Below are 57671 nucleotides of genomic sequence, written 5' to 3'. Positions count from 1 at the left end.
GAAATAATAAGACAAGATTTTTATAGTAAAGCAGCAATAGATATTGATCAATGCAGAATAGGGGTATTCAATTTTAAAATAGAAAATGACGTGAAATATTATTGCGATGTTTCTAATTATTACAATGTTAAAACCAAAGAATTTCAATCAAAAGATGCTATTAATTTGGAAGCAATTTTATACAAGGATGCAATTCAAGTTATTTTTTCCTGTCCAGAAGATATGTATAAAAAACATGCACAGTCTATAAAACTAGATGATTTTATTAGAAGTCAAATATTAGGTCAATCAAATCAAAAATATAAAACAATAAGAGAATAACTTAATTTAAAAATCAATGAAACAAATCAAATTATTATTAATAGTGTTAGTTCCTTTTTTCGGTTTCTCGCAAGTGGAATTGAAGGGGAATGTGAAAGATTCAATTGGGGCTATTGCATTTGCTAATGTTATTCTACTGAATCAAGCTAACGAGATTGTTAGTGGGACTATAACTGATGAAAGCGGAAATTTTTTAATTAGGACGTCAACAGGTACATATAAGTTATCAGTGACATTTGTAGGATATGAAGATTATAATAAACAAATTAATATAGAAAATGATGTAGTTGTAGGGGATATAACATTAATTAGCAAAGAAAATAGTCTTGAAGAAGTTTTGCTTGTTTCTAGGAAGAAAATTATTGAACGTAAGGTGGATAGATTAGTTTTTAATATTGAAAATAATCCAGCGACAAGCGGAGGTAATGCTCTAGAGGCTCTTAAAGTTTCTCCAGGATTGGCCGTTAATGGCGATCAGATAGCGATGATAGGAAAAAGCGGTATGCGACTTATGCTAGATGGACGTATCGTCCAATTAAGCGGACAAGAGCTTGTTAGTTTTTTGTCAACCATACCATCCGATGATATTAAATCTATCGAGATTATAACAAATCCACCTGCAAAATATGAAGCTCAGGGAAATAGCGGTCTTATTAACCTTGTATATAAAAAAGGGAGGAAAAATTCTTGGAGTAATTCTACAACTTTATCCTATACTCAGGCTATTTTCTCTAACTATACAGTAAGAAATAGCTTTAATTACTCAAAAGGAAAAGTTAAGTTTTTACTAAGTGCAAATGGAACTACCGGAAACTTGGATGTACAACAAGATACGAAAATAGAGTACTCAGATGGTCCATGGTTTAATGACTTTAATCAAAAATGGAATGAGGATGATTTATCAGGTAGAATGATGTTAGATTATGATCTTAGTGAGAAATCAACAATTGGGATTCAATATTTAGGATCTGTAGCTAATCCTGATGTAAAAGATCTTTCAGTTACCACTATTTTTAATAATTCTAATCAAGTAGATTCATTATTAGTGAGTGATGGGTTTAGTGATTTATATAAGGACAATCATTCATTAAATACACATTTTAAAACAGTTTTAGATACGCTGGGAAGAAGTATTTCTGTTGATTTAGATTATTTTACGTTTACCTCAGATAGAGAAAGAGATATTTCAACAGAAAATTTTGATTCAGATAATGAATCGTTAGGGGTTAGTTTTTCAAACCTAAATGATACCGATCAGAGAATAAAAAATTATAGTGCTAGAATCGATGTAGAACATCCATTAGAATGGATCAATTTGTCATACGGAGCTAAGATTAGCTTTACAGATAATGAATATAAAACTAATAATTTTAATACAATTTCAGGAACTCCCGTCATTGATGATGATTTGTCTAATAAATTTGATTATAAAGAAAATAATCAGGCTATATACATTAATGGTTCCAAAAGTATTGGTGAAAAGATAGATGTTCAATTAGGTCTTAGGTTAGAAAATACTCAGACCGAAGGTTTTTCAGAAACGTTGAACCAAACGAATGAAAATGATTACACAAAATTATTTCCTACCTTCTATATATCTTATGCTCCCAATGATAATAATTCATATTCATTTAATTACGGAAAAAGAATTGATAGACCTGGATTTTCTCAATTAAATCCAGCTCGACATTTTACCAATGAAAATAGTTTTGACGAAGGAAATCCATTTTTACAGCCATCTTTTAATGATAACCTAGAGCTATCGCACACGTATAAAGGGAAATTAACCACAAATTTATTCTTAAGTATAGAGACTAATGGTTATGGTGTTGTGCCTTCTGTAAATGATGAAACTAATCAACAGTTTATTACTTACCAAAATTTTTATGATCTATATAGTTATGGATTATCGCAATTCTATAGTTTCAACAATATATCCTGGTGGGACAATCAAAATGTATTGTATTTGATTAATTATGAATCGAAGTTTTTTAATAAAGATATTAATGCGCAGGTACAAAATGGTTTTAGGTATTACCTCGCAACCAATAATACTTTTACTCTAAATGAATCCAAAACATTAAGAGGACAGGTCAATTTTTGGTATAGTTCCGCGTATAAAGAAAGCCTGTTTGATCAATCAGAAAGTTATAACCTTGACATTGCTTTAAAGTTTGATCTCAAAAAAAGTGATTTACAATTTTCTTTAGGAGTATATGATATCTTGAACACAAGCCCTAATACGCTAACATCAGTAATTAATGGAATACGACAAGATTATACTAGAATAGCGAGTAATAGATATTTTAGAGCTTCCGTAATATATAATTTTGGAAATAAAAAGAAAAAAGTTGAACAGAGAGACTTTGGAAATGAAGAAGAAAAGGACAGAACTAATTAGAAAATAAATTTAATAATATTAATTTTTGATCATATGTATTATCTAAAGAGAAAACCACAATTATTTCTTTTACATTTTGCAGGAGGTAGCTGTTATTCATTTGATTTCCTGAATAAATATTTAGAAAATGATTTTGAGTTGTATCCAATAGAGCTTCCAGGAAGAGGCAAAAGATTGATGGATGAGTTAATTTTTAATAAAGAAGAAGCTATTAAAGATTATTTTAATCAAATAAAGAAATTGAGAAATCAAAAACCTTTTTTAATATATGGACATAGTATGGGGGCTACTTTAGGACTTTCTGTAGCGAATAAAATGAAAGAAATTAATGATAAACCAGATGCTCTAATAGTATCAGGAAATCCTGGTCCAGGAATAAAAGGTGATGAAGTTAAAAGATATCTTTTAAAAGATACAGAGTTTAAACAAGAACTTAGAATACTAGGAGGTGTACCGGAAGAAATACTAACAAACAATGATTTATTTGATTTTTTTGCTCCAATAATGAAGGCTGATTTTGAAGTAGTAGAGAAAGATAATTTTATAGAAAAAGGAATCGTTTTAGATATTCCAATATGCGCATTGATGGGAGATCAAGAAAGAACAGTAGCTCATATAAAAAACTGGAAAAAATATACAAATATTAGTTTTGATTTTCAAGTGCTTTCGGGGAACCATTTCTTTATCTATGACCACCCAACAATCTTGGCTCACGCAATTAATAGTTATTCAGGCCAACCTATTGTAGCTAAAACGCTATAAATAAATTAGAAAAACACATTATTCGCCGATTGTATTTAGGCATCCCAACACATTATACCTATTTCCTCACCTTCACTTCCAGTTAAGGTAGTATTATATCTAAAGAATTTAATAAAATCCTAATGAACATAATGTTTAGCATTTGTTTCAAGGGTATTAGAGGTGCTTATAAACCTATGAAATGAATTTTTATAGATATACAAAAATTAAGTTGTTTTAAGTAAAGATTATAACATACGTTAAACATAAAATTCAATTAAAATGAAAAACAAAATATTAGAAGTTAGTACAAGAAAGTTAATTCCTATAAATTCCATTATAGGGTACTCGATTTTAGCAATCATTTCTGGGTTAGCAGGTTTTGCTTTTATTATGATTATTAATGAAACAATTAGTTTGTCTATTAGTTCTGGGATACCAGAGGATAATAACTATCTATTAATGTTTCTAGGAACAATCGTTGTTTTTTTTATAACAAGACGGTGGTTGTCTGGAGGCATAATAAACCTTTCACAGAGGATTTACTGGAATATTAGAAAAGATACGATAAAGCTGATTTTGAGAGCACCATACAGAAAATTGCAAGAAAGGAAAGATGATGTTTATTCTACATTAACAGCAGATGTAGGAAATATTACAGATGCTTCATTATTAGTAATTACTTTTTTTTCGTCAATAATTTTAATCATTTCTTGTTTAGTTTATATGGCATATTTATCACTTAGTTTGTTTGCAGTCAGTTTAGGTGTAATAGCATTAGGAGTTTTAATTTATCTAGTGAGATCCCGAAAAAGTGATCAACAATTTAAAGAAGTAAGGGATTTAGAAAATAACTTCATGAATATCTTTATTAGTATTTTAGAAGGAGCAAAAGAAATAAATATAAACCCTGATAAAGGAAGGGATATTTATGAAAGTAAACTTACTAAAGTTATTGATAATGGTAAGAAAACAAATATTAAAGCATATCTAAAATATTTAAATAGTGAATTAATTAGCCAATTATTATTTTATGGACTGATTACATTTATTTTACTTTATGCTGGGGATATTTTAAATGTTTCTGTAAGTATTATAATAAGTTTCGTTTTTGTTTTATTGTATGTATTAGGACCTATTGTTAGTGTGATGACTATTATTCCATTTATGAATAACGCGGCGATTTCTTTAAAAAGGATGAATAAATTAAAAAAAGATCTTCAAAACGAACAACAGCTATTTACTATAGATGATAAAGACAAAGAAAAGTACTATGAATTTAAAAACTTAGAAATAAAAAATTATTCATTTTCTTATGGAGAAGATAAATTCTCAGTAGGTCCAATTAATTTAGATATTAATAGAAATGACATAGTATTTATTTACGGTGGTAATGGAGCTGGAAAAACAACATTTATTAATACAGTATTAAAACTCTATGATTTAGATAGTGGTGAGGTTAAAATTGATGAGGAGTATGTTTCATCTGATAAAATTGATAGCGTAAAAGAAATGTTTTCTCCAGTCTTTAGTGATTTTTATCTTTTTGATGAGTTTTATGGCATTAAAAATCTTGACTTAGATAAAGCAAATTATTATTTGAGGCTGTTTGAATTGGAAGATAAGGTTACAATTGAAAACAATAAGTTTTCAACAATAGATCTTTCTACAGGACAACGTAAAAGATTGGCTTTGATTAGTTCTATTTTGGAGGATCGACCAATTTTAGTTTTAGATGAATGGGCAGCTGATCAGGATCCTCATTTCAGAAACAAATTTTATAAAGAAATACTTCCTTTGATCTCTAAAGGAGAGGATAAAACGATTATTGCCATAACTCATGATGACAGATATTATCACTTGGCAGATAAATTATTGAAAATGGAATATGGCGGACTTACTGAGATAAATAAAGCATCGCTTGAATCAATTTTTTAATAAGCCAATTAATGGACGGTTGTATAATTTTTTTCTTATCAAAAAGCAACTGTAACTTTTTTAAACTTCTCGAGTACAATTAGGAATCTAAACCTGAAACACTTATTTGTTTAGATGTACTTTAATTTCAATTATTTTTTTACCCGATAGCTATAAAACACTTCTAGAAACAAAGAGATGTTTTCTAATGAAAGAATATCAATTTTTTAAATTTAAGTAAATGAAAATAATAAAAACAGTATTGGTTTTGACTTTATGTGTTGGTTGGATATTTATTACCAATATAAGCTACAAACCAATAAATTCTATAGGATCATTATTGACTTACAAAACAGGTCTGTTATCTATTCCACTTCAAGAAAATGGAATAAAAGAACTCAAAGGAGAATATAAACCTAAAATTTATATTGATAGTGTTGGTGTTCCCCATATTTACGGTAATAAGGAGAAGGATGTAGCTTTTGGATTAGGGTACATGCATGCCAAAGATCGTTATTTTCAAATGGAGATGATTACAAGAACTGTTCAAGGCGAAGTTTCTGAAATTTTTGCTGAAGAAACCATAGAATCAGATATTTTTTGGAAACCATACGAGTTCAAAAGGAAATCTAAAGAATTATTAGAAGACTATAAAACTAATTCGCCAGAGTTTTATAATTATTTGATTGCATATGCACAGGGAATAAACGCATATATACAAAAAGAAGAGATTATTGATCCTATGTATAAGATTTTAGGAAAGACTCCCAGAGAATGGAAGCCAGAATATTCTATGCTTGTTACCTGGTATATGAGTTGGTCTCTATCATACTTTGATTATCATATGGATCAACATGAACTTCTTACAAAACTTTCTGATGATGATCAGAATTATTTTTACCCTATGCAACCAAAAGGTTTGAATACAATTCTACCTTCAGAAGAGGAAAATAAAATTTCTAATGATAAAGTGTATTTGGATACTGTTATCGCGAAAAAATCAAAACCGGAAGAATCCAACCCTCTCGGTTTTCATCCAGGAATAGGAAGTAATAATTGGGCGGTAAATGCAATTAAAACAAAGAATGGAAAATCAATATTAGCAAATGACCCTCATTTGTTTTTGACTTTACCCGAAGCTTTTTATGAGATTCACATGGTCTCTGATAAATTAAATCTGTATGGATTTTCGATTCCTGGTGTTCCCGTAATTGTTAGTGGTCATAACGATCAAATCTCTTGGGGAATAACAAATGGAGAATGGGATTTAATAGATCGATATCGATTAAAAACAAAAGACGACAACCTGTACTTTTATGATGGCAAATGGATCCCTTTTGAAGAAAAAGAATATTCGATAAAAATCAAAGGAGAAAAGGATAGAATTGTTAAACAAAAGAATACGGTTCACGGTAAAGTAGTACAGGATGATAATGGAGCATATTATGCGCAACGTTGGTATGCATCCGATAAAAGTTACTCCATAAGAGCTATGTATGATTTGATGCAAAGTGAAAATTGGGATGGATTCACAAATGCATTAAAAGAATATGGGTATCCTCCTCAGAATTTTATTTATACTGATATAAATGATAATATAGGGATAGTTTGCGCAGGTAAATTACCAGATAGAGGGATTAACTTTAAAGGAGAATTGTTAGATGGTACACTTAAATATGAACCTAAAAAATCACTTGATACATTATGGCGTACCTACAATCCGGATGAGAAACTTCTGTTTTCCGCAAATCAACAACCCATCCAAAACGATACTTATTTTGGAACTTTAGGATATAAAGATGATTATAGAGTAAATCGGATTCATTCGTTACTGAAAGAGAAAGATGATTGGGATTTAGAAAAGATTCAAGAAATGCAAAAAGATGAGGTTGATATATCTTTTTTTGAATTTAAGGAGTTACTAAAAATATACCAAATACCTGAGAATTATAAAGAATTATTAAATGGCTTTAGTCATTGGAACGGTGATATGAAAGGAGATAGTCATCAAGCTCTTATTTATGAATTGCTTAAAGAGGGTGTTGAACAAGAAGCAATGAATTTTGCTGAAAGTACTTTGAAGATAAACCGTCCACCATCGTTTAAATATTTTGTTAAATACCTGAAAGATAGCAAGTATACGATTTCTGACAAGACCTCTAAGCAAGAATTGTTTAATAATATCTTACAGTACGCTGACTCTACCTTGCAATTTCATCATGGTAATGAATGGAAAGAAGAAACCTATAAAAATATGTCATCCATTAATGTATACAATATTTCATTTCTTCCAGGATTTGGAGAGAGAATTGTAGGTGCAGGAGGCAATGAAAATACAATTAATATAAACTCTAGTTATTATCGCCCTGTCTTTAGAGCAATATATGAGATGGAAAATGAAAATATAAATTCTTATACAATTTTAGCAGGAGGACAAAGCGGGAAAATTAACTCTATTCACTATAAAGATCAGCTCAAGTTGTGGGAAAAAGGAACGTATAAAAAGACTCAATTCGAAAACAATCCGAATAGATTAAAAAATATTAAAAACATCATAAAATTTAAGTAATGAAAAAAGTAATTAATTATTGGCCTTATTTTATAGCATTAATTCCACAATTTATTTTTAACGATTACATATGGATTGTTATATCAATAATTTTTATTGGTTTTATATCCCAATATAGTATAAAAAATAATTTGGTTTTTATTAAGATGATGATAATTGAACTGATTGTTTTCTCAATGATCTTATTCATTTTTAGTGATAGAATATTTTACTTAAAAGGAATATTAGAAAATTTAGAAATTCCGGAAATTCTATTATCTATATGTATCCCTATTTTCAATTCCCTAAATGTTGCAATATTGTTTTTTACAGGGTATAAGTTAGGTAGTTTGTTTGTTAATAAAACAAAGGAACTTACTTCATCAGAAATTTAATATAAGCAACTTCCCGAAAATTTTTGGTCTCATAATTCTATCTATAAATACTTGTTTATAGATCCAAATTGCATATAAAATAAATAAGAATCTCTGTTAATCAATCATAACACTGCCTAAACCTTGATGGGCATTTAATATTCAAGGAATATATATATATTAAAAACTATACGATATGAAAAGTAAAAAAAAGCACAACGTAAAATTGCATTTTGAAAAAATAACAATTTCGAGATTAATGCAAGAAACGATAAAAGGTGGAAGACGAGGTTTATTAGAGGATACATCTGTTAGGCTGACAGAAGTTGGAAGAGGAGAAACTTGTGACTATACAGGATGTAATTAATGATTGTATGATAACAAACAAAAACTTCAGTCATAATAGACTAAAAATAATAATTACTAAATTTTTTTAAAATGAAAAAAAAGCAATTCAACTTCTTAAGTTTTAAGAAAGAAGTAATTACTAAGTTAGAACAAAACCAAGTTAAAGGAGGTAATAATGAAGAACTTAAAACTGGAGAAACCGAAAACTATTGTACAAGATCTTGTTCTGGTGGAGCAGTTTGTTTCGGATAATTTTAGATTATTACAATATAAAACTTGAAAAAGAAAGCATTATTTCTTAAAAAACTTGAATAGATAAATAACATATTAAAAAATAGTTTTAATAAAGAGGATATTGGGGTTTTGGCAGGAGCTTAAGGGGGTTCTTTGTTTCATTTTTATTATGCAAAACTGTTGAATGATTATGGCATAGGAGATACCGGTGTAGATAAGATAACAAAGGTTATACAAGCTATTTATGATGGATATTCTTATCCAGCATTTTGTTCTGGTATTGCAGGAGCAGGATGGGTAAAAGAGCTTTTGAAAAGTGAAGATTTTATCGATATTGACACCGATGTATTGTTATCAGAACTTGATGGATATTTGTGTAACTCCGTGGAAATTGATATTAAAATAGAAGACAATGACTTTCTTCACGGAGCTTTAGGGTATGCTGTTTATTTTTTAAAAGATTCGACAATACTAACTCCCCAGAATTAAAAAAGAAATATAAGTATGTCGCACGGAATGTCTGGTGTTATTAATTTTCTACGTAGACTACACAAATATGAAGATTTCACAACATTGGTAAAATTATTAATTGATGGGGCTGTAGCTTATATATTAAGTTTTAAAAATGATAAATACGATACATTGTCTCTTTTTCCTAATATAATATTTAAGAATAAAACAGTAGATAGAAATTCTAGATTGGCCTGGTGTTATGGGGATTTGGTATTGGAACCACATTATGGCAAGTGGGAAAGCTTTTAGATAATGATGCTTATCGAAAAGAAGCTATAGATATTCTTAAGTATACTTCAAAAAGAAAAACTATAAACAGACTTTTATTAAAGATGCAGGGATATGTGATGGATCAATTGGAGTAATGAATATGTATAATTATATGTATAGCGAAACTAAATAAAACTTGTTTGTAGGAAACTTTAAAAGACTTTGATTTAATTCCTGAACTTTCAAAATACAAGTTTGTGCAAATCAAAATATTATTCATACAAAACTATATACTGTAACTCTGTTTACTAGTTGTCAGTGGTGAGTTTGTATATCAAAAATAATGATTATTAAAGATCAAAATTGTAAAGTGAACTAAAATAATAGAACATGAAAAATCATACTATTAGTGAGCGGAACCTGTCACAAACTATAATGTTTGGTGACCTTGAAACACATACTCAAACCAATATTGAGTCTAATGAGTCGTACTTGCTGTACTATACCTTTACTGAGAAACTTGATGTAAAAGTTTGGAATCATTATCTAAATATTTTACCAAAAAGGTTTCATAATGAGGTGTATAAATACAGAAGATGGCAGGATAGGTATAACTTCCTGATAGGAAGGCTTTTAGTATATCTGGGTCATTATTTATTTTGTGGAAGTCCTTTAGAATTTAATAGGTTTCTTAAGGATCCTTATGGAAAGCCATTTCTCAAAGATAGTAGTATGCATTTCAATATTTCCCATAGTGGTAACAAGGTTGTTTGCATTTTTAGTAAACAGGCTATAGGAATCGATATAGAAGAAATACAGGATATCGAGTTCTCTTTATTCGAAAATGTGTTTTTAGATAGAGAAATGGAGCAGATTAGGGATTTAGGAATTGCTAAATTTTACGAATACTGGACAAAAAAAGAAGCTATAATTAAAGCAATAGGAAAAGGGATGTCAATTTCTTTACTTGACATTAATGTAGAAAATGAGTCTACTGTATATAATAACGATAAGTGGAATACAACAAGTTATGTAATGGATAATGTACATTGCTCTATAGCTTCACAGTATCCTGAAAATAAGATAAGACAGATTCAAATTCAATTTTGATTTGCTATAACTTTAATTTAACAAGTTTGTTACAAGAAAAAGATATAATTAAAAATATTAATACAAATATTCCTATGGATATAGTGATAGCGCTTGTGGGACTAGTAAATAATCAACACTTAATATCGAATAATTAAACAAAAGGAAAACGGAGTATTCTTTTTTATACTTTACTCTATAATATTCTATTAACCATTTATAAAATTTAATATGGAACTTAATATAAAAAACGAAACATCTCGTTTAAAATCTGTCATTGTAGGAATTGCAGATAATTTTGGGGGAGAACCTAATATTGAGGATGCTTATGATCCAAAATCAATGGAACATATAACAAAAGGGACTTATCCTAAAGAAGAAAATATGATTAGGGAACTAAACGTACTCATTGATATTTTGAATAAATATGATGTTGAGGTTTATCAACCAAAAAATATAGATAAGGTTAACCAAATTTTCACAAGGGATGTTGGTTTTGTCATAGAGGATAAATTCATAAAATCCAATATGATTACAAGTCGAGTCGAGGAAATATCAGGTATTCAATTTTTAATTGAGAAAATTTGTTCGAATAAAATTATCACTATAGATTCACATGATGTTAAAATAGAAGGAGGGGATATTGTATTATACGATGATCATATATTTATAGGTACTTATAAAGGACTAGATTTTAAGGATTGTATAACTGCTAGAACTAATCAAAATGCTGTTTCTTTAATCAAAGAGCTCTTCCCGCATAAAATAATTAAAGAATTAGACCTTAACAAATCAGTGACAAATCCAAAAATAAATGCTTTACATTTAGATTGTTGCTTTCAACCTGTAGCTAACAACAAAGCTATAATTCATAAAGAAGCTTTTCGGAATGTGGCAGATTATAAATATATCGTAGATCTTTTTGGAGATGAGAATCTATTTTATATAAACTCTGATGAAATGTCCGAAATGTATGCTAATGTATTTTCAATTGATAAAGATATTGTTATATCTGAAAAGAAGTTTACCAGATTAAATAATTGGTTACGAAATCAGGATATGATTGTAGAGGAGGTATGCTATTCTGAAATTGGTAAACAAAATGGTTTAATACGTTGCTCAACACTTCCATTATTTAGGAATTAACTGACCTTTTTATTTCGAAATAATCATTCAAATATCCGCAACCAAAAAATTCGAACTCTTTCGCTTTAAGCCCACTTAAGTTTAGAAAACCATTCATTTGTTCGAATGGTTTTTTTTGTAGTTGAATGTTTGTGTTTAAGCAAAAATTCTTTATCAATCTGAAAAGGAAGAATTCTGCATTTTAAGGCCTCTGAATTGCGCTCTGAGAGCTATTCTATTAATCCCGATATTCAAAGAATGCGCTACAGAAGTATTGTGCTTCGGTCTACAAAGTGGTTTAGGATTGATCAGTAGTTAATAGTTATTGTATTGGTTATTTATATTTAATAATTTTAGGGATTAGTGCTTAGAAAATCTATAAAATAAGTATTTAGTAAGCTTGATAAACATTCTTCCAGAATTGGTCTAAATTAAATCTAAAATACGTTCCAGTTTCATCCCTCGTGACCCTTTTATCAAAACTGCACCTCTAATTTCACTTATAAACACAGTGTCTTTCAAACACTGAAAGGACTCATATTTTTGGATGCGCTCATCTTCAGTTTCTGTATCGAAAAAGTTTTGACCAATTAAATATATTTTATTAAATGATGTTTTGGTCAATTTATTTGTAATTTTTTGGTGTTCGGATTCTGCTATTTCGCCAAGCTCAAACATGTCTCCAAGAAATACTGTTTTACAGGTATACTCCAATTGTTGGAAATTATCAATCGCAGCATTCATACTAGATGGATTTGCGTTATAAGCATCAAGTATGATAGTAGTATCATTTTTTTTGATGATCTGGGATCGATTATTAGAAGGAATATAAGATGTTATTGCAGCTTGTATTTGTTCTGGATCAATCCTAAAATAATGCCCAATAGCAATTGCTGAAGCTATATTGGTAAAATTATAAGCCCCTATGAGATGGCTGTTTGTTATGTTATTTTCATAAATTACCTGTACCATAGGGTTCGCTGCTTGTAGTTGTATAGTAACGTCGCTTTCTAAATTTTGAGAAAAAGTGAATGATTGTATTCCTTCTGCTGCTTTATAAAGTATATCGTCTTCTTGATTTAAAAAAATAAGTTTGCCGTGTTTTTTAATGTGTCTATATAGCTCAGTTTTTCCTATTAACACACCTTCCAGACTTCCAAAACCTTCTAGATGCGCTTTGCCTATATTGGTGATGTAGCCAAAGTCGGGATACGCAATGTTGCATAAGAAGTCAATTTCCTTTTTATGATTTGCACCCATTTCCACAATTCCAATTTCTGTGTGCTTATCCATGGAAAGTAAAGTGAGTGGAACTCCAATATGATTATTTAGATTCCCTTCTGTAGCTGTCGTATTATATTTCGAAGAAAGTACACAATTGATTAACTCTTTTGTCGTAGTTTTGCCGTTGCTACCGGTAAGTGCAATTATAGGAATTGCTAAATACTTTCTATGATATGTGGCTAAATCTTGTAAGGTTTTTAGCGTATTCTCCACCAAAATATATTGATCAGAAATAAGAAACTTTTTATCATCAATAATTGCGTAAGAAGCTCCTTTCTCGATTGCTTTTTGTGCGTATGTATTACCATCAAAATTAGCTCCTTTTAAAGCAAAAAAGATAGTGTTGTTTTTGATTTTTCTAGTGTCTGTAGAAATACCATCACTCTTTAAGAATAATTCATGTATTCTTGCAATACCCATTTAATATAATTGTATTAAAAAGCCCTGTACGAAAGGTCAGGGCTTTATTTGTATTATAACGGACTAATTATAAATTCTGTATTTTATCTAGGAGCTCGATGTTTTGGTGTTTTTTTGTTTTTAGCTTTTTCACCTACACGAGACATAGCATTTCTAAATCCAATATAGTCTGTAGCCATATCTTGAGGGAAGAATCTTCTCTGGGCAGGATCTAGCCAGTACGCTCTGTCTTTCCAGGAACCACCTTTATATACTCTTACCTCTTCACTAACAATAGTGGTCCTATTGCTTGATTCATCATATCTTCTATCTAATTTTGTACTGTCTTCAACACTTGCTTCTACACTATGGATAGGGGAATTGTACATTCTTCGGTTAGGAATTTTTTCATCCTGAAATCCTTCGTAATATCTGGAAGAGCTTTTATCACCATCTCTAAAGTTACGATTGTCACTTTGAGTAAAGTTAGTTCTTAAATAGGTTTCGTTTTCATCAACTGGAGTCTGTAATATACCTCCTGGTAAAACCCTTGCAACAATTTTTCCATTACTTAAAGTATCGTAAATAATCGAGTCAGTAGTAACGATTTTTACAGTTCCATCCGGATTAATTGCATTTTTCGTGTATACATTCCCTCTATAATAGTTAAAATCATTGTATTCGTCATCTACAATTGGTCTGTAGACATCTGCAACCCATTCTGCTACATTACCGGCCATATCATAAAGACCATAATCGTTCGGGTCATAAGATGCTACAGGAGCTGTAATATCTGCACCATCATCACTCCATCCTGCTATACCACCATAATCACCATCTCCTTGTTTGAAGTTAGCTAATTGGTCTCCACGCGTTCTTCTTTTTCCAGAACGTGTGTATTGCCCATCCCAAGGGTATTTTTTTCTACCTCTATAAATATTATAGCTTCTTAATTCTACCAAACCTAAGGCTGCATATTCCCATTCTGCTTCTGTTGGTAATCTGTACTTTGGTAACAATAGTCCATCTTTACGTTGGATGTACAAGCCAGTAGAGTCATTTCTTTTTTCGTACTGCTCAGATTTTTTACCACCTCTTGTTGCTTCGTCGTTTCCTCCATAAATTTGCGACGGAGCATTCAAATAAGTGTCTGTGTTAAACGTACTTTCTGCAGAAACATCTTCAAAAGGAGCATTTTCTTTAATAACCCTTTCCTCTTCAAGAATTCTTTCATTTACACGATCTGTTCTCCATTTACTAAATTCTACAGCCTGAATCCAATTAACCCCAACTACCGGATAGTTGGCATACGCCGGATGACGTAGATAGTTATTTGTCATCATTTCATTAAAACCTAAACGGTTCCTCCAAACTAAAGTGTCGGGAAGTGCCCCGTGATATATATTTTTGTATTTTGGTTCAGTAGGAGGATAAACACCCTTTAACCAATCTAAGTATTCTAGATACATTACGTTGGTAACTTCGGTTTCATCCATATAAAAAGACTGTACATGTTGTTGCGTAGGAGTATTATTCCAATCGTGCATAACATCATCCTGAACCCGTCCCATGGTGAAGGTTCCTCCTTCAACAAATACCAGACCTGGTCCTGTCTCTTGTTCTTTATAATTAGTGTTTACTTGAAATCCACCATCCTTGGAGTTGTATTTCCATCCGGTGGCTCTAGAACTGTTGCCGTAATCTGTTTTATTACAGCTAAACAGTAAGATGCTAATGCTAAGGGCCATTAGCGACTTAAAAACTAACGCGTTTTTCATAATCTTAAGTTCGTTAAAGTAGAAATTAGGGTCCGCAATATAATAATTAACGTTAAATTTACCCTAATATTTTTAAAATAATATCAAATCATAAAAAAAATATCTTTTTATGATTGACTTTGGTTTAACGCAATATTTTTGTGTTTATTATTATTTTTGAAGAAAAACTATGATTTACGGAACACTAAAACTGTGTTAAACCCGTTATACGCTATGATGAAGAAAATTATAATTTTATGTGCTTTACTGATTTCTATTCTTGTTTCAGGACAACAATCAGTACATATTGATATTACTTGGAAAGATGTAAAAATTAATACTTCTAGCAATGTCTCGTTAACCATACCTGGGTTTGACCAGAAAAATTTTGAATATCTTGATGATATTGGGGTACAGTTTACCACACAGTGGGAAGAATTGCAAGAAATTAATACTACGACGGCTAGGCTTGAAAATGTCATTTACAGTAATATTTCAAGAGCAGAGCTGAAAGACCTTAACATAAATCTTATTCCTGAAAAGCTTACTTATAGTATACTATCAAGCAAAGCAAGAAATAAGAGAAAAGGTTTTGCAAGCGTGTTACCTTTTGTGAGAAATGGTACTGCCTTTAAGAAAATAGTGTCTTTTGATATTGTGTATCAAACCTTAGGGCGGACCCCTAATGCAAAGATATTGCCAATTACTAATTCGGTATTAGCTTCAGGTAATTGGTTTCGTTTTTATGTAGATAAAACTGGAATTTTTAGAATTACACCAGCATTTCTGAGTAGCTTGGGAATGGATGTATCGTCAGTAGATCCTAATACTATAAAAATTTATGGTAACGGAGGTCAAATGATGCCTTTGATTAATCAGGAGAATACAGAGTTTGATTTAAGAGAAAATGCTATTCAATTAGTTGGTGGTGAAGATGGTGATTTTTCAGGAAATGATTACATTTTATTTTATGGAGAAAGCACTAAAGGTTACAGTGAAGAAAATATAACAAATATTAATCTTTATGCTGATAAATCCTATTATTATGTTACTGCTGGCGGTACCAACGGTAATAGAGTTTCTGATTATACAGAACCGTCAGGTGCTGCCGATGTACAGATTAATTCCTTTTCGGATTATCAATTTTATGAAATAGATGAATATAATATCGTAAAAGTTGGAAGGCGCTGGTTCGGAGATCGTTTCGACATACAGAGCAGTAGAAGTTACGATTTTGATTTCCCTAATTTGATTACAACCGAGCCTGTTGAGTTAAGAGTTTTTGCTGCTGCCACTTCCGTTTCTGCGTCTAGTATGAATATTGCCCTAAACGGTAGTCAGGTAGGTATTTTGAGTTTTGCGCAAATTTCTGGAACATCGCTCGGATCAGCCAGAGAGCTTATGCAGGAGGTAACATCTAATACTGATAATATTACTATTGATCTTACATATAACAATAATGGAAATCCTTCAGCAATAGGGTATCTTGACTTTATCAGCTTACGGGCAGAAAGAGCGTTGACAGGTACAAATTCTCAAATGCAGTTTTCTTATGAAGAAGCTGCAACCATAACTGGGGTTGGGCAATATAACGTTGCAAATGCTGGAGCAATATCTCAGGTTTGGGACGTTACTAATCCTGATGCCATACGTAGTATTACAAATAATAATTTGGCTTCCAGTATTAGTTTTAAAGCAAATATGGGTGAGTCCCGTCAATATATGGCGCTCGTGCCTACGGATTATTACGATCCGTTAGTAGATCAAACAGCTCGAGTAAACAATCAAGATATTAAAGGAACGGTATTTTTAAATAATCAAGGGCAATTTGAAGACATAGATTATCTTATTATTTCTAATAATACCCTTGCGCAATCTGCAAACAGATTAGCAGATTACCATAGATCTTCAAATAATTATAATGTAAAAGTTATCACATTAGACCAGATTTACCACGAATTTGGAAGTGGTAAGCAAGATATTGTGGCTATCAGGAATTTAATCCGTTATGTATACGAAAACGCTTCAAGTCCCAATGAACGACTAAAATATGTCTGTCTTTTTGGAGACGGCTCTGTTGATTATAAAGGCTTATTGTTAAGAGAAAATTGTGCTGACAGTAATATCGTACCTACTTTTCAGAGCTTAAGCAGTTTTTCTTTAGTTAGCTCATTTGCAACGGATGATTTCTTTGGGGCTATGGATCCCCAAGAAGGACAAATGGTAGCAAGCGATCAATTAGATATAGCAGTAGGAAGAGTGTTAGCAGACTCTCCACAATTAGCAGATGCCATGGTCACGAAGATTATTGATTATAATAGTGAACAGTCTTTTGGCAGATGGAGAAACTCGGTATTACTAATTGCAGACGATGTGGATGCTGATTGGGAAGAAACGATTCAGCGAAACCTAAATGAATTGGGTGATGAATTAATACAAAGAAAACCGTATCTCAATCTTACAAAAATATATGCAGACGCTTTTCAGCAGGAGTCCTCTCCATCCGGTAATAGATATCCGCGGGTAAATGAGGTTATTTCTAATGCAATTGAAACTGGTGCGGTAGCGATAGATTACTTTGGACATGGAGGGGAGGATGGATTAGCAAGTGAGTTTATTGTAACCAAATCAAATGTCAGGGAATTAGCCAATACAAATAAATATCCAATTTTTATAACAGTAACTTGCGAGTTCACCAAATTTGATAACCCTTGTAGAGATTCAGCTGGAGAGCTTATCTATTGGAATACAAATGGTGGTGTAGTCGGGTTGATTAGTACAACAAGGGATGTGATCGTAACATTTGGAATAAATGTAAATGATAGATTATCAGAGTTTTTGTTTCCAGACGGTTCCAACTATCCATCTGTAGCAGAAGCAGTAAGGCAGATGAAGAATTCTTTTACAAGTAATAGTAGACGAGTGGTTTTCTTTTTTGGAGACCCTGCAATGAAAATGGCTATACCTAAACCAAATATTCGTTTGACTAATATAAATGACGTACCTATAATGCAAGAAGTTGATACTCTTAAAGCTTTAAGTAGAATCAAAATTTCAGGAGAGGTTGTTCATGAATCAGGAGCGTTGCTTTCTGATTATAATGGTGTGTTGTCTACTACAATTTACGATAAAGAAATTGATAGAGTAACGCTAGCTAATGATAGAACGGTAAACGGAGCCGGACAGTTAATTAAACTGAATTTTAAAACACTCGGAGAAATTATATTCAGAGGGAAGGCGTCCGTAAATAATGGTCTTTTTGATTTCGAATTTATTGTACCTAGAGATATTGGCATCCCTGTGGATACAGGAAGAATTAGCTTTTATTCTGCAAGAAATGGGGTGTTAGAAAATCAAACTGGGGTAGATCAAACGATCTTGGTTGGAGGCCTCAATGAAAATGCTCCAGAAGACAATGTAGGGCCACAAATTCAGTTGTTCATGAACGATGAAAGTTTCGTTTCTGGAGGTGTAACCAACGATTCACCAATATTGATAGCAAAACTTCAGGATGAAAACGGAATCAACACTGCTAGTGGTATTGGTCATGATATTTCTGCAATCCTAGATGGGGATGAATCCAATCCATATATTCTTAATGATTTTTATGAGACAGAAGTAGATGATTTTACAAAAGGTCTCGTTAATTTTAAATTTAGGGATTTAGAACCTGGTTTACATACACTTACGTTTAAAGGCTGGGATGTGTATAATAATTCTTCCACGCAGGAGATTCAATTTGTTGTTACAGACGCTTCCGGTTTTACGTTAAGTAATGTACTCAATTATCCAAATCCTTTTGTGAGCCATACAGAGTTCTGGTTTGAACATTCTGGAGCAATCAGCGATGTTTTAGAAGTTCAGATTCAGGTGTTTACGGTTTCTGGGAAAGTAATTTGGACTAACAATCAAACGCTGTCTGGAAAAACAAGTTATAGAGAAGATATTCAATGGGATGGAAGAGATGATTTTGGGGATAAATTAGGAAAAGGCGTTTATGTGTACAAGATATCTGTAAAATCAACGTTAACAAATCAGCGAGTTGAGAAATTTGAAAAACTCGTTATACTATAAATAACTAAATAACTATATATTTGTCAAAATCAATTTTCACATGAGAAAAATCATAATCCTGGGGTTTGTGTTTTTAACACTTTCGAATTTTAAAATACAAGCTCAAGAAGAGAACCGTGCAATCACAACAGCTACTCCATTCTTACTTATTGCTGCAGATGCAAGAGCTGCAGGTTTGGCTGATCAGGGGGTTGCAACATCAGCGGATGCATTTTCACAACAATGGAATCCTGCTAAATACGCTTTTGTTGGGAAACAACAAGGGGTCGGTATTAATTACACCCCATATTTGAGTAACTTGGTAAACGATATATTTCTGGGAAGTGTAAATTATTATAATCGTTTTGGTCAGGATGGTCGAAGTGCGGTTGCCGCTAGTTTTAGGTATTTTAGCCTTGGAGACATAGAATTTAGACAAGGTCCTAACGATGAGCCTAATGTGCAAAAGCCTAATGAATTAACATTAGATGTATCCTATGCTTTGCAATTGAGTCCTACATTTTCTATGGGTATTGCAGGTCGTTATTTACGTTCAGATTTAAGACTACAAGGTTTGGGAGCCGATGCAAGTGCTGCAGGTAGTTTTGGTGTGGACGTAGCCGCTTTTTACAGAAGTGAGGAAGTTGCTTATAGCTCTTTTAATGGTAGATGGAGAGCCGGAGTAAACATTTCCAATATTGGGCCAAAAATAAAATATGATGATGCAGGTCAGGAAAATTTTATTCCTACTACATTTAGGGCAGGTTTAGGGTTTGATTTCCTTTTAGATGAATATAATAGAATTACACCCTCTTTAGAATTTGCTAAATTGTTAGTGCCAAGTCCTCAAGATTTTGATGGCGATGGTGATATAGATGCAGAGGATAATGCTGAATATCAAGATATAAGCTCATTTGGAGCAATCTTTTCTTCGTGGGGTGATGCAGATGGTGGTTTTAGTGAAGAGTTAAAAGAATTTACATGGTCTCTTGGTGGAGAATACGTTTACAAGGATGTATTTGCCTTCAGAGCTGGTTATTTTAACGAAGCAGAAGAAAAAGGAGCACGTAAATTTGTTTCATTGGGAGCTGGTTTTAAATATACTATTGTAAACTTGGATATATCGTATTTGTTTTCAACATCTGCGGTAAGAAGCCCATTAGAAGGAACACTTCGTTTTGGTCTTTCATTCAATTTTGGGGATGATTATTACGACAGATAGACTAATCTATCCTTATAATATAAAAGTATCAAACTTAATGTTTGATACTTTTTTTGTTTATAGTACATTGTATCCATATAAATAGACAACAATAGTATCTGTTATGAATTAGTTGAATATTTTGATAACTACTATTTTTGTTAAGGATACTTCAAAATTGAAATGTGTGAAAGAAATAGAAATCAAATCTACTTTACAGGTATACGATTCATTTGATGAGTTGCCAGATGATATTCAGGGTTTAATGCAGCAATCATTTGGTATTAGAGATAAAGGGTATGCTCCATACTCTGAGTTTTTAGTGGGTGCTGCGCTATTGTTAGAAAATGGTGAAGTAGTATTAGGTAATAACCAAGAAAACGCATGTTATCCTTCGGGTTTATGCGCAGAACGTGTTGCTATATTTTCGGCAGCAGCTAATTTTCCTGGAGTGGCAGTTTTAAAAATGGCACTTTCTGCAAAATCCCTAAAACATCAGTTGATTACACCAACGCCTCCATGTGGCGCCTGTAGACAATCAATTGCAGAATATGAGTTAAATCAAAAAAAGCCAATAGAGATTTATTTTACAGGAGAAACAGGGAAAGTGGTGAAATCTTATTCTTTAGCTAATTTATTGCCGCTTATTTTTGATAATTCATATTTATAACGTTTTCGTACATTTTTATACTAAAACTCCTTTCTCCTTAATAACGAATATCTTATTTTTGTTTTTCGCTTAATTGAAAAATAAGCATAAAAACGCTGTAATTATTAGAAGAGTCGGTAGTAAAGCTGACCTAATTTTGAAATATCATTACATTTTAGATGAAAAAAGTAACCAAAGAAGTTTACCTGAAGTGGTACGAGGATATGCTTTTCTGGAGAAAGTTTGAAGATAAACTTGCTCAGGTATATATCCAACAAAAAGTAAGAGGTTTTTTACATTTGTATAATGGACAGGAAGCTATTTTAGCAGGTTCATTACATGCTATGGATCTTACTAAAGACAGGATGATTACCGCCTATCGTAACCATGTACAGCCAATTGGTATGGGGGAAGACCCTAAACGCGTGATGGCAGAATTATTTGGAAAAGGTACAGGAACCTCTCAAGGAATGGGTGGATCTATGCATATCTTTTCTAAAGAACATCGATTTTATGGTGGGCACGGTATTGTAGGAGGTCAAATTCCTTTAGGTGCTGGTTTAGCATTTGCAGATAAATATCACAAAAGAGATTCAGTTACTTTGACCTTTATGGGAGATGGAGCCACGCGCCAGGGATCACTTCACGAAGCTTTTAATCTAGCTATGTTATGGAATTTGCCTGTGGTATTCTGTGTAGAAAATAACGGATACGCTATGGGTACCTCTGTAGAAAGAACAGCCAACCATACCGATATATGGAAACTTGGACTAGGATATGAAATGCCTTGCGGTCCTGTTGATGCTATGAATCCTGTAAAAGTTGCAGAAGCAATGGATGAAGCAATTACACGAGCTCGAACAGGTGGTGGTCCAACATTTCTCGAATTGAAAACATATCGTTATAGAGGACACTCTATGAGTGATGCACAAAAATATCGTACGAAAGAAGAAGTAGCAGAATATCAAAAGATTGATCCTATAACTCAGGTTTTGGATATTATAAAAGATAAAAAGTATGCTACAGATGAGGAAATTGCAGAAATTGATAAGCAGGTAAAAGAGAAAGTACTAGAATGTCAGAAATTTGCAGAGGAATCACCGTACCCAGAAAAAAATCTGATGTACGATATTGTTTACGAACAAGAAGATTACCCATTTTTATCACACAAATTACAATAGATTATGGCTACAGTAATTAATATGCCGCGATTGAGCGATACTATGGAAGAAGGAGTTGTCGCAAAATGGCTTGTTAAAAAAGGAGACAAAATTAATGAAGGTGATATCCTTGCAGAAATAGAAACAGATAAAGCAACGATGGAATTTGAGTCTTTCTATGAAGGTACGTTGCTTCATATTGGGATTGAAGAAGGGGAAACAGCACCAGTTGATAAGCTTCTTGCAATTATTGGTGATGAAGGAGAAGATATTTCTGATTTAATGAATGGAAATTCAGAACCGAAAACAGATACTTCAAAAGAAGACCAAAAACCAGCGGAAGAAAAGCCAACGGAGTCACCTTCGGATACATCAGAAAAAAATACTGAAATACCTGAAGGAGTAGAAGTGATTACAATGCCCCGTCTGAGTGATACCATGGAAGAGGGAACAGTAGCCGCGTGGCTTAAAAAAGTTGGTGATACCGTAGAAGAAGGAGATATTTTAGCTGAGATCGAAACGGATAAAGCTACGATGGAGTTCGAATCTTTCTATAATGGTACATTGCTGCATATCGGTATAGAACAAGGACAAACAGCACCTGTCGATGCCTTATTAGCGATTATTGGCCCTGATGGAACAGATATCTCTGGACTTAAAGACGGAGTTTCTACATCCAAAACTACTGAAACTAAAAAAGAAGAACCGGTTAAAGAGGAAAAAGAAGCAACAAAATCAACAAGTTCAGAAAGTGATTCTTCTTCTGGAGAAAGGATATTTGCTTCACCACTAGCTAAAAAAATCGCAGCCGACAAAGGAATAGATTTATCTCAAGTAAAAGGGACTGGTGATCATGGTAGAATTGTTAAAAAGGACATAGAATCATTTAAACCTTCTGAAGCTACTAGCGCTAAAGAATCATCAAAACCAGCAGCTGCATCTCCATCTCCATCAATTCAAACATTTACACCCGCAGGAGAAGAGAGTTATGAAGAAGTGAAAAACTCACAAATGCGCAAGGCTATTGCCAAAAGTCTTTCTGCATCAAAGTTTACAGCACCACATTATTATCTTACTATAGAAGTTGATATGCAGAACGCAATGGCATCTAGAAAGCATATAAACGAATTGCCGGATACGAAAGTGTCTTTTAATGATATGGTAGTTAAAGCGTGCGCAATGGCATTAAAAAAACATCCACAAGTAAATACACAATGGGCTGATGATGTAACTAAATACGCTAAGCATATAACCATTGGAGTCGCCGTGGCTGTTCCGGATGGATTAGTTGTTCCTGTGTTGCCTTTTACAGATCAAATGTCTCTTACACAGATTGGAGCAGATGTAAAGGAATTGGCGGTCAAAGCCAGAAATAAAAAACTCTCTCCACAAGAAATGAGTGGTAGTACATTTACGGTGTCTAATTTAGGAATGTTTGGTATTCAGGAATTCACGTCTATAATTAACCAGCCTAATTCTGCTATTTTATCTGTAGGTACTATAGTAGAAAAACCAGTGGTAAAGGATGGTCAGATTGTAGTAGGTAATACCATGAAAATTACTTTAGCTTGTGATCATAGAACAGTTGATGGAGCTACTGGAGCACAGTTTTTACAGACCCTAAAGCAATACTTGGAAAACCCAGTGACAATGTTGGCGTAGTGCTAAAAAATGTATAAATAATATAGATCCTATTTCTCTGAAATAGGATTTTTTTTATCTTTATTTTTGAATGAAAACTAAAATTGATAATCTTACATCCAGAGTACTTTCCGACAAAACTTTCGTATTAAAAGAATATACTTTCGACTATATATGGGTGGAAGATGATCAGACAGAGGAACATCTTAGAGAAGTATACGACCACGGCGATGGCGCTTCGGTTTTGCTATATAATCTGACAAAGAACACAGTAATTCTCACAAGACAATTCAGATTACCTACATTTCTAAATGGTACTATATCCGGGATGAGTATTGAAGTATGTGCAGGATCTTTAGATGGTGATACTCCTGAAGAATGTGCCAAAAAAGAAGCGCTGGAAGAAACAGGATTTACAATCCATACCTTAGAAAAAGCTTTTGAAGTGTATGCTTCACCAGCGGTAATGACAGAAATAGCACATTTATTTATAGCAGCATGTACAGATGACATGCGTAGCCAACAAGGTGGAGGGCTTTCTACAGAACAAGAACATATTGAGATACTGGAAATAGATTTTGCGAAGGCGCTGACCATGATGAGTTCAGGAGAAATTAAAGATGCGAGAACCGTTATGTTATTGCAATATTTAAAAATAAAAGATATCATGAAGACATAATTCCAGATAGCGAAATATACTTTTTAAGTATCTTTATCAAAAAATAGTTTATCATCCAGAAAATAAAAACATGAAACATATCACAATTTTTATCATTACACTTTTATTCATCACCTGTAAAGAAGTAACTACGGCACAATCACCGATATCTCCTATAACACCTTCTGATGTTAAGGACATTATGAACTTTTTGGCCAGTGATGAATTGGAAGGTAGAGACACTGGTTCTGAAGGACTGGAAAAAGCGGCAACATTTATTGAATCTTCATTTAAAAAGGCAGGTATTGAACCTTATTTTGATTCCTATCTCAACACTTTTGATGCTAAAGGAACAGAAACTTATAACGTTGTTGGGTATTTAAAAGGGATCGATCCTGATTTAGCAAGTCAGTTTGTGGTTATAGGTGCTCATTTTGACCATATTGGAAAAGGAAAAGAAGTTAACGGTGATACAATTGCCAATGGAGCAAACGATAATGCTGCCGGGAGCACTGCCGTGATTTCATTAGCAAAACATTTTGCAAAGACAAAAAATAATAAAAGAAGCGTTTTATTTGTGTTGTTTGGAGCAGAAGAAAGAGGGTTGTTAGGTTCTGATCATCTAGCAAAGGTTTTAAAGGAAAAAAATCTGGATCTCTATACCATGGTAAATTTTGAAATGATAGGAGTGCCACTTAATGATAAGACCTATAAAGCATATATAACTGGTTATGAGATGTCTAATATGGCAGAAAGGATAAACGAATATTCTGGAAACGAATTAATAGGTTTTTTACCCAAAGCAAAAGAGTTTCAGCTATTCAGAAGAAGTGATAATTATCCTTTTTATTCAGCATTTAATGTGCCTTGCCAAACAATTTCTACTTTTGATTTTACCAATTATGACTATTATCATCATGTAGATGATGAGGTCTCCGAGATGAATTTCGAGTTTATGTCAGGACTTATTAATGAGTGTGTTCCTGCAATTACAAGTATACTCAATACACCAACAAAAGAAATCAAACTAAATTAGATATACCTATCTGATCGTTTAAGTTTCTGAAGTCAGATATACCATTTTTACATATGAAGAATATTATAATTACTGGCGCCAGCAGAGGAATTGGATATGAAATGGCAAAGCTTTTTGCAGACCAAGGATATCGTGTTTTGGCGTTGTCCAGAAACGAGAAGCCTATCGCTGCTCTTGATCATAAGAATATCTATACATTTTCCTTTGATATCTGCAATCCCAAGGATCTTAGAAAAATGACTGATTATATCACCAAATCTTGGAAACAAGTTGATATATTGATCAATAATGCCGGAAAATTACTGAATAAGCCTTTTGCAGAAATTTCTACCCAAGAGTTTGAGGAAATCTATAAAGTAAACGTCTTTGGAGTAGCTGAAATTACACGTCTTGTGTTACCATTTATGATAAAAGGAAGCCACGTGGTTACCGTAAGTAGTATGGGTGGCATACAAGGAAGTATGAAATTTCCTGGTCTAGCAGCGTATAGTTCTAGTAAAGGCGCAGTTATCACACTTAGTGAACTCTTGGCAGAAGAATATAAAGAAAGTGGCGTCGCGTTTAATGTGCTCGCACTAGGAGCGGTACAGACGGAAATGTTAGAAGAAGCTTTTCCCGGGTATAAAGCACCATTAACTGCAATTGAAATGGCTAATTATATTAAAGATTTCTCGTTAACGGCTAATAAGCTTTACAATGGAAAAGTGCTTCAGGTATCTAGTAGTACGCCTTGATTTATAATCATTTTCTTTGATATGTATAGAAAAGCGGGAATACTATTTTTGTTACTGATAACTTTTTCCTGTAGTAAAAAAAAGAAAAATCTATTCACGGAAATTGATAGTGAATGGCAGTTTAAATCTGTAGAAATGAAGTAGTATTGGTCTCAGATTTTAATGAATCGAACGCTATTTTTTATTTTAATAAACCAAAGGATTTAAAGCTGCTACCACAAGCTATCTCGAAAAAGATGACTAAAGTTGATGCTGGTTATGAGATTACATTATCATCAACAACCTTACAAAAAGATGTATTCTTATATTCGGATGGCAAGGGTCACTTTAGTGATAATTATTTCGATGTACTTCCAAATAAAGAAAAGATACTTATTTTCGAAACTTCCACAACTTCAGAGATTAGCGTTTTAATAAAAACATTGAACTCATTAATTAATAAAGAAACTGTTCGTTAAACTAATGTTTTTTTACTTTTTAACCACCCGAAGTATAAAATGTATCCATAGCATACGATTACCAGTAAAAGAGCCATTTTAAAACCAATATTGTCAGTTAAAAAACCATAAAAAGGTGGTATTAGCGCTCCTCCCACAATCGCCATACATAATAGTCCTGAAGCTTGTGGTTTTAAATCTCCTAATCCATCTAAAGCAAGAGTAAATATGGTTGGAAACATAATAGAGTTGAATAAACCGACAGCCAGAATAGACCACATAGCAATTAACCCAGTAGTGTTCATAGAAATTAGGAGCATGGTGATTGCTAAACCAGCAAAAATACTTAATACTTTTCCAGGGGACATGATTCTGGTAAGGTATGCTCCAATGAATCGTCCAATCATCGCACCAGACCAATAAAAAACAACAAAGGCTCCCACAATTGCTTTACCATCTGTTGTGCTTAAGTCAGAGTTTAGAATACGCTCACAAAGACTTTTCATAAAAGGAGTATCCTGAATTACGGATACTAAATTCATGTCCAAGAAATAATTAACTAAATAACTACCAATAGCAACTTCTGCTCCTACATAGACAAATATTCCTAGTGCACCTAGAAGCATTACTTTGTTTCGTAAAAGTCTACCATACCCATCCTTTGGGCTTTCTTTCATAAGTGTTGGTAGTTTGATAAACCTAAAAAGGATTACAAGCAATAGTATAAAACTAGCAATCATTATAAATGGAGTTTGCACGGTAGCCGCTTCAGCAGCATAATAGGCATCTTTCTGAGTAGCTGTCAAAGTTTGAATTTCTTCAGAAGATTTTACCGAGTCACTTAATAAAAAGATCGCTCCCACAACCGGCGCAATAGCCGTTCCAAGGGAATTGAATGCTTGAGATAAGTTAAGACGACTAGCTGCTCCATCTTCACTGCCTAGTAATGCAACATATGGATTAGCTGCCACTTGTAGGATAGTGATACCTCCTGCAAGCGTAAAATAACCTAACAAGAACACACTAAAAAAGCGATAAGAAGATGCAGGATAAAAAAGTAAACATCCGATAGCCATCGTAGTTAGTCCTAAAATAATTCCTTTTTTGTAACCTATTTTGGATAATATAAACCCTGCAGGAACAGATAATACAAAGAATGCTGTAAAAAATGCAAATTGGACTAATCCTGCCTGAAAATAAGAGAGCTCGAATACGTCTCTTAACCTAGGAATTAAAGAGTCTACTAACACCGTGATAAATCCCCACAAAAAAAACAATATGGTAATAATAATAAAAGCGCTTCGATAAGATTTTGATTGATTCATTCTAATGTGTGATTTATGCTTTATTGTAAGAATTTGTTGGAATATTTTCATTATTTCCATCTTGGTATTTCATCATAGTAAATCCTTCATGGATACAATAATGACCTACTTCTCCTGATTTGTTTATAGCGATATAGGCAATCTGAAAATCTTTATAGCGATCATTTTTAGTGACGATTCTTCGAATAGCTTCTTCACATGCTTTTTGAGGAGTCATTCCATTTCGCATGAGTTCTACAATTAGAAAACTACCTACGGTTTTTAGAACTTCTTCACCCATTCCTGTAGCTACGGCACCACCAACTTCATTATCGATAAATAATCCTGATCCTATAATTGGCGAATCTCCAACACGGCCTTTCATTTTATAGGATAATCCAGAGGTGGTACAAGCACCAGCAATATCTCCATTTTTATCCATAGCTAACATTCCTATAGTGTCATGATTTTCAATATTAATTATAGGTTTGTATTCTGGAGATTTTTTCCATTCTACCCAAGCTAATTTTGATTCATCAGTAAGTAGGTTTTCTTTCTTGAAACCATTACGATATCCAAATTCCTCTGCTCCTTCACCAGCTAATATTACGTGTGGCGTATCTTCCATAACTTTTCTAGCTAATGCAGCAACATTAGTAATGTTTTCTACACAAACTACGGCGCCACAATCGCCATCAGAATTCATAACACAAGCATCTAACGTTACATTGCCTTCTCGATCTGGAGCTCCACCTTTTCCAACAGTCGTATTTTTTATGTTTTCTTCCTCAATAGCAACGCCTTCTATTACAGCATCAAGAGCATGTTTTCCAGCGGCTAAAGCTTCACCAGCCGTAGCATTTGCTTTAGTAAAACGCCATGTACAGATAGCAATAGGAGAATGAGTAGATGTATTCATAAGTGTACTTTTTTCTTGTTCGATTGACTGATTCGGATTTTCTTTACAACCTATAATGACGGATCCCACTGTGAGACCTACACTAGTAAGTGCCGTGTTTTGAATAAATTGACGTCTTTTCATAACTACTTAATAATTATTTCATCAGCAAAAATCCATGCTTTACCATCTTGATTACTTCCTATATGCCAATCAGGTATTGTTCCAACGGTTTTGGCTTGGATTTTTACATAACGCGCTTGTTGCTTGGTGAATTTCTTATCTACTATCTGGATACTGGCTGTTTCATTACCAGTGGGTTCTTTTTCTATTCCATTTTTCGATATCGACCTCCATTGTTTGCCATCCTGAGAAATCCATATTTCCACCTTTTTAGGATAAAATATCCAACTTCTTTGATCTTCGAGAAAACCTATGGATATAGAATTAATTTCTTTAGTTTTTCCCAAGTCTATGGTAGCAATTAAATCACTGTCGTGGAAACCTTGCCAGGATCCAGAGCGATAGTCAGTAGTTCCTCTGATACCGTTTATAAGAGCATTAGAACCACCACCATTATATCTATTCGCATATTTATTTGTTAATTCTATTGAAAGATCAGCATCTATCCTAAAAAATTCTGTAGCAATGATGGTGCTTTTTAACCCTTCTAGAGATGCGTATGTTTTTAAAATTACAGGAGATGAAATTTCGATAGGGTCATCGTATTTTTTGAATACAGAATCATTTAAAGTATAATAAATAATTGCATTTTTATCTACACTTTGTAACGTAACTGTTGTTTTTTCCTTGAAAGCAATTTCACCTTTAGAAATAAAAGGAGGTGTAATAATAATATGTTCTTTGATTTGGGTACTAGGAATATGTTGATCTTTTGTAGCCCATTCTGATGGTGTACTGGTCATTTCGAAAGCTAAAGTCCCTCCTTTCATAATATCTTCATGTGTTAGATAAGAAAAAGGGTACTGCTCATCATTTAGTTGAGTATAGGCAATGTATTTGTTTTCTGAGGAAAGCTTATTGGCTACAATGGTGAAATTCTTTCCGTTTTCAAGGTGTATTGTAGCTTTGTCAAAAAGAGGAGTGCCAATGATGTAATCATTAGATCCAGGCGTTACGGGATAAAAACCAAGACTACTAAAAACATACCAGGCACTCATTTGGCCACAGTCTTCATTTCCAGAGATTCCATCTGGTGTATTCGTATATAATTCCGTGAGAATTTGACGAACTTTTTCTTGAGTTTTATGAGGTTTGTTTACATAGTTATAAAGATACGCCATATGATGACTGGGTTCATTTCCATGGGCATATTGTCCGATAAGTCCTGTAATATCTACTTGATGTGATCCAGACGTAGTACTATTTGTACAGAACAAGGTGTCTAATTGTTGCTCTAATGCTTTTTTGCCTCCTAGTAAATTTATAAACCCATAAATATCTTGTGGAACATAAAAACTATACTGCCAAGAATTTGCTTCTGTATAATTAAAATTCACTTCATATGGATGAAATGGCGCAAACCAAGTATTTCTATACCTACCGCGCATAAATTTTGTCGAAGGATCAAATACATTTTTATAATTCTGCGCTCTTTTCGTAAATTCTGCTAGATCTTCAGGTTTATTAAGTGCTCTCGCCATTTGAGCAATCGTCCAGTCATCATAAGCATATTCTAACGTTTTGGATACGGATTCACTTTCTTCTTCTACTGGAATATATCCGAACTTTTCATAAGATTGTAGTCCCAGTTTATCTCTGGTAGCACTATGTTTCATAGCTTCAAAAGCTTTTTCTGCATCGTAACCCGTAATTCCTTTTAGATATGCATCTGCAATTACAGGAACCGCATGATATCCAATCATACAATGGGTATAATTACCGGCTAAATCCCATATTGGCATAATACCACCTTCATCATACTTAGCAATAAATGTATTGATAAAATCATTCGTACGATCTTGTTCGATAATCGTATATAAAGGATGTGTAGCTCTATAGGTGTCCCAAAGTGAGAATACTGAATAATAATCAAAATTAGAATTTTGATGAATTTTTAAATCCATTCCTCGATATCTGCCATCTACATCTTGATATAGATTTGGAGCTAACATAGCATGATATAGTGAAGTATAAAAATTAGTTTTGTAATCATTGTTGGTGCTTTCGATTACAATCTTGCGTAATTGATTCTCCCATGTGTTTTGAGCGTTATTTTTTATTTGATCAAATGTTTTAGAACCTATTTCTTCTTCCAGATTTTTCAAAGCTCCTTGCTGATCGACTGCTGAAATTCCTATATTGATAAAGATTGGGTCGTTTGATGTATTGTCAAATTCAAAAGCCATTTTTTTTCCATCTTCCGTAGATTGTTTACTCCTGATGGGCTTAGAAAATTTGATGTGATAAAATAATAGTTGTTTCTCAGCCCAAGCTTTAGAGTGTCTATGGCCATTAATCTCTGTTTCAGAAATTACATTTATTTGATGATCTAATACTTCATCTCTATGTGCTAAATCAAGTATTATAATTTGTTTTTCACCAGAGGGGAACATATACTTATGCATCCCAGCTCTTTTAGTGACTGTTAGCGCTACATCAATATTAGTGGAATCTAAATGTACCTCATAATATCCTGGAGAAGCGTTCTCATTGTTATGAGAGAAATGTGCACGATATCCTTTTTTACCATTTGCTCCATTATTGAAATTTATTTCATTTGTAGGCATCAAAAGAATATCTCCATAATCAGAAATTCCCGTACCACTTAGATGTGTGTGCGAAAAACCATAGATATAAGAATCACTATAATGATATCCAGAACAACCATCCCAACCATCGAGTCGAGTATCTGGACTTAATTGCATCATTCCGAACGGTATACTAGCACCTGGATAGGTGTGCCCATGACCTCCAGTTCCTATAAAAGGGTTTACATATGAGGTAAGAAGAGTATTACTTTGTGCTATTTTTACTTTGATTTCTTTATTACAAGAATAAAAGCCTGTAATAATTAAAACTGTAAATACCGTGTTGAATGCTCTCATTTAAAAATAGATAGTTATTTTTAAGCTTCTAATGTAATAAAAATGATAACCAAATTAAGCAATTATACAATAAGGATCTACGTAATATTATTGTTGCTTTTATGTTTGGGGTGTAAAAAAGAGAAAAGAGTAGCTATCAATCCACAAATTATACCAGCACCTTTTCACCTAGAATTAGAAGAAGGTATTTTTTTGTTGAATGAAAAAACGGTGCTTCAATATGATGAAGGTCTAAAAGAAGTTGTAAAATATTTTAGCACATACCTGAAAAAAGGACTTGGTGTTTCAATGCAATCGATTAAGGAAACAGAGAAAAACAGCATTATTCTCGAAAAAGATACTTCAATAATTAATGAAGAAGCCTACCGTCTTTTTATTTCAAAAACTAATATAAAAATACAATCAAGTACCAAAAAAGGAGCTTTTTATGCCATACAGACATTACGTCAATTATTACCCGAATGTTTCGAAAATGGTTCTTGTGTAGAGAAAGAATTTGCGATTAAAGCACTTACAATTTTGGATGCTCCTAGATTTTCTTATCGAGGAATGCATCTGGATGTGGGAAGACATTTTTTTAGTGTTGAAGAAATTAAAAAATATATAGACATGCTTGCGATGCTGAAGATGAATACATTTCATTGGCATCTTACAGAAGATCAAGGATGGCGTATTGAGATCAAGAAGTATCCAAGACTCACAGAAATCGGAGCATATCGTGAAGAAACGTTGATAGGACATTACAACAATCAACCACATCAATTTGATGGTAAGCGCTATGGAGGGTTTTATACGCAAGAAGAAATTAAAGAAGTAGTAGCGTTTGCTACATCAAGAAACATTACTATTATTCCGGAAATAGAGATGCCTGGACACTCGCAAGCGGCAATTGCAGCATATCCAGAATTAGGGTGTTCCGGTAAAGAAATTAAAGTAGCTACTAAATGGGGTGTTTTTGAAGAGGTGTATTGTCCCAATCAAAAGACCTTTGCTTTTTTAGAAAATGTTTTGGACGAGGTAATTGATTTGTTTCCGGGAAAATATATTCATATTGGCGGTGATGAAGTGCCTAAAACAAAATGGAAATCCTGTAATCATTGTCAGCAATTGATAAATGAAAAAGAACTTAAAGACGAACGTGGTTTACAAAGCTATTTTATAGCTAGAATGGAAAAGTATATTAATAGTAAAGGAAAACAAATCATTGGTTGGGATGAAATATTGGAAGGAGGACTTGCTCCTAATGCAACCGTTATGTTTTGGAGAGGAACAGATGGAGCTGTTCAGGCTGCAAAAGAAGGGCATGATTTGATACTTTCTCCAACCTCTAATTGTTATTTTGATTATTATCAAAGTGACAATGAATATGAACCGCTCGCTATAGGTGGATTTTTGCCACTTAAAAAAGTATATGATTTTAATCCAATTCCAGAAGGAATGAATCCTTCAGAAGTAAAACATGTTTTAGGGGCGCAAGGTAATGTGTGGACAGAATATATGCCTACATATGAAAAAGTAGAATATATGGCATTTCCTAGAGTAATAGCTTTAAGTGAAGTGGTATGGACTACCAATAAAAATAAAGACTATTTAAGTTTTGTGTCTAGGTTGGCTAATTTTCATAATAGATTAGATAGTCTAAATGTAAATTATGCAAATCACCTCTATGAAGTTAAAGGGAGGTTGATTAATGAAAAAGAACAACTCTTTTATAGTTTAGAGACTTTGATGGACAACAGTTATTCGGTATACATTGGATGGTAGTGATCCTGTAAATTCGTCTGAATTATATGATAAACCTTTATCCGTAGATCAGAATATCAATGTTAAAGCAGCTGTGTTTGATAATAATAAGATTGCAGGAAATGTATTTACTCAAGAGTTGAATTATCACAAAGCGGTTGGAGCAAAAGTCACACTAAACGTGGCACCTCATACTGCTTATAGTGCTGGTGGTAAGGACGCTTTAATCAATAGTATTAATGGAAGTAATACTCGTTTTGGTGATAAAGAATGGTTGGGGTTTTGGGGTGATGATCTAGAAGTAATGATTGATCTAGGCAAAGAAATAGAAATACATAAAGTGTCAACTCGCTTTTTTGAAGCAAATGGTCAATGGATTTATAACCCTAAAAAGGTTGAGATTTCTTTATTAAATGAAAAGAAAGAAAATACTTTGAACGAAAATAAGAAACCATTGTCTCAAAAAGACTCCAAATTAACCACTCAAATTATTCAGGAATGTAAAGGAGAAAAAGCTAGATATATCAAACTAGTTATAAAAAAATATGGATTAATATCTGATGGATTGCAAGGTTCTGGAAATCAAGCTTGGACATTCATAGATGAAATAATTGTAGAATGAAAATTGAAGTTTGTGCAAACTCATTTCAATCTGCAGTGAATGCAGAAAGAGCAGGAGCGGATAGAATAGAGTTGTGCATGGAGTTAGCGATTGGAGGAATTACCCCATCACATGGATTGATAGAAAAGGTGGTTCAAGAGCTAACCATACCAGTGTTTATATTAATAAGACCAAGAAGTGGAAATTTTACATATACATCAAATGAGTTTGATGTGATGAAGAAAGATATCGAGTTTTGTAAAAGTAGTGACTGCAGCGGAATCGTTTCTGGTGTTTTAATGAAAGATAATACCATTGATATTAAAAGAACGCAAGAACTGATAGCGCTTTCTACGCCATTATCATTTACTTTTCACCGAGCTTTTGATTGGGTGCCTAAACCACTGGAATCCATAAAACAATTGATAGCTCTTAGGGTAGAAAGAGTATTAACTTCAGGACAAGAAATATCCGCAATAAGTGGAATAGAATTTCTTAAAAATGCATTGGAAGAATCAAAATCAAGTTTGATTGTCATGCCAGGTGGAGGAATCAATATAGAAAATGTATTGAAATTTAAAGACGCTGGCTTTAAAGAAATCCATTTTTCTGCTACTTCTTTAAAGCAGGTAATGACAACTCCAAAAATCACCATGAATAACACTAATTTTTTTGATGAAACTATAGTACCTATATCGGACTATGGTAAGATTGTCAAGATTAAAAAACTGCTACAATAAAAAATATTAGTGATAACAAATCAAACTATTAGATATCAGTTAATTTAAGATATTTATAAAATTGGTGTACAGTAAGTACTTTTTTAAACTCTTCATTCTGGAAATAAACAATATTGCTTAGGTTTTTAGTTTTCTCGTTAACAGAGGCATTAGATTGGATCACTTTATTTGCTTGCATGGAATATTTTACGATCGCTTTTTTTATACGATCACTGGCATAGTTGCTAAGATTCAGTTCTTGTTGTAATCTTATGGCTCTTTGTTCAGCAAGCTCGATGAATCGTTTCTTTTCAGCTTCCTTTTGTTCTTCTGTTAATTCTACATTTTCTTGTTGCTCTTCATCCTCAATCGTAGTTTGAGCAATATTTGCTGTACTGATAAAAAGTATAATTAAAAGTATATTAATTTTCATGACATCTTAATTTTAAAGTAGTTGTTCTGAAATGTTAAAAAAAGCATGTCAAAAATATTAATAATTGATAAACAACGAGTTAAAACTAATAGAAACTCGATAAATGTTAATGTTTAGTCGATAAATGACGCTAAAATCGAAGGTTTTGTGGTTGATTCAAGATGGAAAAACCGTAATTTCTTGCATTTTAATCGTCCTTTGTTGATGATTTTGGTTTTTCAAAAGACGCCTTTGTAGTCTTAAAACTAACACCATCGATCAAGGTTACAGAAGTTGTAATATAAGCGATAATAGTATCTGTTTCGGTATTACTAAAATGAACCTTTGTGATTATTTTAGTGATTGAATCAGCAATTGTTTGTGGTTGTCCGATCACAGTAATTTGTTGTATTTCCTCTGCTCTTTTTGTAGTAAATAACGCAGTACTATCCTTGTCATCTATAAATTTGGGATGTTGCTTTATTAACATCTGTTTATCCAGATAATCTTGTAATTTTTCAGAAATTAAAATAATATATGCATCTTTTAGTGCGGTACTTGATATTTTTTCTGTAAATATTTCGTCTTCGATAGCAGTACTGACCTCCCTGTCTTTATAGGAGTTATTTGAGCAACTTGTTATCAAAAGTAATGATAGTATCGACAGAAACTGTTTCATGATTTCACTCTAAATTTTAATTTAACAATTTGCCCTTTGGATCTTTTGGATTCAATGATTTCAATATTTCTTAAACTTTTTGTCGGAGTTGTCAGCTTATCAATAAATTCATTTTTAGAATATACTTCTATTCCGAGACCAGCAGGTAATATCTGAAATATAACTACATCATCCGCTATCATTCTGGAGAGTTCGGTTTTTCGTTTTTTCCAATCTTCAAGCTTGCCATTGACATAATAATATAACATTAATGCATAATCGTCCGTCCGAACCTGAATCGTTTCCTTTTTCGTAGATGAAATTGTTCTAAAAATAGTATCTGTTTTATGATACGGAGATTTGATCACAAAATGTAGATACTCATCTTTTGTTTTCCATATAAAACAACCCAGACTGTCGCTTTTGACATAAAAAGGGGATTGTTTATCATTTAATATAATTATATCAATAGGGGTTTTAGTAATAGGAAGATTTCTATCCTGATCAATAAAACAAAACGTAAACGTAGTTGCCCGCGGAATTAAAAAATAGGCAGATGTCATAAACAAGATACCTATTAACAAAAACAAAATCGATTTAGGAGCTAAACGATTTTTCGGTTTTAGTTTCTTTTTAGTGTTTACAGTTTTAAAATCAACCCAATTTTCGTAACCACAGTATTCAGATAGCATATTAAGAATATCTACACGTGGTAGTTTTTCCGAGGTGTTTTTAAAATAGCTATAGAATGATTTTTCACTGAGGCTACTTTTTGTGTGTTTTCTTAAATCTTCTTGAAACAAAACAATATCCTGACCCTTCCACTTTGAAATGTCAATATTTGAGGCAGTATTCTCCTTTAAAAACTGTTGAGTAACCGCTTTTTTAAGAAGAGAGAATGCTATGTGTTCTTCAGGTTTTATGATTTTAATGTTTTGAATTTCATATAGTTAAAATTTGTAAAACGGTTTACAATTGTTTTACAAAGGGTATACAAGAGCACAGGTTTTTCTGATGCTATGTTTGTTTTCAGATTAACAAGGTAAAAACAATAAATATGAAAACAAATATTTTGAAATTAATTAGAAAGGAGCTTACAATTGGATGTTTGATACTCAGTTTTTCTTGCTCGCAAGCTGAAAAAAGTTTTCCCAATGTATCAGAGAATATTGTGATGGAAGAAACTGCGGAGATATTAGATTTAAAAGCATTTAAAATTGAAAGCAAAACTGCTATCAAAAATGAAAAAGAAACCGTAAAAGATAAACTTCAGATTATTAAAAATGCGAATTGTCGTATCAAAGTAAATCATGTAGAAAAAATAACTATGCTCTCAAAGGAGATAGTTTCAACGTTTAACGGTTATGTTGCTGATGAACATTTTACGAATACTAATTATGCAAAAGAAAATAGTTTTACTATCAGGGTTCCTAAGGAGAATTTTGATAAAGTACTCGATAGTATTTGTGCTTTAGCAGTTTTTGTCGATTATAAAAACATATCCACTAAAGATGTAACAGAAGAATATATTGACATTAGTTCACGATTAAAAACAAAACTAGAAGTTAAACAGCGTTATGAAGAAATTTTAAAGACTCGAGCTAAAACTGTAAAAGATATTTTGTTGATCGAGAGTAATTTAAGAATGCTCCAGGAAGAAATAGAAGCGTCACAAGGGCGATTGAATTATTTGTCAAGTAGCGTATCCTACAGTACCATTCAGTTTGATTTGTATGAAACAGTTATTCCTAAAAAAGAACCAAATGTCTATGAGCCTGAATATATGGCTAGAGTAAAAAGTGCATTATCTTTTGGATGGAGTTTATTAGAATATTTGGTTTTGGTACTATTCTACATATGGCCTTTATGTATAATGGCTGTAATCATTTTTATCTATTTTAAATGGATTAGAAAATAGTAGCAGTTCTATCTAAATAACATAAAATTCCTTTTTTCAATTTTCATAATAAAGTACTAGAATATTTTATAAGGTACAAGTGAGTCATGGTACTGTTTTTATCTATTGCGCTACTGTGGTATTATGTTTGTTGCAGTACTTCATGTAACAAAACTAAATAGTATGAAAACAATGAGTATTAAAAAAAACAACTGGTGGATGATTGGATTATTTGCCGTGCTCATCACTTCCTGTGATTCTAAACTAACAAAAAACACTGTAATACGTGATGCAAAAGAGGAGCCAGATTTAATAATTTCAGAAGATAATCCCATTATTGAAATAGAGGAAGAGTATGTTGAAGAGGACTTCGTGGTAGAAGATATTGTGATTCCAGAATCTCCAGAATCAATTGAAGTTAAGTTTGAAGTGATGCAAGATGAAATTGCAATTGAAAAATCCGCTAGCTTTATGAGGGAGCCGAACAATGAATCATACACAGAAGTAATAGAAAATACTTTTAAAAGGGTGCGTCTTGCACCATTATCTACTTTTTCGATAGATGTGGATAAAGCTTCATACAGCAATATTCGTAGGATGATTAATAATGGTCAGCAAATTCCAATAGATGCTGTTAAAATTGAAGAGATGATCAACTATTTTAAGTATGATTATCAGCAACCATTAGATGACCACCCTTTTGCAATTGATACAGAATCTGGATTTACTCCGTGGAATGATAATACGCAATTAGTAAAAATAGGTATAAAAGGTAAAGAAATACAAGCTAAAAACTTTCCAGCATCTAATCTTGTGTTTTTAATAGATGTTTCTGGATCTATGAATAACTTGAACAAATTACCCTTACTAAAAAAAGCTTTTAAATTATTGACAACAAAATTAAGAGCAAAAGACAAAGTGTCTATTGTGGTATATGCTGGTGCAGCAGGAGTAGTGCTTAGGCCAACCTCTGGAAAAAATAAAGAACGAATACTAGAAGCTTTAGATAAGCTTGATGCAGGAGGCTCTACTGCAGGTGGAGAGGGAATCAAACTAGCTTATAGAATTGCTGAAGAGAATTTTACAAAAAATGGGAATAACAGAGTTATTCTGGCAACAGATGGTGATTTTAATGTAGGAGTTAGTAGTGATGCCGGGATGAAAGAATTGATCCAAGAAAAAAGAGAATCAGGGGTGTTTTTAACTTGTTTAGGATTTGGAATGGGTAATTATAAAGATAGTAAACTAGAAACATTGGCACATACAGGAAATGGCAATCACGCATATATAGACACCACACAGGAAGCGCAACGAGTATTGGGAACTGAGTTTGGCGGAACATTCTACACCATTGCAAAAGATGTAAAAATTCAGGTAGAGTTTAATCCAGCAAAAGTGCAAGCATATCGATTGATTGGTTACGAAAATCGGTTACTCAATGACGAAGATTTTATAGATGATAACAAAGATGCCGGTGAATTGGGGAGTGGACATACAGTAACAGTTATGTACGAAGTTATCCCAACTGGAGTAGAAAGTAAATATCTTAAAGAGGTTTCAGATTTAAAATACTCAGATAAAACAATCAACAGTCAGTTTGGTGATGAGTTACTCACAGTAAAATTTAGATATAAAAAGCCAAAAGGAAACCAAAGCATTGAAATGACCCATATTCATAAGCCAAATACAGAAAAATATATCTCCACAGACTTTAAATTTGCTGCTTCTGTGGCTTGGTATGGGATGAAGTTGAAAAATTCAAAACATATAGAACGTCAAAATATCAAGGACATCATCAATTTGGCTCAAAATAATAAAGGGAAAGATGAACAAGGGTATCGAGCAGAGTTTGTGAGATTGATAAATAGTTATGAAGTGATAAAGTAGTTTTTTTTATACTTATTCTTTAGCAAGCGCATCTAACCAATGCGCTTATTTTTGTATTTTGCACCAATGAAGGAAATCTTAGCAAGATATATTCCGGAGCGTTCGGTAGAACCAGCATTTGATCTGATTGTAAAATGTGATGTTCATCTTAAGATAGTTAATGAACGTGTCACTCGGCACGGGGATTATAGAAAAATGCCGGATGGCAGACATCAGATAACAGTGAATGCTTCACTAAATACCTATCGGTTTTTGATAACTTTGATTCACGAAATTGCCCATCTCGTAGCTTTCGAAAAATATGGTAGATCTATTAAACCTCATGGGATTGAGTGGAAACGAACTTTTCAGCAATTGATGTTGCCTTATATCAATCCGGATGTTTTTCCATCTCGATTGTTGCCTGTGATTGCTAATCATTTTAAGAATCCCAGAGCTAGCAGTGATACCGATACAAAATTGTCTTTAGCACTAAAACAATATGACCCGGAGAACGATAAAAATTATATATTTGAAGTGCCTTTTGGAAGTAGATTTAGATTGTACAATGGAAAGATATTTCAAAGAGGTGATAAGCGTATAAAACGTTATGAATGTGTCGAAATTAGTACAGGTAAGATTTATCTTTTTAATCCTAATGCAGAAGTTGAAATACTAAATTAATTATGAACAAAAATTATTACGCCATCTTGATGGCCGGAGGAGTTGGATCACGGTTTTGGCCAGTAAGTACTACTGAGTTTCCAAAACAGTTCCACGATATGTTAGGAACCGGAGAAACATTAATTCAACGAACGTTTAATCGGTTATCAAAAATTATTCCGACAGAGAATATATTTATCTTAACTAATGAGCGATATAATGATTTGGTTTTAGAACAACTACCTGAAGCTAAACAAAGACAAGTGGTTACAGAGCCGGCAATGCGAAATACTGCTCCGTGTATCTTGTATGCTTCATTAAAGATTCAAAAAGAGAATCCAGATGCAGTGATGGTAGTGGCACCAAGCGATCATTGGATTGAAGATGAGGATGCATTTACCGAAAACTTACGACTTAGTTTCGAAGCTTGTGCTGAAAAAGATATACTAATGACACTGGGTATCCAGCCTAGTTTTGCAAATACAGGTTATGGGTATATTCAATACAATAAAGATACAAGTGCTATTAAAAAGGTGGCGCAGTTTACAGAAAAACCTGATTATGAAACAGCAAAACAATTCTTAAATCAGGGTAATTATCTTTGGAATGCAGGAATTTTTATTTGGAGTGTAAAGAGTATTCTGGAAGCTTTTGCCATATTTCAGGTGGAGATGATGGCTTTATTTGAGAAAGGAGCACCTGTATACAACACGCAAAAAGAAGATGATTTCATCAAACTAAATTATGAAACTGCAGAAAATATATCTATAGATTATGCTATCTTAGAGAAAGCAGAAAACGTGTATGTACTACCAGCTACTTTTGATTGGAATGATCTTGGTACTTGGGGCTCATTATATGATAAACTCGATAAAACAGATGCTAAAAATGCAGTTGTGAACGCCAGAGTTTTGGCAGAAGATGCATCTGGCAATATGATTAGAACCTCTGAAGATAAAATTGTAGTAGTCGATGGATTGGAGGATTATATCATTGTAGATAAAGAAGAAGTGCTCTTGATTTATCCTAAAAATAAAGAACAGGATATTAAGCAGGTGCTTAAAAAAGTAAAAGATACCTACGGAGATAAATACGGATAATACCAATGGAAGAAAACACAAATCAACCTGTTAATTCAGATCAGGAAGAAATTAAGGAGTCGGTTAAAAGAGACGCTAAAGGACTTTTTGTAAGTATCAAATTATTTCTTTCCGGTTTATTGGATATTCGATCAGACACAGATAGAGATCAGACGATAGAGGACGTAAAGAATGATATTCCATTTAAGGGGCACAATGCTTGGATTCTAATATTCTCCGTGTTTGTAGCCTCTATTGGTTTGAATGTAAGCTCCACAGCAGTAGTGATTGGTGCGATGTTGATTTCTCCGTTAATGGGACCAATTGTAGGCGTTGGGCTTTCTATTGCCATAAATGATATTGACACCCTAAAACGATCTTTGGTTAATTTGGGAGTAATGGTTGGGCTAAGTGTTTTAACGGCAACTTTGTATTTTGCAGTATCTCCTTTAACCGAATTAACACCCGAACTAAAGTCTAGAACAGCTCCAACAATTTTGGATGTTTTTGTAGCTATTTCTGGAGGTTTGGCGCTCATTGTGGCTAAATCTAAAAAAGGGACAATGCCCAACGCAATAGCTGGAGTTGCTATTGCCACAGCATTAATGCCACCCTTATGTACTGTAGGTTTTGGGATAGCAGAACTAAATGGGGAAATTGCAATAGGTGCCTTGTACTTATTTTGTATTAATGCGATTTTTATAGCACTATCCACTTTTATTGTAGCAAAGTTATTGCGTTTCCCGATGTTGCGCTATGCTAATTCTGCAAAAAGAAGACTCATCGCTAGAATTGCTTCAGCTTTAGCCATCGTAATGATGATACCAGCGATTTGGACCTTTTACACTACGCTAAATATGAGCAATGCAGATCGTGATTTCAAAAGTTTTTTGACTAATGAAATTGGTGAAAACCCTAATTTGTTTCTGCGAAAACAATTTTACGGATATGAAGATAAATCTATTAGCTTATATTTTGATGGAGAAATCACAGAAGCTACGATAAGTGATTTGCAAAATGAGCTTAAGAATTACGAGAGCATCAAAGATTTCACTCTAAAAATTAGTGGTAATAAAGCCAGAGGAATTGAACAAATATCCAAGGCTAACGATCGATATATTGTGGAACTAAATCGTTTGGAAACAGAAAACGAAGAACTGTTAGATAAGATAGAGGATTTAAAGATACGACTTGCATTAATGGAAACTCAATTAGCGGAAGCCCAGAAAATAGCACCAGTAGAAGTCTTACCTTACAATAATATCGCAAAGGATGCCAAAATTCGTTTTCCTGATTTATCAGAGCTGGGTTATGGGGAGATATTACAATCTAATTTCTTAAAGGTAGATACTCTAAAAGTGATTTTTCCTGTATGGAAATTCCAGGTATCAGATAGTGTTAATAACATTAGAAATAAAGATTTACGCCAGTGGATTACCGGAGAATTGAAAGCAGATACCTTGTTAGTGAAATAATATTTTCCAAAATTTTATGCAAATTGGCATAGTTATTTTTAGAAATAAAATGAAAAAGTCACACGTTATACTATTATTAGTTCTTATTGGTTTTATGTGTTTTATTATAGACCCTGTATATGCTGGCCCTGGCGGAATGATAGCAAAAGGCTTATTTAAGACTTGGTGGGGTAAGGTTTTGATGTTAGTGTTAGTGTTAGTTCTTCTGCCAATCATAATCTACATAAAGTCTGTCGAGTATCTCAAAGAAAGAAAAACAAAGAAACAATTGACACAGATAAGTCTTAAGAATAGAGATTTTTCATGGGTACATTTAGAAAAGATTTTTTCAAATATTATAACACGTGTTTATACTGCCTGGGCGAATGAGAATATGGCAGAAGTTAAAGAGTATGTAAATCATTGGTATTGGCAAAATCAGCAAGCAATTCATCTCGATCAATGGAAATCCAATAACTTAAAGAATATTTGTAATCTCCAAAAGATCAATAATATTAGACCATTATATGTGGAATTAACAAATACAAATGATTACGAAGGGTCAAAAGTTGCTATTAGTTTTTCTGGTGACATAGAGGACTATTTGATCAATAAGGAAACGCAAAAAGTTGTAAAAGGGAAAAGAGGGTATCAAAGTGAAACTCATATATGGATAATGGAATATAGCCAAGGTAAATGGTTGCTTGATGATATAAGAGATGGTAGTTTAAGTTTAGCCTTTGCTAAGATGGAAAATGTGATTCCTAAACAACAGGTCGTAATCTCAAAATAAATCAAAATGCAACTAAAATAGCCATATTTTACAGTCCTTTTAACTGTGCTTTTCGAACTTTTTTAAATAAGTTAGAGGAGTATACAAAATCGGTAACTGCTTCATTATCGGTTTTAAAAATTTGTGATTTGTCTCCTTCCCATTCTAAATGCCCGAATCGCAAGAAAATTATCTTTTCTCCAATTTCCATTACTGAATTCATATCGTGGGTATTAATTACAGTAGTAATATTGTTCTCTTCTGTAATTTGTTTGATGAGGTTATCAATGACAATGGCCGTTTTGGGATCTAAGCCAGAATTAGGCTCATCGCAAAACAAGTATTTGGGTTTGGTTACTATAGCTCTTGCGATTGCTACACGTTTCTGCATTCCTCCACTAATTTCCGAAGGTAACTTTTCATTTGCATTCTCAAGATTAACACGATTTAATGCTTCCTGAACACGATCAAGCATTTCGCTTTTCTTTTGCTTTGTAAACATCCGTAAAGGAAACATGACATTTTCCTCAACTGTCATCGAATCAAATAGAGCACTTCCTTGAAAAACCATTCCCATTTGTTCTCTAAGGTCTCTCTGCTCTTCTTCGTCCAGATCTGAATAGGTCGCACCATCATAGGAAATGCTTCCTTTTTCTGGAGTAAACAATCCAAGCATACATTTCAGGAAAACTGTTTTTCCACTTCCGCTGGTTCCAATGATCAAATTGGTTTTTCCACGTTCAAAAGTAGTCGTTATTCCTTTTAAGATTTCCTCTCCGTTAAATGCTTTATGTATATCCTTTACTTCTATCATTGGCTTAATAATAATTGGGTTAGTACATAATTTGCTATAATTATAACTACGGTAGTCCATACAAATGCAGACGTACTAGCTTTACCCACTTCTAACGCTCCTCCTTTCATATAATACCCATGGAAAGAGGGTATGGTTGCTAATAAGAATGAGTATAAAAATGTTTTTATAAAAGCATATACTAAGTGAAACGGAATAAAATCTTCTTGCAATCCACTTATAAATTCGCTGCTCGAAACAAATCCTCCGTAGACACCAGCAATGTATCCTCCAAAAATACCTACAAACATGGCAATTGCAATAACAAAAGGATACATAAGCATAGCAATGATTTTAGGAAATACTAAATAGTTTAGAGAATTAATTCCCATTACCTCTAATGCATCAATCTGTTCTGTAACTCGCATCGTACCAATACTAGATGTAATATAGGAACCTACTTTACCAGCCATAATAACCGAGATAAAGGTTGGTGCAAATTCCAGGATTACTGATTGTCTGGAAGCAAATGCAATGAGTTGCTTTGGAATTAATGGATTGTTAAGGTTTAGTGCTGTTTGTATCGCAACTACAGCTCCAATAAAGAAAGCTAAAAAGATTGTAATTCCTAAAGAACCAAGGATCAGGTCATCGATTTCTTTCAAAATTAGGCTTCTAATAACTGAAGCTTTTGTCATACGACTAAAAACTCCTTTCAGCATTAAAAAATAACGACCTATATCGTCCAGATAAAACATACGTGTTGTATTTGATGAGCTAAAATAGAAAAAAAATTAGCGACAGGATATAACCTTCTATTAAAGTTTTACATTTGCATAAATGGTATTTTAGCCATCTAAATTTTATTGAGTAATGATAAAGAAAGTATTCTTAATTATTGGATTAGTAATGATTGCTTTACAAAGTAAGGCACAACAAGTACAATCTAAATCTATTTCTAATGGTTTGATAAAAGAAAAAACCATAAATGAATCTCCAAAATTGGTAGTAGGTATTGTCATTGACCAAATGCGATATGATTACTTAACGCGCTTTTATAATCGCTTTGGTAAAGGTGGTTTTAAACGAATGATCAGAGAAGGATTTAATTGTAAGAATAATCACTTTAATTATATTCCAACATATACCGGACCAGGCCACGCTTCTGTATTTACAGGAACTACTCCTCAAAATCATGGGATTATTTCCAATTTTTGGTATGATAAGTTTAGTAAGAAAGAAGTGTATTGTGCCAGTGACCCCTCTGTAAAAGCAGTAGGGTCGGATAGTGATCAAGAAAGGATGTCACCACATCGTATGAAAACGACTACGGTTGCTGATCAAAATAGATTGCATACGCAATTAAAAGGAAAGTCTATTGGGATCGCCATTAAAGATCGAGGGGCTATTTTACCTGCAGGACATGCTGCTAATGGAGCATATTGGTTTAGAGGGAAGAATGAAGGAAAATGGATAACCAGTACGTATTATAGAAATGACTTGCCTGATTGGGTACAACAATTCAATGATTCTAATAAAGCAGAATCTTACCTAAAAGTTTGGAATACCCTATATGATATAGAAAGTTACACAGAAAGCGGAGCGGATCAAAGTAAATTTGAAAGAGGTTTTAGAGGAAAGGAAACCACTACTTTTCCATATGATTTAGCTGCATTGAAAGATCAAAATGGAGGTTATGATATTATCAAAGGAACAGCTTATGGAAATAGTTTAACAGCTGATTTTGCAATAGCTGCAATTGATGGTGAAGCATTAGGAAAAGATGCTATTACAGATTTTCTTACCGTTAGTTTTTCCAGTACAGATTATGTCGGCCACAACTTTGGAGTAAACTCTAAAGAAATACAGGATACATATTTGCGATTAGATAAAGATCTGGAACGTTTTTTTAACGCTTTAGAGACCAAAGTGGGAAAAGGAAATTATACCGTATTTCTAACAGCAGACCACGGTGCTGTTCACGTACCTAATTATTTGAAGTCAGTTAAAGTTCCTGCCGGTTATTTTGATATGAAAGCTTTATCTACAAGTATCGAAGCTTTTGTAAAGGAAAAGTTTACGATAGATGGATTGATTGAAAAAGTATCAAATGATCAGGTGTTTTTTGCATATAATGCGCTGGAAAAAAATAATATAAACGCTGAGGATTTACAAAAAGCTATTGCTCATTATATACTGCAATATGATCAAATTGATAAAGTATTTACCAGAGAACAATTATCGACAGGTACTTTTACTGAAGGAATTGCTGCACTGATTCAAAAAGGATATAATCAGAAAAGAAGCGGAGATATAGTTTTTGTGCTAAATCCTGCTACTATTGTTTATTCTCCAACAGGATCTACTCACGGAAGCGGATTGAACTACGATACACATGCGCCTTTGTTATTTTTTGGAAAAGGAATAAAAAAAGGGAGTACTACACAAAAAACAACGATCCCCGATATTGCGCCAACGATTTCAGCATTGTTGGGTATTGCTTTTCCTAATGGCGCCACAGGAAATGTGTTGCCTTTTGTGTTTAATTAGTTTTTTATTTTAGTAATTCCTGATAAATAGAGTGTGCACTGTGTACGGCACCTTCCATATATCCGGCGTATTGGTCGGATGTTTCTGCTCCTCCAATAAAAAATTTATGATCAAAATACCCTCGTTGATATTCATCATGGCCGTTGTTTTGATGTGGAAATATAAAAGTTCCTGAATGGATGGAAGTAAAAGGCTCATTTTTTCATACTGTTTCTTCATATGACAGATATCTTAAAGCTCCGTTTCCAAATAGTTTTTGAAGCTGTTGGAATACATCAGCTTTTCGATCGTATTTTGAATACCCGAACATATCGTTTTGTAAACAACCTTTTAGTACAAAACGGATATAATTAGCATTAGAGTGGTCGTGTAACTCTGTAATAGGTCCAATATTACTAAAAGCAATTCCCGAATAATTATTTTCTTTCCAGAAAGGCGTAGGTATGAAACACCGAACTTAATGGCGTCTCCCATCCAGGTATGCGTTTTATTAGCTATTCTAATAATATATTTGGGTAAGGAAGGATTAAATTCTATGGAATTAACTAAGAGCCTTGGAGGAATTGTAGAAACTATTTTGTTCGCAAAGTACGTTTCAGAGATTGATTGAATTTCGAAATGATTTCTAAGATAATTAACATGTGTTACTTTTTTATTTAGCGTTAATTCATCATCATTAAGAAATTCTGCAAGTTTTTTTGCAAGTGATAGGGTTCCGTTTTTGTATTCTATAACTTGGTTGCTGGTGATCTTGTAATCGTACTTCTTGTGGAGCAGCAGTGGATGAAGGCTCAAAAAGTGCAACACCTTCTATAAATTGCTCAAAAACACGAAGTTTTAGTTCTTTTAATAATATAATTAATTCTGAATGTTGGGGACTTATCCATGTGGCTCCCACTTCAATAGGAGTAGCATTTTGTGATTGTAGACTATGAATTCTTCCTCCAATCCTATCTCTAGCTTCAATAATCTTAATACATACTCCCTGTTTTTTTTTAGCTTATAAGCAAGTAATAAACCGGTTAATCCAGCGCCGATAATGAGTACTTCTGATTTCATTCTGCAATAAATATAAAGAGTAAAGCCTTTAATGAAGACTTTACTCATATTATTCTTTAGGTTTAATTTCTTCCTGCAAGAACACCACCATCAGTATCCCAGATAGCTCCTGTTACCCAGGACGCTTGATCGGATAATAAAAAAATAATGCTGTTAGCAACATCCTGAGCGGTTCCATTTCTTCCGATTGGGTGAAAGTTATTAAAACCTACCAATGCTTTTTTAGCTTCATCAACTCCACCAAAAACACTATCATAAACAGGTGTTTCTACAACTGCAGGTGATACTGCATTTACTCTAATCCCATCGTCTGCAAGTTCCATAGCTAGATGTTGTGTAAGCGAGTGTAATCCGGCTTTTTGCATAGAGTATGCAGAAGAAGGAGTCGCTTTTACAGCTTGTTTCGCCCACATAGAACCTACATTAACTATGGATCCGGAATGATGCTCTTTCATTTTTTTAGCTGCTGATTGCGTGATAAAGAAGAAACCTCTGTTTAGATCCTGATAGGAGTCATAATCTGCCACAGTGTGATCCAGAAATGGTTTTGGACTAAAAATTCCTGATGCATTTACTAAGTAGTCTAATCGATCCAAGTTTTTAATTATGTTACGAAGTTGATCTGCACTATCTTTATTAGTAATATCTATTTGGTGCTTAATGATGTTTTTCTGATCAGAAACTTTAGCAACGTTTCTCCCTACTACGTGTACTTTGGCTCCACCGGCAATGAGAGATGTTACGGTAGCTTTACCAATTCCGCTGGTTCCGCCTATAACTAGCGCTATTTTGTTTTTAAATTGATTGATTTACTTTATATTAGGTAATTAATAATGAACAGACAAGTCTGTCTTTTGTGATGTAATTTTTTTTTATGAAATTATTTTTTTACAAAGGGATAATGATATTTCTATGGGCCAAATATTTTGATGTAATTTACTTTCTGAAATAGCTCCTTCGTATAATACATAAATTTTTCTTGCTAGCATTTCGTTTGACTGATCAGAATTCTGATTACAACATTCGATGATCAGATCTTCGATAAACTTTATAAAATCATTTTTTTGTTTCTGAATTTCCATCTTTACATTTTCATTTTCTTTTGGCATTTCAGAAAAAGTGTTCAGGCACCAACAACCATTAAAATCTTTTTGATCAAAAAATAGCTTAAGGAAATCAAATAGTGCATAGATCCTTCCTTTTCCTGGAGGAACGTTTTGAACAAATTATTTTATGTCATTTCTGAAAGTATTATTCTTATGCTGTAAATATGCTATACAAATATCTTCTTTCGATGGAAAGTGATTATATAAAGTTTCTTTACAACTTGACGATTGTATGGGTTTTTAGGGCAATTAGGGTTTTTGTTGTACCTAATATTTTTTATCTGATTTCTTTATAACCAGTGTATGCCGGATTAAATTCTAGTGGGTTTTCAGTTTCTATGATTTGAACGTTTTCACCAGTCCGTTTTTTAAATGATTCGATTCGACCAGCATTTATTAAGCTAATGTTGTCAATAGAGCTAATTGCCCATCCCGGATCTTCATATTTTATGGCTCTACCACCTTTTCCTGAATTTACAAATAATAAATTGTCAATATTTAGTTTTTGAACCCCCCAGAGTAATACGGCACTTCCCAGATCTTTATTGTTCACATTGATAAAGGTGGTGTTTTTTAACTCCAAATATGGTCCGGTAGTACTTTCGTCATTACCCATTCTTAAGAGAGAAAGCGCATTTCCCATTACATTGCTAAAGAGACAGTTTTCAATTTCAATATATTCGGCATTATACCGTCCTTTGTTTTCATTTTCTCCATCTAAACTTATAGCATTTCCAGAAATATTATGAAACATAGAATTTTTGAAAACTATAGTATCTGCATAGGTGTTTTTATAGGCTCTAAATGCAGTCTTTCTACTAGCGTTGAAATTTTTGAATTCGCAGGATACAACCTTTAATTGATAATGTTGGATCATAGGTTTTGATGAAGTTTCGATTGCGGATTGAGCAATACCATTTTCTGAAGCGCCATCAAATATGACCCCTTTAATTGAGAGGCTACCTCCATTTTCTATGACTATTAATGGGTTTTGCGACTCATTTTGATCATACGTAAAGATTGCCGGACTATTATTATTTGCTGTTTTTAGCGTTAATGCTTTGTTTATAATTAATGGCTTACCAAATGTATACGTTCCGGGTTTTAATAAAATAGTATCGCCAGTTGCTGCAGCTTTGACGGTGTCAAACAACGCATCATTTTCGTTTCCTGAGACTTGTGCCGCATTAGAATTTTTGTTAGTGATCTCGTAATATTTTGGTTTAGGAGTGTACCAATCGGTTCCTACTTCACTTGTAGTAACGGGAAGTTTTGGTTGATATGAATCACTTTTTAGAAGACCATCTACGGGATCTTTGGTGAATGTAATGTCAGCCTTCTCAAAGCCATTGTGGTAAAATCCTGAGTCGGCAGATACCACTTTATTATTTAAAAAAGAGAAGGTGCTATAATCTGAAATAGCTTCAAACACTTGTTTTCTTTCTGGATGATAGAAAGTATTATCAGTAAATCTTATATCTTTTGGTGGATCTGTTCGTTCTTTATCAGCGCCTACGCCAAATTGAATATGATCACATTTTAAGAATTTGTTACCGATTATATCGGTGTTTTCTGCTCGGTGATATCGATTGATGAGTGAGTTTGGAACTCCATTCATTATGGGCAGCGCTCCAAAAAAACGTTTTCCTTTCAGTTCCTGAAAATGATTATTCTTAATGGTGTGTCCTTCATTAATCACTCGTACTCCTCCTGTTCCGGGTTTATTGTTACCTATAAAAAAATTATTTTCTACCAAATTTCGATTTCCATGTCTTAAGGCTACCACACCAGCAGATTCATAGAAAACGTTGCCACGAACAACATTATCACTGGATTTGAGCGAAACAATTTCTACCTCACCATCACATTGTTCAAAATAATTATTTTCAATCAAAGTTTTTGAAGAACTTAGAGAATATGTAGAAACTCCAACGCGCAATGTTTCTCCGCCATTAGACCCCAAATTTGGTCTATATCCAAAATGATTGTGATCTATCCTGTGGTGATTTTCTATACTATTTTTATTATTCAATCTTACAACCAGTGTAACCCCGGCATTTAGTTTCCCTCCAAAATAATTATGATCAACCCGATTGTTTTTTCCATGGAGGTGTATCCATTCAGACTTATCGAACCTGTTGTATGGGTTAAAATGATCAACCGCTATTTGAGTTAGTCTACAGTTTTCTGCTAATTTTCCATCATCAGTTTTAAAGGTAATGAGCGCATCTTCTTCAGTATAACCATTAGTAAATACCAGTCCTTGTATGATCAAATGTTTTCCACCTATTTTTAAAGAGGTGTTTCCCGATAGAATTACTTTTCCTTTTTCCTGTGCTTTAATTGTAATCGGTTTTTCTGCTGTTCCTTTTGCAGTAATTACAATATGTGCGTCTGTCCAGATACCATTGCTAAGTATAATCTCATCTCCTGGATTTGCTTCTGCTATAGCGTTATTAAATTCCTTAACGGTAGTGACCAGGTTGGTGCCATTTATTTGTTTTGTAGTATCGTTTTGTGTACAAGAATTTACAATTAAAAGAATCGCTAATACATAGCAATACAGCCTATTTTTCTCCATTTTTTTGTTTTGAAATATTTATATTAAATATTCCCATCAAACGGTAAAATCATTTAATGCTTCTACAGAAGTAGATACCTGAAAATTGTGTGTGGATGCAATTTAGGTCTATTTTTTATAATAACAAAGTATAAAAAATGAAGTAATAGGTGCGCGTCTTTTATACAAAGTGTTTATGTGGCAATCAGTATAAACACCTTGTTAACTTCTTAATGCTTATTCGCAGTAGCAGACTGGCTGTAGTAGCCAGGTATTCAATGAATTACAAACCTATTTCGGGTAAGGTGACTCATCACCAGCGATCTTTTTTCTTTTTTAATAATTCATCTACTTTTACTTTCAAAATTTTGTGTAGTATATTCAGGTTGTTAAATTATATCCAAGAGTTTATAAAAAGAAATAGACAGCGTGTAAGAAAAGACGTGTTTTTAGGATTTAAATAACTTTTGGTAGATTTTTTTCCATCTAAGTTTACGAATAAAATCACCTTCAGGTTCCGTCACCAGAAATGATTGTTGTTCTTTATGCGCTTTTAAAAAACCTGTAACATAATCATAGATTAATCTGGGTTGTTTTTTTAAAAGTGCTAATTTTACAGATGCAATTACTGTGATCATAAAACCATACCGCATTTTATAAAAAGCTTCTCCTTGTTTATATTTGGCTTTAGGGTTATATGTGTTACCTGTTGGTTTTAGGTGTTTTACTTTTAGGGACTCATCTGTTTTGATTTGCCAATTATGATATTGTGCTAATAATTCATCTACGGTATCCCATCCCATTGCAAGTTTTAGTCCGCCAATTTCTTCAAAGCAGGATTTTCTATAAGCTTTTAAGGCTCCTCGTATATGATCTTTATTCGTTAGGTTTTCTAGTATCCAATCATTATCTTTTTGAATATAACAGAATCCACCTACCATCCCAATTGTTGGATTTTGATTAAAATGCTTCACCAAAGTTTCTAGATAGTTTTCTGGAAAAATAAGGTCTGCATCAAACTTACAGATGATATCATATCCTTTATCCAATGTTTTATATCCTTGATAGAAAGCGTTGATCACTTTACTGCCAGGCATATGATCCTCAGAAGAGGTGGTGTTTAACAGAGAAATGTAACGATGATTTTTCGTGAACTCTCTTACAACCGCTTCAGTAGTATCTGTAGAGTTATCATTAACAACGACTATTTTTTTAGGAAGTAAGGTTTGGCGAACTAGAGAATCTAATGTTTTAGTAATCAATAATTCTTCATTATGTGCTGGTATGACGATGTAAATGTTCAAAAGTGTGGAGATTGATATAAACTATTTTCTTTCTGCATATACGATGTAATATCTTGGTGTAAAATATCTAAGTAACGGTCTAAATCCAATTTTTTTTATGGGGTGTGTCCATTTCTTTTTAGCTTTTATTTCCCAACCAGCTTTTCCCAGCAACCAATCAAACTGCCAATTTTCGAACTCGTGATAGTGCCGGTCCAAAGGATCGGCTTTACTTCTATAGGCAGGAGAAAACCATAATCTCAATGGTATAGAGGCTACAAGCTTAGGCGCTTTGATATCTCGTAGTAGGTTAAAAGGAGCGATCAAATGTTCAAAGATTTCGAAAGCTGTTACCAAATCGGTGTGACTGACTTTTACTGCTTCGGTTTCTATATTCAGGTCCTCTCCGGATGTATTATACACCTTATACCCTTCTTTTTCCACAAATTCTACAAATGGATTGCGGGTGCCGAGATCTAGTATGGATGCCGGAGCTGGTACATGATCCCTTAAAAATTCTAGTGTTTCTTTATATCGTTTGTGAGGAAAAGTTCCTTCGTACATCGTGAACAGGTTACAGTCTAATTATACGTTGTAAAAATAGACAATTAGAAAGATTACGATGTTCAGATACGAGTATTTTTATTAATTGATTTAGAATTGATATAAAAAGGCATTGATGTTCATACCTGCACCAACACTGGCAAACAATACGATATCACCAGAATGAACAGATTGATTTTCTATTTTTCCTTTAAGAATCAGGTCATATAAAGTAGGAATAGTAGCTACACTGCTGTTTCCAAGTTTTTGAATACTCATAGGCATAATACCATCAGGAGCTTTTTGTCCGTACAGTTCATAAAATCTTTTTACAATAGCTTCGTCCATTTTTTCATTGGCCTGATGAATAAGGATTTTTTTTACTTCAGAAATATCTATTTGAGATTGGTTTAGACATTTTTTCATGGCCAAGGGAACGTGGGTTAATGCAAATTCATAGATCTTACGTCCATACATTTTGATATATTTAGTATGGCTGTCTGATGAGTGATCATAGGTTTTTCCAAAAAATAATAAATTAGCTTCTTCGTAAGTATAAGAGGCACTTGCAGAAGATATGAATCCTCCTTTTTTTTCTGTGATTTCGAGAATAGTAGCACCGGACCCATCTGCATAAATCATAGAATCCCTGTCAGATGAATCAATTACTCTTGATAGTGTTTCTGCACCAATAACGAGACATTTTTTTGCCATACCGCTTTTCATAAAAGAAACTGCCTGTATAACACCTTCTATCCAGCCGGGACAACCAAACAGTATATCATATGCAACGCAATAGGGGTTTTTAATTTTTAAACGATGTTTTACTCTGGCAGCAAGACTTGGTACCGTGTCTGCCTGAGATGAGTTTTTATTTACGTCTCCAAAATTATGAGCTATAATGATATAGTCTAAAGTTTCAGGGTCTATTCTGGCGTCTGTGATGGCTTTTTCTGCAGAGAGAAAAGCAATATCAGAAGTATTCAATGTATCTGGTACATATCTACGCTCTTCAATACCTGTTATTTTGCAAAATTTATCTATGACAATAGAGGTCGAGTGCCCAATTCGACTACCATCAGCATTAAGAAATTGATGGTTTTTAAAACCCTCATTTAGAATGACTTCTTCAGGTATATAGGCTCCTGTTCCTGTTATTTTAATATGCATTTTTCCATTTCCTTTTATACCAAAAGAAGGTAGCTATTAAAAACTGATTTATTATGCAGGCATAATAAAATTTACGATGGCTACGATGTAACAGACTTGCCAATTGATAAAAAGGAGGTCATGGGGTTGCTTAGGTTTTTAATCGAATTATGGTAGCAATAGATAAAGCCCTTGTTTTCATCAGATCAGCTTTTTCCCCAGAAAAACTATCATCTATAGTAGAGATAAATAATGTTAACCAGGTATCGAAATGGTTTTTTTCTAAGTTTTTCTTGTCGTGTAGGTCTAGGTGAATGCTCAGTACATTTTTTTTATAGTTTCCGGTGTAAAACAATTGTTGTTCCCAAAAGTCAGAAATATGTGGAATATGTTTTTCCATAGAAATCTGTACAATTTCTGTGAAGAACACACCTATTGTAGCATCACATACTGCCTTTTTATAAAATGCCTGCAACACATATTCTATATCCTTACGGTTATGAATATCCTCTAAGTGATCCTTGTCCAAAAAATACCTTGTTTACGTTATACTGTAGTAGATACAAAATTACAAGGTATTTGGACAAGTACTTTGGTTTTGGGCTATAATTTTTGTTTAGAAACGATAAAATCCCGCAATTCTTGCTGTTTTTCTTTTTCAATCATTTTTTGGTGGGCATAGGCAAATATCGCATTTTCTACTATTTCATTTTCCCTTTCTCCAGATAGGATATACGATATGCTAGTTTTGGAATATGGTTTTTTATTTTGACCAAAGATTTTGTTTTGATTTAAATACGCTTGTATTTTTTTTACGTGTTTACTTCCGATGACCTTTAAGATCGCAGTACGTTCCTGAGGTGTGATCATAAATAAGTTGGCTAATGTTATTGGTATAAGTATCTTTGTGAACATAATGTTATCGTTCTGGTATACAATATTATATAAAATATTGGATATACACAAATAATAGTCAATATTTTGGATAAAAAAGATAAAATTTTAGATAGAGTTATAGTTTTTGCAGCTCATTTGGGGGTTAGTCTAAGAAGTTTTAGCCTTTCTATAGGTGCCAGTGCAGGTTATCTTCACAGGTTGCAATCTGCTAATAGTAATATTGGAGGTGATTTTATAGAAAAAATTATACAATTGTATACAGAAATCAATCCTACCTGGTTGGTTACCGGAGAAGGCACTATGCTTAAGGAAGGTTATCTTGTAGAAGAAACCGATGTGGAATATGGTGATAAAGATCACTTTAAACAAGCGTTGTTAAGATATCTTGATGATCAAGATATCAAAGACAAACTTGTAGAAATTAGCAATCAAAGCCAAAAATAAGATGCTCGAACCTTCTCCGTTAGTTAATTTAGTTAACTCAGAGAATTTCTTTTGCGGTTACGGCATCATCAAAATTTATTGTAACACTGGCAATACTATTTAAGAACTTTTTCCCGTCTTTTCTTTCAATGGTAACTTTTGTGATTCCATCGACTACTTTTTTATCCCTTACTACCACTTTTTTGCCTTCTAAAAGCTTAAAATTAGTAGTTCCTCCTTTCTTAATAATAAAATTTATACGAGGGAATAAAACGTGTTGATAGGTAGGTCCAGAAGGTTTTCCCAAGGTAATAACATCTCCGACGGTAACCGTTTGTGAAGACAGCGTTTGCGACTCCTGTGCATCCATCGTAACGAACGATAAAAATGCAATAATGATTAGATTTTTCATTTACTATTTAATTTATTGTTTGTATGCTTTATAAAATTAGTACAATTTGATTAGTAGCAAAACATAAAATTTAGTTAAATAACAGTTAGTATATTAGATATTAATAGTATTACTATTATTTTTGAGCTAAATAGTTTTAGTGATGAAATATATACTTCAAGACTTAAAGGTAAATATCAACAATAATATATACCTGAAGGATCCAGAGTCTTCAACTTTAGGAAAAAAGATTGTAGAGCATAGTATTCTATTAATAGATACCATTGGATTTGATAGTTTTACTTTCAAAAAATTAGGAGAAAAAATAGGATCTAATGAAAGTTCTATTTACAGATATTTCGAAAATAAACATAAATTACTTCTGTATCTTACTTCTTGGTATTGGGGATGGTTGGAATATCAGTTGGTGTTTACCACAAATAGTGTTTCTGACTCTAGCGAAAAATTAAGAAAAGCGATAGAAATAGTAACCAGAACAACGCAAGAGGATTCATCTTTTTCTCACATTAATGAGGTGTTGTTGAATAAGATTGTGATTAATGAATATTCTAAATCATACTTGACTAAAAAAGTTGATAATGAAAACAAAGAGGGTTATTTTTCTATATATAAAAGACTGGTAAACAGGATCAAGGATATAATTCTTGAAGTAGATATCAATTATCAATACCCAACTAGCTTGGCTAGCACTGTGACTGAAGGTGCATTGCACCAGCATTTCCTAAAAGATCATTTTGCTACGTTGACCGATTGTGATGATAAGATCACACCAACAACATACTTTATTAATCTAGTATTTAATTCTTTAAATAACCAAAAGAATGGCTAAAAACATAATGACTGCTTGGCAGCGTCTCATGGGACTCTTAAAACTTGATAAAAGAGATATTTTCCAAATATTTTATTATGCAATTTTTGCGGGGTTGGTAAGT

General features: G+C 33.1%; 57 protein-coding genes (2 of these 57 cut by a window edge). 34 read left to right on the top strand and 23 right to left on the bottom strand.

What is annotated here, in order from left to right:
• The 12 genes from ACWGOQ_RS21040 to ACWGOQ_RS20985 all read left to right on the top strand — a co-directional run.
• A protein-coding gene (locus ACWGOQ_RS21040; RefSeq protein ID WP_452059707.1) for a condensation domain-containing protein crosses the window boundary here: on the top strand, window positions 1-321 show its final stretch. It extends 990 nt beyond the left edge of the window; the window shows 321 of its 1311 coding nt (coding positions 991-1311); the start codon falls outside the window, past its left edge; the stop codon is at window positions 319-321.
• 16 nt (window positions 322-337) lie between these two features.
• The gene (locus tag ACWGOQ_RS21035) at window positions 338-2722 is read left to right on the top strand and encodes a TonB-dependent receptor (RefSeq protein WP_452059706.1); all 2385 of its coding nucleotides are present in this window, start codon (window positions 338-340) and stop codon (window positions 2720-2722) included.
• Between the two features lie 33 nt (window positions 2723-2755).
• Window positions 2756-3484, top strand: coding sequence for a thioesterase II family protein (locus ACWGOQ_RS21030; protein WP_452059705.1), 729 nt, complete (start codon window positions 2756-2758; stop codon window positions 3482-3484).
• A gap of 261 nt (window positions 3485-3745) precedes the next feature.
• Window positions 3746-5401 carry a cyclic peptide export ABC transporter gene (locus ACWGOQ_RS21025; protein ID WP_452059704.1) on the top strand — a complete coding sequence of 552 codons (1656 nt, stop codon included), beginning with the start codon at window positions 3746-3748 and terminating at the stop codon, window positions 5399-5401.
• A 220-nt stretch (window positions 5402-5621) separates the two neighbouring features.
• Window positions 5622-7949: a penicillin acylase family protein gene (locus ACWGOQ_RS21020; protein ID WP_452059703.1), complete on the top strand. Its 2328-nt coding sequence runs from the start codon at window positions 5622-5624 to the stop codon at window positions 7947-7949.
• Entirely contained in the window at window positions 7949-8323 is a 375-nt protein-coding gene (locus ACWGOQ_RS21015; RefSeq protein ID WP_452059702.1) for a hypothetical protein, read from the top strand. Before ACWGOQ_RS21020 ends, ACWGOQ_RS21015 begins: the two co-directional genes overlap by 1 nt.
• Before the next feature lie 175 nt (window positions 8324-8498).
• Window positions 8499-8669, top strand: a complete 171-nt coding sequence (locus ACWGOQ_RS21010; RefSeq protein ID WP_452059701.1) for a hypothetical protein — start codon at window positions 8499-8501, stop codon at window positions 8667-8669.
• A 71-nt stretch (window positions 8670-8740) separates the two neighbouring features.
• The gene (locus ACWGOQ_RS21005; RefSeq protein ID WP_452059700.1) at window positions 8741-8902 is read left to right on the top strand and encodes a hypothetical protein; all 162 of its coding nucleotides are present in this window, start codon (window positions 8741-8743) and stop codon (window positions 8900-8902) included.
• A 135-nt stretch (window positions 8903-9037) separates the two neighbouring features.
• Window positions 9038-9373, top strand: a complete 336-nt coding sequence (locus tag ACWGOQ_RS21000; protein WP_452059699.1) for a glycoside hydrolase family protein — start codon at window positions 9038-9040, stop codon at window positions 9371-9373.
• Window positions 9374-9388: 15 nt separating this feature from the next.
• On the top strand, window positions 9389-9646 hold the full coding sequence (locus tag ACWGOQ_RS20995) for a hypothetical protein (protein ID WP_452059698.1): 258 nt from the start codon (window positions 9389-9391) through the stop codon (window positions 9644-9646).
• A gap of 351 nt (window positions 9647-9997) precedes the next feature.
• A complete protein-coding gene (locus tag ACWGOQ_RS20990) occupies window positions 9998-10717 on the top strand; it encodes a 4'-phosphopantetheinyl transferase family protein (protein ID WP_452059696.1) in 720 nt (239 codons plus the stop codon).
• 210 nt (window positions 10718-10927) lie between these two features.
• Entirely contained in the window at window positions 10928-11842 is a 915-nt protein-coding gene (locus ACWGOQ_RS20985; protein ID WP_452059695.1) for a dimethylarginine dimethylaminohydrolase family protein, read from the top strand.
• Between the two features lie 405 nt (window positions 11843-12247).
• Here ACWGOQ_RS20985 and ACWGOQ_RS20980 read toward each other — a convergent pair whose 3' ends face one another.
• The gene (locus tag ACWGOQ_RS20980) at window positions 12248-13525 is read right to left on the bottom strand and encodes a UDP-N-acetylmuramoyl-tripeptide--D-alanyl-D-alanine ligase (protein WP_452059694.1); all 1278 of its coding nucleotides are present in this window, start codon (window positions 13523-13525) and stop codon (window positions 12248-12250) included.
• An 83-nt stretch (window positions 13526-13608) separates the two neighbouring features.
• Window positions 13609-15282, bottom strand: a complete 1674-nt coding sequence (gene gldJ, locus ACWGOQ_RS20975) for a gliding motility lipoprotein GldJ (protein WP_452059693.1) — start codon at window positions 15280-15282, stop codon at window positions 13609-13611.
• Window positions 15283-15495: 213 nt separating this feature from the next.
• Here gldJ and porU point away from each other — a divergent pair, with 213 nt between their 5' ends.
• The 9 genes from porU to ACWGOQ_RS20930 all read left to right on the top strand — a co-directional run bounded on the left by porU (window position 15496) and on the right by ACWGOQ_RS20930 (window position 26851).
• Window positions 15496-19335, top strand: coding sequence for a type IX secretion system sortase PorU (gene porU / locus ACWGOQ_RS20970; protein ID WP_452059692.1), 3840 nt, complete (start codon window positions 15496-15498; stop codon window positions 19333-19335).
• 40 nt (window positions 19336-19375) lie between these two features.
• Window positions 19376-20536 (top strand): type IX secretion system outer membrane channel protein PorV, encoded by a 1161-nt coding sequence (porV, locus tag ACWGOQ_RS20965; RefSeq protein ID WP_452059691.1) that lies wholly within the window; start codon window positions 19376-19378, stop codon window positions 20534-20536.
• A gap of 166 nt (window positions 20537-20702) precedes the next feature.
• Window positions 20703-21185, top strand: a complete 483-nt coding sequence (locus ACWGOQ_RS20960) for a cytidine deaminase (RefSeq protein ID WP_452059690.1) — start codon at window positions 20703-20705, stop codon at window positions 21183-21185.
• A gap of 158 nt (window positions 21186-21343) precedes the next feature.
• On the top strand, window positions 21344-22345 hold the full coding sequence (pdhA, locus tag ACWGOQ_RS20955; RefSeq protein WP_452059689.1) for a pyruvate dehydrogenase (acetyl-transferring) E1 component subunit alpha: 1002 nt from the start codon (window positions 21344-21346) through the stop codon (window positions 22343-22345).
• 3 nt (window positions 22346-22348) lie between these two features.
• Window positions 22349-23986 carry a pyruvate dehydrogenase complex dihydrolipoamide acetyltransferase gene (locus ACWGOQ_RS20950; RefSeq protein WP_452059688.1) on the top strand — a complete coding sequence of 546 codons (1638 nt, stop codon included), beginning with the start codon at window positions 22349-22351 and terminating at the stop codon, window positions 23984-23986.
• Window positions 23987-24056: 70 nt separating this feature from the next.
• A complete protein-coding gene (locus ACWGOQ_RS20945) occupies window positions 24057-24644 on the top strand; it encodes an NUDIX domain-containing protein (RefSeq protein ID WP_452059687.1) in 588 nt (195 codons plus the stop codon).
• Between the two features lie 70 nt (window positions 24645-24714).
• Complete coding sequence (locus ACWGOQ_RS20940; protein ID WP_452059686.1) at window positions 24715-25659, top strand: M20/M25/M40 family metallo-hydrolase; 945 nt, start codon at window positions 24715-24717, stop codon at window positions 25657-25659.
• Between the two features lie 53 nt (window positions 25660-25712).
• Window positions 25713-26393, top strand: coding sequence for an SDR family NAD(P)-dependent oxidoreductase (locus tag ACWGOQ_RS20935; protein WP_452059685.1), 681 nt, complete (start codon window positions 25713-25715; stop codon window positions 26391-26393).
• Between the two features lie 146 nt (window positions 26394-26539).
• Window positions 26540-26851: a glycoside hydrolase family 2 protein gene (locus tag ACWGOQ_RS20930; RefSeq protein WP_452059684.1), complete on the top strand. Its 312-nt coding sequence runs from the start codon at window positions 26540-26542 to the stop codon at window positions 26849-26851.
• On the opposite strand, the gene ACWGOQ_RS20925 is transcribed toward ACWGOQ_RS20930, so the two are convergent.
• From ACWGOQ_RS20925 to ACWGOQ_RS20915, 3 genes are read right to left on the bottom strand one after another with little or no spacing between them, the layout of a single operon-like run.
• Complete coding sequence (locus tag ACWGOQ_RS20925) at window positions 26848-28155, bottom strand: sugar MFS transporter (RefSeq protein ID WP_452059683.1); 1308 nt, start codon at window positions 28153-28155, stop codon at window positions 26848-26850. The genes ACWGOQ_RS20930 and ACWGOQ_RS20925 overlap by 4 nt on opposite strands.
• Window positions 28156-28168: 13 nt before the next feature.
• Window positions 28169-29176, bottom strand: a complete 1008-nt coding sequence (locus tag ACWGOQ_RS20920) for an isoaspartyl peptidase/L-asparaginase family protein (protein WP_452059682.1) — start codon at window positions 29174-29176, stop codon at window positions 28169-28171.
• Between the two features lie 2 nt (window positions 29177-29178).
• Window positions 29179-32100: a GH92 family glycosyl hydrolase gene (locus ACWGOQ_RS20915; RefSeq protein ID WP_452059681.1), complete on the bottom strand. Its 2922-nt coding sequence runs from the start codon at window positions 32098-32100 to the stop codon at window positions 29179-29181.
• Window positions 32101-32142: 42 nt separating this feature from the next.
• Here ACWGOQ_RS20915 and ACWGOQ_RS20910 point away from each other — a divergent pair, with 42 nt between their 5' ends.
• Genes ACWGOQ_RS20910 through ACWGOQ_RS20900 form a run of 3 tightly spaced genes read left to right on the top strand, consistent with a single transcriptional unit; the run spans window position 32143 to window position 35184 of the window.
• Entirely contained in the window at window positions 32143-33864 is a 1722-nt protein-coding gene (locus tag ACWGOQ_RS20910; protein ID WP_452059680.1) for a beta-N-acetylhexosaminidase, read from the top strand.
• Window positions 33854-34465: an FN3 associated domain-containing protein gene (locus tag ACWGOQ_RS20905; protein ID WP_452059679.1), complete on the top strand. Its 612-nt coding sequence runs from the start codon at window positions 33854-33856 to the stop codon at window positions 34463-34465. The genes ACWGOQ_RS20910 and ACWGOQ_RS20905 overlap by 11 nt, the downstream gene beginning before the upstream one ends.
• Window positions 34462-35184: a copper homeostasis protein CutC gene (locus ACWGOQ_RS20900; RefSeq protein ID WP_452059678.1), complete on the top strand. Its 723-nt coding sequence runs from the start codon at window positions 34462-34464 to the stop codon at window positions 35182-35184. The genes ACWGOQ_RS20905 and ACWGOQ_RS20900 overlap by 4 nt, the downstream gene beginning before the upstream one ends.
• A gap of 28 nt (window positions 35185-35212) precedes the next feature.
• Here ACWGOQ_RS20900 and ACWGOQ_RS20895 read toward each other — a convergent pair whose 3' ends face one another.
• The 3 genes from ACWGOQ_RS20895 to ACWGOQ_RS20885 form a co-directional block, all read right to left on the bottom strand.
• The gene (locus tag ACWGOQ_RS20895; protein ID WP_452059677.1) at window positions 35213-35596 is read right to left on the bottom strand and encodes a hypothetical protein; all 384 of its coding nucleotides are present in this window, start codon (window positions 35594-35596) and stop codon (window positions 35213-35215) included.
• 187 nt (window positions 35597-35783) lie between these two features.
• Window positions 35784-36254, bottom strand: coding sequence for a hypothetical protein (locus ACWGOQ_RS20890; protein WP_452059676.1), 471 nt, complete (start codon window positions 36252-36254; stop codon window positions 35784-35786).
• Window positions 36251-36925: a hypothetical protein gene (locus ACWGOQ_RS20885; RefSeq protein ID WP_452059675.1), complete on the bottom strand. Its 675-nt coding sequence runs from the start codon at window positions 36923-36925 to the stop codon at window positions 36251-36253. The genes ACWGOQ_RS20890 and ACWGOQ_RS20885 overlap by 4 nt, the downstream gene beginning before the upstream one ends.
• Window positions 36926-37290: 365 nt before the next feature.
• Here ACWGOQ_RS20885 and ACWGOQ_RS20880 point away from each other — a divergent pair, with 365 nt between their 5' ends.
• The 6 genes from ACWGOQ_RS20880 to ACWGOQ_RS20855 all read left to right on the top strand — a co-directional run bounded on the left by ACWGOQ_RS20880 (window position 37291) and on the right by ACWGOQ_RS20855 (window position 43985).
• Entirely contained in the window at window positions 37291-38151 is an 861-nt protein-coding gene (locus ACWGOQ_RS20880) for a DUF4349 domain-containing protein (RefSeq protein WP_452059674.1), read from the top strand.
• 162 nt (window positions 38152-38313) lie between these two features.
• On the top strand, window positions 38314-40017 hold the full coding sequence (locus ACWGOQ_RS20875; protein ID WP_452059673.1) for a vWA domain-containing protein: 1704 nt from the start codon (window positions 38314-38316) through the stop codon (window positions 40015-40017).
• 66 nt (window positions 40018-40083) lie between these two features.
• Window positions 40084-40680 (top strand): SprT-like domain-containing protein, encoded by a 597-nt coding sequence (locus ACWGOQ_RS20870; protein ID WP_452059672.1) that lies wholly within the window; start codon window positions 40084-40086, stop codon window positions 40678-40680.
• Between the two features lie 2 nt (window positions 40681-40682).
• On the top strand, window positions 40683-41759 hold the full coding sequence (locus ACWGOQ_RS20865) for a mannose-1-phosphate guanylyltransferase (RefSeq protein WP_452059671.1): 1077 nt from the start codon (window positions 40683-40685) through the stop codon (window positions 41757-41759).
• A 5-nt stretch (window positions 41760-41764) separates the two neighbouring features.
• A complete protein-coding gene (locus ACWGOQ_RS20860) occupies window positions 41765-43213 on the top strand; it encodes a DUF389 domain-containing protein (protein WP_452059670.1) in 1449 nt (482 codons plus the stop codon).
• Window positions 43214-43262: 49 nt separating this feature from the next.
• Entirely contained in the window at window positions 43263-43985 is a 723-nt protein-coding gene (locus ACWGOQ_RS20855; RefSeq protein ID WP_452059669.1) for a Tim44 domain-containing protein, read from the top strand.
• Window positions 43986-44013: 28 nt separating this feature from the next.
• On the opposite strand, the gene ACWGOQ_RS20850 is transcribed toward ACWGOQ_RS20855, so the two are convergent.
• Window positions 44014-44778, bottom strand: coding sequence for an ABC transporter ATP-binding protein (locus ACWGOQ_RS20850; protein WP_452059668.1), 765 nt, complete (start codon window positions 44776-44778; stop codon window positions 44014-44016).
• The gene (locus ACWGOQ_RS20845) at window positions 44775-45515 is read right to left on the bottom strand and encodes an MlaE family ABC transporter permease (RefSeq protein WP_452059667.1); all 741 of its coding nucleotides are present in this window, start codon (window positions 45513-45515) and stop codon (window positions 44775-44777) included. The genes ACWGOQ_RS20850 and ACWGOQ_RS20845 overlap by 4 nt, the downstream gene beginning before the upstream one ends.
• Before the next feature lie 115 nt (window positions 45516-45630).
• Between ACWGOQ_RS20845 and pafA the strand changes: the two genes are divergently transcribed.
• Window positions 45631-47307 carry an alkaline phosphatase PafA gene (gene pafA, locus ACWGOQ_RS20840; protein ID WP_452059666.1) on the top strand — a complete coding sequence of 559 codons (1677 nt, stop codon included), beginning with the start codon at window positions 45631-45633 and terminating at the stop codon, window positions 47305-47307.
• A gap of 4 nt (window positions 47308-47311) precedes the next feature.
• Here the strand turns inward: pafA and ACWGOQ_RS20835 are convergent, their stop codons facing one another.
• From ACWGOQ_RS20835 to ACWGOQ_RS20780, 12 genes are all read right to left on the bottom strand, one after another.
• A complete protein-coding gene (locus ACWGOQ_RS20835; RefSeq protein WP_452059720.1) occupies window positions 47312-47470 on the bottom strand; it encodes an FAD-dependent oxidoreductase in 159 nt (52 codons plus the stop codon).
• Between the two features lie 167 nt (window positions 47471-47637).
• Window positions 47638-48102 carry an FAD-dependent oxidoreductase gene (locus ACWGOQ_RS20830; protein ID WP_452059665.1) on the bottom strand — a complete coding sequence of 155 codons (465 nt, stop codon included), beginning with the start codon at window positions 48100-48102 and terminating at the stop codon, window positions 47638-47640.
• The gene (locus ACWGOQ_RS20825) at window positions 47984-48244 is read right to left on the bottom strand and encodes a hypothetical protein (protein ID WP_452059719.1); all 261 of its coding nucleotides are present in this window, start codon (window positions 48242-48244) and stop codon (window positions 47984-47986) included. The genes ACWGOQ_RS20830 and ACWGOQ_RS20825 overlap by 119 nt, the downstream gene beginning before the upstream one ends.
• Window positions 48187-48366, bottom strand: a complete 180-nt coding sequence (locus ACWGOQ_RS20820) for a hypothetical protein (protein WP_452059664.1) — start codon at window positions 48364-48366, stop codon at window positions 48187-48189. The genes ACWGOQ_RS20825 and ACWGOQ_RS20820 overlap by 58 nt, the downstream gene beginning before the upstream one ends.
• A gap of 62 nt (window positions 48367-48428) precedes the next feature.
• Window positions 48429-49175: an SDR family NAD(P)-dependent oxidoreductase gene (locus ACWGOQ_RS20815; protein ID WP_452059718.1), complete on the bottom strand. Its 747-nt coding sequence runs from the start codon at window positions 49173-49175 to the stop codon at window positions 48429-48431.
• Window positions 49176-49238: 63 nt separating this feature from the next.
• Window positions 49239-49559 (bottom strand): TetR family transcriptional regulator C-terminal domain-containing protein, encoded by a 321-nt coding sequence (locus tag ACWGOQ_RS20810; RefSeq protein WP_452059717.1) that lies wholly within the window; start codon window positions 49557-49559, stop codon window positions 49239-49241.
• Window positions 49560-49749: 190 nt separating this feature from the next.
• Entirely contained in the window at window positions 49750-52053 is a 2304-nt protein-coding gene (locus tag ACWGOQ_RS20805; RefSeq protein ID WP_452059663.1) for a chondroitinase-B domain-containing protein, read from the bottom strand.
• A 428-nt stretch (window positions 52054-52481) separates the two neighbouring features.
• Window positions 52482-53336 (bottom strand): glycosyltransferase family 2 protein, encoded by an 855-nt coding sequence (locus ACWGOQ_RS20800; protein ID WP_452059662.1) that lies wholly within the window; start codon window positions 53334-53336, stop codon window positions 52482-52484.
• A gap of 21 nt (window positions 53337-53357) precedes the next feature.
• Window positions 53358-53879 carry a class I SAM-dependent methyltransferase gene (locus ACWGOQ_RS20795; RefSeq protein WP_452059661.1) on the bottom strand — a complete coding sequence of 174 codons (522 nt, stop codon included), beginning with the start codon at window positions 53877-53879 and terminating at the stop codon, window positions 53358-53360.
• A gap of 90 nt (window positions 53880-53969) precedes the next feature.
• A complete protein-coding gene (locus ACWGOQ_RS20790) occupies window positions 53970-55028 on the bottom strand; it encodes a 3-oxoacyl-ACP synthase III family protein (RefSeq protein ID WP_452059660.1) in 1059 nt (352 codons plus the stop codon).
• A gap of 130 nt (window positions 55029-55158) precedes the next feature.
• Window positions 55159-55536 (bottom strand): group III truncated hemoglobin, encoded by a 378-nt coding sequence (locus tag ACWGOQ_RS20785; protein ID WP_452059659.1) that lies wholly within the window; start codon window positions 55534-55536, stop codon window positions 55159-55161.
• Window positions 55537-55610: 74 nt separating this feature from the next.
• Entirely contained in the window at window positions 55611-55922 is a 312-nt protein-coding gene (locus ACWGOQ_RS20780) for a hypothetical protein (RefSeq protein ID WP_452059658.1), read from the bottom strand.
• Between the two features lie 66 nt (window positions 55923-55988).
• Between ACWGOQ_RS20780 and ACWGOQ_RS20775 the strand changes: the two genes are divergently transcribed.
• Entirely contained in the window at window positions 55989-56348 is a 360-nt protein-coding gene (locus ACWGOQ_RS20775) for a hypothetical protein (RefSeq protein WP_452059657.1), read from the top strand.
• A gap of 37 nt (window positions 56349-56385) precedes the next feature.
• Here the strand turns inward: ACWGOQ_RS20775 and ACWGOQ_RS20770 are convergent, their stop codons facing one another.
• Window positions 56386-56739, bottom strand: coding sequence for a hypothetical protein (locus ACWGOQ_RS20770; RefSeq protein WP_452059656.1), 354 nt, complete (start codon window positions 56737-56739; stop codon window positions 56386-56388).
• Window positions 56740-56881: 142 nt separating this feature from the next.
• On the opposite strand from ACWGOQ_RS20770, the gene ACWGOQ_RS20765 reads away from it, so the two are divergent.
• Window positions 56882-57568 (top strand): TetR/AcrR family transcriptional regulator, encoded by a 687-nt coding sequence (locus ACWGOQ_RS20765; protein WP_452059655.1) that lies wholly within the window; start codon window positions 56882-56884, stop codon window positions 57566-57568.
• Window positions 57561-57671: the 5' portion of a peptidase domain-containing ABC transporter gene (locus ACWGOQ_RS20760; RefSeq protein WP_452059654.1), read on the top strand. It continues 1557 nt past the right edge of the window; 111 of the gene's 1668 nt are visible here — the first part of the coding sequence; it begins with the start codon at window positions 57561-57563; its stop codon lies off the right edge, out of view. The genes ACWGOQ_RS20765 and ACWGOQ_RS20760 overlap by 8 nt, the downstream gene beginning before the upstream one ends.

This window comes from Aquimarina ulvae, assembly GCF_053613295.3.
The sequence above is the reverse complement of the archived record's forward strand: the minus strand, read 5'-3'. Positions and strand labels throughout refer to the sequence as shown.

Bases quoted from the DNA above. Each gene is read 5' to 3' on its own strand.
- ACWGOQ_RS20875 (WP_452059673.1), top strand. From the start codon at position 38,314: ATGAAAACAATGAGTATTAAAAAAAACAACTGGTGGATGATTGGATTA.
- ACWGOQ_RS20860 (WP_452059670.1), top strand. From the start codon at position 41,765: ATGGAAGAAAACACAAATCAACCTGTTAATTCAGATCAGGAAGAAATT.
- ACWGOQ_RS21015 (WP_452059702.1), top strand. From the start codon at position 7,949: ATGAAAAAAGTAATTAATTATTGGCCTTATTTTATAGCATTAATTCCA.
- ACWGOQ_RS20940 (WP_452059686.1), top strand. From the start codon at position 24,715: ATGAAACATATCACAATTTTTATCATTACACTTTTATTCATCACCTGT.
- ACWGOQ_RS20880 (WP_452059674.1), top strand. From the start codon at position 37,291: ATGAAAACAAATATTTTGAAATTAATTAGAAAGGAGCTTACAATTGGA.
- ACWGOQ_RS20995 (WP_452059698.1), top strand. From the start codon at position 9,389: ATGTCGCACGGAATGTCTGGTGTTATTAATTTTCTACGTAGACTACAC.
- ACWGOQ_RS20990 (WP_452059696.1), top strand. From the start codon at position 9,998: ATGAAAAATCATACTATTAGTGAGCGGAACCTGTCACAAACTATAATG.
- ACWGOQ_RS20925 (WP_452059683.1), bottom strand. From the start codon at position 28,155: ATGAATCAATCAAAATCTTATCGAAGCGCTTTTATTATTATTACCATA.
- ACWGOQ_RS20910 (WP_452059680.1), top strand. From the start codon at position 32,143: ATGATAACCAAATTAAGCAATTATACAATAAGGATCTACGTAATATTA.
- ACWGOQ_RS20780 (WP_452059658.1), bottom strand. From the start codon at position 55,922: ATGTTCACAAAGATACTTATACCAATAACATTAGCCAACTTATTTATG.
- gldJ (WP_452059693.1), bottom strand. From the start codon at position 15,282: ATGAAAAACGCGTTAGTTTTTAAGTCGCTAATGGCCCTTAGCATTAGC.
- pafA (WP_452059666.1), top strand. From the start codon at position 45,631: ATGATAAAGAAAGTATTCTTAATTATTGGATTAGTAATGATTGCTTTA.
- ACWGOQ_RS20945 (WP_452059687.1), top strand. From the start codon at position 24,057: ATGAAAACTAAAATTGATAATCTTACATCCAGAGTACTTTCCGACAAA.
- ACWGOQ_RS20885 (WP_452059675.1), bottom strand. From the start codon at position 36,925: ATGCTATCTGAATACTGTGGTTACGAAAATTGGGTTGATTTTAAAACT.
- ACWGOQ_RS20985 (WP_452059695.1), top strand. From the start codon at position 10,928: ATGGAACTTAATATAAAAAACGAAACATCTCGTTTAAAATCTGTCATT.
- ACWGOQ_RS20920 (WP_452059682.1), bottom strand. From the start codon at position 29,176: ATGAAAAGACGTCAATTTATTCAAAACACGGCACTTACTAGTGTAGGT.
- ACWGOQ_RS20870 (WP_452059672.1), top strand. From the start codon at position 40,084: ATGAAGGAAATCTTAGCAAGATATATTCCGGAGCGTTCGGTAGAACCA.
- ACWGOQ_RS20900 (WP_452059678.1), top strand. From the start codon at position 34,462: ATGAAAATTGAAGTTTGTGCAAACTCATTTCAATCTGCAGTGAATGCA.
- ACWGOQ_RS20915 (WP_452059681.1), bottom strand. From the start codon at position 32,100: ATGAGAGCATTCAACACGGTATTTACAGTTTTAATTATTACAGGCTTT.
- ACWGOQ_RS20935 (WP_452059685.1), top strand. From the start codon at position 25,713: ATGAAGAATATTATAATTACTGGCGCCAGCAGAGGAATTGGATATGAA.
- ACWGOQ_RS20820 (WP_452059664.1), bottom strand. From the start codon at position 48,366: ATGAAATCAGAAGTACTCATTATCGGCGCTGGATTAACCGGTTTATTA.
- ACWGOQ_RS21020 (WP_452059703.1), top strand. From the start codon at position 5,622: ATGAAAATAATAAAAACAGTATTGGTTTTGACTTTATGTGTTGGTTGG.
- ACWGOQ_RS20845 (WP_452059667.1), bottom strand. From the start codon at position 45,515: ATGTTTTATCTGGACGATATAGGTCGTTATTTTTTAATGCTGAAAGGA.
- ACWGOQ_RS20980 (WP_452059694.1), bottom strand. From the start codon at position 13,525: ATGGGTATTGCAAGAATACATGAATTATTCTTAAAGAGTGATGGTATT.
- ACWGOQ_RS21025 (WP_452059704.1), top strand. From the start codon at position 3,746: ATGAAAAACAAAATATTAGAAGTTAGTACAAGAAAGTTAATTCCTATA.
- ACWGOQ_RS20770 (WP_452059656.1), bottom strand. From the start codon at position 56,739: ATGAAAAATCTAATCATTATTGCATTTTTATCGTTCGTTACGATGGAT.
- ACWGOQ_RS21010 (WP_452059701.1), top strand. From the start codon at position 8,499: ATGAAAAGTAAAAAAAAGCACAACGTAAAATTGCATTTTGAAAAAATA.
- pdhA (WP_452059689.1), top strand. From the start codon at position 21,344: ATGAAAAAAGTAACCAAAGAAGTTTACCTGAAGTGGTACGAGGATATG.
- porU (WP_452059692.1), top strand. From the start codon at position 15,496: ATGATGAAGAAAATTATAATTTTATGTGCTTTACTGATTTCTATTCTT.
- ACWGOQ_RS20765 (WP_452059655.1), top strand. From the start codon at position 56,882: ATGAAATATATACTTCAAGACTTAAAGGTAAATATCAACAATAATATA.
- ACWGOQ_RS21035 (WP_452059706.1), top strand. From the start codon at position 338: ATGAAACAAATCAAATTATTATTAATAGTGTTAGTTCCTTTTTTCGGT.
- ACWGOQ_RS21030 (WP_452059705.1), top strand. From the start codon at position 2,756: ATGTATTATCTAAAGAGAAAACCACAATTATTTCTTTTACATTTTGCA.
- ACWGOQ_RS20950 (WP_452059688.1), top strand. From the start codon at position 22,349: ATGGCTACAGTAATTAATATGCCGCGATTGAGCGATACTATGGAAGAA.
- ACWGOQ_RS20805 (WP_452059663.1), bottom strand. From the start codon at position 52,053: ATGGAGAAAAATAGGCTGTATTGCTATGTATTAGCGATTCTTTTAATT.
- ACWGOQ_RS21005 (WP_452059700.1), top strand. From the start codon at position 8,741: ATGAAAAAAAAGCAATTCAACTTCTTAAGTTTTAAGAAAGAAGTAATT.
- ACWGOQ_RS20790 (WP_452059660.1), bottom strand. From the start codon at position 55,028: ATGCATATTAAAATAACAGGAACAGGAGCCTATATACCTGAAGAAGTC.
- ACWGOQ_RS20865 (WP_452059671.1), top strand. From the start codon at position 40,683: ATGAACAAAAATTATTACGCCATCTTGATGGCCGGAGGAGTTGGATCA.
- ACWGOQ_RS20890 (WP_452059676.1), bottom strand. From the start codon at position 36,254: ATGAAACAGTTTCTGTCGATACTATCATTACTTTTGATAACAAGTTGC.
- ACWGOQ_RS20795 (WP_452059661.1), bottom strand. From the start codon at position 53,879: ATGTACGAAGGAACTTTTCCTCACAAACGATATAAAGAAACACTAGAA.
- ACWGOQ_RS20895 (WP_452059677.1), bottom strand. From the start codon at position 35,596: ATGAAAATTAATATACTTTTAATTATACTTTTTATCAGTACAGCAAAT.
- ACWGOQ_RS20855 (WP_452059669.1), top strand. From the start codon at position 43,263: ATGAAAAAGTCACACGTTATACTATTATTAGTTCTTATTGGTTTTATG.
- ACWGOQ_RS20850 (WP_452059668.1), bottom strand. From the start codon at position 44,778: ATGATAGAAGTAAAGGATATACATAAAGCATTTAACGGAGAGGAAATC.
- porV (WP_452059691.1), top strand. From the start codon at position 19,376: ATGAGAAAAATCATAATCCTGGGGTTTGTGTTTTTAACACTTTCGAAT.